At 65.2% G+C, this 53,983-nt stretch carries 61 protein-coding genes and 1 pseudogene (1 of these 62 running past the window's edge); 20 read left to right on the top strand and 42 right to left on the bottom strand.

Annotated elements, in window-relative coordinates; all coding sequences use genetic code 11:
* The 24 genes and pseudogenes from A3OK_RS0115025 to A3OK_RS0114905 all read right to left on the bottom strand — a co-directional run.
* A protein-coding gene (locus tag A3OK_RS0115025) for a phage tail length tape measure family protein (protein ID WP_019905713.1) crosses the window boundary here: on the bottom strand, window positions 1-300 show its 5' end (the start). 3,351 nt of this gene lie to the left of the window's left edge; only the first 300 of its 3,651 coding nucleotides appear in the window; its start codon is at window positions 298-300; its stop codon lies beyond the left edge, outside the window.
* Between the two features lie 351 nt (window positions 301-651).
* Window positions 652-1,041 carry a hypothetical protein gene (locus tag A3OK_RS22840; RefSeq protein WP_036302323.1) on the bottom strand — a complete coding sequence of 130 codons (390 nt, stop codon included), beginning with the start codon at window positions 1,039-1,041 and terminating at the stop codon, window positions 652-654.
* Between the two features lie 44 nt (window positions 1,042-1,085).
* Window positions 1,086-2,033 carry a phage tail tube protein gene (locus tag A3OK_RS0115010; protein WP_019905710.1) on the bottom strand — a complete coding sequence of 316 codons (948 nt, stop codon included), beginning with the start codon at window positions 2,031-2,033 and terminating at the stop codon, window positions 1,086-1,088.
* A gap of 21 nt (window positions 2,034-2,054) precedes the next feature.
* Window positions 2,055-2,489, bottom strand: a complete 435-nt coding sequence (locus tag A3OK_RS0115005) for a hypothetical protein (RefSeq protein ID WP_019905709.1) — start codon at window positions 2,487-2,489, stop codon at window positions 2,055-2,057.
* The gene (locus tag A3OK_RS0115000) at window positions 2,489-3,154 is read right to left on the bottom strand and encodes a DUF6441 family protein (protein WP_019905708.1); all 666 of its coding nucleotides are present in this window, start codon (window positions 3,152-3,154) and stop codon (window positions 2,489-2,491) included. The genes A3OK_RS0115005 and A3OK_RS0115000 overlap by 1 nt, the downstream gene beginning before the upstream one ends.
* Window positions 3,151-3,492, bottom strand: coding sequence for a hypothetical protein (locus tag A3OK_RS0114995; RefSeq protein WP_348625425.1), 342 nt, complete (start codon window positions 3,490-3,492; stop codon window positions 3,151-3,153). Before A3OK_RS0114995 ends, A3OK_RS0115000 begins: the two co-directional genes overlap by 4 nt.
* 14 nt (window positions 3,493-3,506) lie before the next feature.
* A complete protein-coding gene (locus A3OK_RS22835) occupies window positions 3,507-3,809 on the bottom strand; it encodes a hypothetical protein (protein WP_019905706.1) in 303 nt (100 codons plus the stop codon).
* 11 nt (window positions 3,810-3,820) lie between these two features.
* Complete coding sequence (locus A3OK_RS0114985) at window positions 3,821-4,852, bottom strand: major capsid protein (RefSeq protein ID WP_019905705.1); 1,032 nt, start codon at window positions 4,850-4,852, stop codon at window positions 3,821-3,823.
* 3 nt (window positions 4,853-4,855) lie between these two features.
* A complete protein-coding gene (locus A3OK_RS0114980; RefSeq protein ID WP_019905704.1) occupies window positions 4,856-5,236 on the bottom strand; it encodes a head decoration protein in 381 nt (126 codons plus the stop codon).
* A gap of 13 nt (window positions 5,237-5,249) precedes the next feature.
* Window positions 5,250-6,419 (bottom strand): head maturation protease, ClpP-related, encoded by a 1,170-nt coding sequence (locus A3OK_RS0114975; RefSeq protein WP_019905703.1) that lies wholly within the window; start codon window positions 6,417-6,419, stop codon window positions 5,250-5,252.
* A 22-nt stretch (window positions 6,420-6,441) separates the two neighbouring features.
* A complete protein-coding gene (locus A3OK_RS0114970) occupies window positions 6,442-7,995 on the bottom strand; it encodes a phage portal protein (RefSeq protein ID WP_245259365.1) in 1,554 nt (517 codons plus the stop codon).
* Between the two features lie 58 nt (window positions 7,996-8,053).
* On the bottom strand, window positions 8,054-8,278 hold the full coding sequence (locus tag A3OK_RS0114965) for a hypothetical protein (RefSeq protein WP_019905701.1): 225 nt from the start codon (window positions 8,276-8,278) through the stop codon (window positions 8,054-8,056).
* 3 nt (window positions 8,279-8,281) lie between these two features.
* Window positions 8,282-9,355: a terminase gpA endonuclease subunit gene (locus A3OK_RS24810; protein ID WP_348625431.1), complete on the bottom strand. Its 1,074-nt coding sequence runs from the start codon at window positions 9,353-9,355 to the stop codon at window positions 8,282-8,284.
* A 165-nt stretch (window positions 9,356-9,520) separates the two neighbouring features.
* A pseudogene (locus tag A3OK_RS24805) lies at window positions 9,521-10,158 on the bottom strand (phage terminase large subunit family protein); the annotation flags it as partial.
* A gap of 148 nt (window positions 10,159-10,306) precedes the next feature.
* Entirely contained in the window at window positions 10,307-10,942 is a 636-nt protein-coding gene (locus tag A3OK_RS0114955; RefSeq protein ID WP_245259364.1) for a hypothetical protein, read from the bottom strand.
* A 94-nt stretch (window positions 10,943-11,036) separates the two neighbouring features.
* Window positions 11,037-11,189, bottom strand: coding sequence for a hypothetical protein (locus A3OK_RS24055; RefSeq protein ID WP_019905697.1), 153 nt, complete (start codon window positions 11,187-11,189; stop codon window positions 11,037-11,039).
* The gene (locus A3OK_RS0114945) at window positions 11,186-11,398 is read right to left on the bottom strand and encodes a hypothetical protein (RefSeq protein ID WP_019905696.1); all 213 of its coding nucleotides are present in this window, start codon (window positions 11,396-11,398) and stop codon (window positions 11,186-11,188) included. The genes A3OK_RS24055 and A3OK_RS0114945 overlap by 4 nt, the downstream gene beginning before the upstream one ends.
* A gap of 502 nt (window positions 11,399-11,900) precedes the next feature.
* The gene (locus A3OK_RS23345) at window positions 11,901-12,611 is read right to left on the bottom strand and encodes a transcription termination/antitermination NusG family protein (RefSeq protein ID WP_155912034.1); all 711 of its coding nucleotides are present in this window, start codon (window positions 12,609-12,611) and stop codon (window positions 11,901-11,903) included.
* Between the two features lie 39 nt (window positions 12,612-12,650).
* Window positions 12,651-14,192, bottom strand: a complete 1,542-nt coding sequence (locus A3OK_RS22820) for a DnaB-like helicase C-terminal domain-containing protein (protein WP_019905693.1) — start codon at window positions 14,190-14,192, stop codon at window positions 12,651-12,653.
* A gap of 207 nt (window positions 14,193-14,399) precedes the next feature.
* Complete coding sequence (locus A3OK_RS23340; RefSeq protein ID WP_019905692.1) at window positions 14,400-15,176, bottom strand: hypothetical protein; 777 nt, start codon at window positions 15,174-15,176, stop codon at window positions 14,400-14,402.
* Window positions 15,173-15,628 (bottom strand): GIY-YIG nuclease family protein, encoded by a 456-nt coding sequence (locus tag A3OK_RS0114920; protein ID WP_019905691.1) that lies wholly within the window; start codon window positions 15,626-15,628, stop codon window positions 15,173-15,175. The genes A3OK_RS23340 and A3OK_RS0114920 overlap by 4 nt, the downstream gene beginning before the upstream one ends.
* On the bottom strand, window positions 15,625-15,897 hold the full coding sequence (locus A3OK_RS0114915; protein WP_019905690.1) for a hypothetical protein: 273 nt from the start codon (window positions 15,895-15,897) through the stop codon (window positions 15,625-15,627). The genes A3OK_RS0114920 and A3OK_RS0114915 overlap by 4 nt, the downstream gene beginning before the upstream one ends.
* A gap of 116 nt (window positions 15,898-16,013) precedes the next feature.
* Window positions 16,014-16,442, bottom strand: coding sequence for a hypothetical protein (locus A3OK_RS23335; RefSeq protein WP_019905689.1), 429 nt, complete (start codon window positions 16,440-16,442; stop codon window positions 16,014-16,016).
* A 157-nt stretch (window positions 16,443-16,599) separates the two neighbouring features.
* Complete coding sequence (locus A3OK_RS0114905; protein WP_019905688.1) at window positions 16,600-16,824, bottom strand: hypothetical protein; 225 nt, start codon at window positions 16,822-16,824, stop codon at window positions 16,600-16,602.
* A 95-nt stretch (window positions 16,825-16,919) separates the two neighbouring features.
* Here A3OK_RS0114905 and A3OK_RS0114900 point away from each other — a divergent pair, with 95 nt between their 5' ends.
* Complete coding sequence (locus A3OK_RS0114900; RefSeq protein ID WP_155912033.1) at window positions 16,920-17,156, top strand: hypothetical protein; 237 nt, start codon at window positions 16,920-16,922, stop codon at window positions 17,154-17,156.
* A gap of 44 nt (window positions 17,157-17,200) precedes the next feature.
* On the opposite strand, the gene A3OK_RS0114895 is transcribed toward A3OK_RS0114900, so the two are convergent.
* Window positions 17,201-17,452, bottom strand: coding sequence for a hypothetical protein (locus tag A3OK_RS0114895; protein WP_019905686.1), 252 nt, complete (start codon window positions 17,450-17,452; stop codon window positions 17,201-17,203).
* Here A3OK_RS0114895 and A3OK_RS0114890 point away from each other — a divergent pair.
* The gene (locus A3OK_RS0114890) at window positions 17,442-17,723 is read left to right on the top strand and encodes a hypothetical protein (RefSeq protein WP_019905685.1); all 282 of its coding nucleotides are present in this window, start codon (window positions 17,442-17,444) and stop codon (window positions 17,721-17,723) included. The genes A3OK_RS0114895 and A3OK_RS0114890 overlap by 11 nt on opposite strands.
* 319 nt (window positions 17,724-18,042) lie before the next feature.
* On the opposite strand, the gene A3OK_RS0114880 is transcribed toward A3OK_RS0114890, so the two are convergent.
* Complete coding sequence (locus A3OK_RS0114880) at window positions 18,043-18,282, bottom strand: YdaS family helix-turn-helix protein (protein WP_019905683.1); 240 nt, start codon at window positions 18,280-18,282, stop codon at window positions 18,043-18,045.
* Here A3OK_RS0114880 and A3OK_RS23630 point away from each other — a divergent pair.
* From A3OK_RS23630 to A3OK_RS22795, 11 genes are all read left to right on the top strand, one after another.
* Window positions 18,281-19,114, top strand: coding sequence for a helix-turn-helix transcriptional regulator (locus tag A3OK_RS23630; RefSeq protein WP_081631199.1), 834 nt, complete (start codon window positions 18,281-18,283; stop codon window positions 19,112-19,114). The genes A3OK_RS0114880 and A3OK_RS23630 overlap by 2 nt on opposite strands.
* 175 nt (window positions 19,115-19,289) lie before the next feature.
* Complete coding sequence (locus A3OK_RS0114875) at window positions 19,290-19,640, top strand: hypothetical protein (RefSeq protein ID WP_019905682.1); 351 nt, start codon at window positions 19,290-19,292, stop codon at window positions 19,638-19,640.
* Window positions 19,641-19,737: 97 nt separating this feature from the next.
* Window positions 19,738-20,778 (top strand): hypothetical protein, encoded by a 1,041-nt coding sequence (locus tag A3OK_RS24050; protein WP_155912032.1) that lies wholly within the window; start codon window positions 19,738-19,740, stop codon window positions 20,776-20,778.
* Window positions 20,775-21,251 carry a S24 family peptidase gene (locus A3OK_RS0114860; protein WP_019905679.1) on the top strand — a complete coding sequence of 159 codons (477 nt, stop codon included), beginning with the start codon at window positions 20,775-20,777 and terminating at the stop codon, window positions 21,249-21,251. Before A3OK_RS24050 ends, A3OK_RS0114860 begins: the two co-directional genes overlap by 4 nt.
* Window positions 21,248-21,451 carry a hypothetical protein gene (locus tag A3OK_RS0114855; protein ID WP_019905678.1) on the top strand — a complete coding sequence of 68 codons (204 nt, stop codon included), beginning with the start codon at window positions 21,248-21,250 and terminating at the stop codon, window positions 21,449-21,451. Before A3OK_RS0114860 ends, A3OK_RS0114855 begins: the two co-directional genes overlap by 4 nt.
* Window positions 21,448-21,906: a hypothetical protein gene (locus A3OK_RS0114850; RefSeq protein ID WP_019905677.1), complete on the top strand. Its 459-nt coding sequence runs from the start codon at window positions 21,448-21,450 to the stop codon at window positions 21,904-21,906. Before A3OK_RS0114855 ends, A3OK_RS0114850 begins: the two co-directional genes overlap by 4 nt.
* Window positions 21,903-22,430, top strand: coding sequence for a hypothetical protein (locus A3OK_RS0114845; RefSeq protein WP_019905676.1), 528 nt, complete (start codon window positions 21,903-21,905; stop codon window positions 22,428-22,430). Before A3OK_RS0114850 ends, A3OK_RS0114845 begins: the two co-directional genes overlap by 4 nt.
* The gene (locus A3OK_RS0114840; RefSeq protein ID WP_019905675.1) at window positions 22,427-22,780 is read left to right on the top strand and encodes a hypothetical protein; all 354 of its coding nucleotides are present in this window, start codon (window positions 22,427-22,429) and stop codon (window positions 22,778-22,780) included. The genes A3OK_RS0114845 and A3OK_RS0114840 overlap by 4 nt, the downstream gene beginning before the upstream one ends.
* Before the next feature lie 11 nt (window positions 22,781-22,791).
* Window positions 22,792-23,418 carry a hypothetical protein gene (locus A3OK_RS22805; RefSeq protein ID WP_019905674.1) on the top strand — a complete coding sequence of 209 codons (627 nt, stop codon included), beginning with the start codon at window positions 22,792-22,794 and terminating at the stop codon, window positions 23,416-23,418.
* Window positions 23,415-23,711, top strand: coding sequence for a hypothetical protein (locus A3OK_RS22800; RefSeq protein ID WP_019905673.1), 297 nt, complete (start codon window positions 23,415-23,417; stop codon window positions 23,709-23,711). Before A3OK_RS22805 ends, A3OK_RS22800 begins: the two co-directional genes overlap by 4 nt.
* Before the next feature lie 475 nt (window positions 23,712-24,186).
* Complete coding sequence (locus A3OK_RS22795; protein WP_155912030.1) at window positions 24,187-25,500, top strand: calcium-binding protein; 1,314 nt, start codon at window positions 24,187-24,189, stop codon at window positions 25,498-25,500.
* 61 nt (window positions 25,501-25,561) lie between these two features.
* Here the strand turns inward: A3OK_RS22795 and A3OK_RS0114815 are convergent, their stop codons facing one another.
* Entirely contained in the window at window positions 25,562-26,731 is a 1,170-nt protein-coding gene (locus A3OK_RS0114815) for a site-specific integrase (protein ID WP_019905670.1), read from the bottom strand.
* A 1,126-nt stretch (window positions 26,732-27,857) separates the two neighbouring features.
* On the opposite strand from A3OK_RS0114815, the gene A3OK_RS0114810 reads away from it, so the two are divergent.
* Complete coding sequence (locus A3OK_RS0114810; protein ID WP_019905669.1) at window positions 27,858-29,072, top strand: serine protease; 1,215 nt, start codon at window positions 27,858-27,860, stop codon at window positions 29,070-29,072.
* 85 nt (window positions 29,073-29,157) lie between these two features.
* On the opposite strand, the gene A3OK_RS0114805 is transcribed toward A3OK_RS0114810, so the two are convergent.
* From A3OK_RS0114805 to A3OK_RS0114765, 9 genes are all read right to left on the bottom strand, one after another.
* Window positions 29,158-29,742 (bottom strand): hypothetical protein, encoded by a 585-nt coding sequence (locus tag A3OK_RS0114805; RefSeq protein ID WP_019905668.1) that lies wholly within the window; start codon window positions 29,740-29,742, stop codon window positions 29,158-29,160.
* Between the two features lie 44 nt (window positions 29,743-29,786).
* Window positions 29,787-31,613, bottom strand: a complete 1,827-nt coding sequence (locus tag A3OK_RS0114800; protein WP_019905667.1) for a hypothetical protein — start codon at window positions 31,611-31,613, stop codon at window positions 29,787-29,789.
* Between the two features lie 32 nt (window positions 31,614-31,645).
* Entirely contained in the window at window positions 31,646-32,710 is a 1,065-nt protein-coding gene (locus A3OK_RS0114795) for a hypothetical protein (protein ID WP_019905666.1), read from the bottom strand.
* Between the two features lie 114 nt (window positions 32,711-32,824).
* Window positions 32,825-35,437 (bottom strand): virulence factor SrfC family protein, encoded by a 2,613-nt coding sequence (locus A3OK_RS0114790; RefSeq protein WP_019905665.1) that lies wholly within the window; start codon window positions 35,435-35,437, stop codon window positions 32,825-32,827.
* Window positions 35,438-35,474: 37 nt separating this feature from the next.
* The gene (locus A3OK_RS0114785; RefSeq protein ID WP_245259363.1) at window positions 35,475-38,639 is read right to left on the bottom strand and encodes a virulence factor SrfB; all 3,165 of its coding nucleotides are present in this window, start codon (window positions 38,637-38,639) and stop codon (window positions 35,475-35,477) included.
* Entirely contained in the window at window positions 38,636-39,997 is a 1,362-nt protein-coding gene (locus A3OK_RS0114780) for a hypothetical protein (protein WP_036302878.1), read from the bottom strand. The genes A3OK_RS0114785 and A3OK_RS0114780 overlap by 4 nt, the downstream gene beginning before the upstream one ends.
* A 13-nt stretch (window positions 39,998-40,010) precedes the next feature.
* Complete coding sequence (locus A3OK_RS0114775) at window positions 40,011-41,870, bottom strand: trypsin-like peptidase domain-containing protein (protein WP_019905662.1); 1,860 nt, start codon at window positions 41,868-41,870, stop codon at window positions 40,011-40,013.
* 39 nt (window positions 41,871-41,909) lie between these two features.
* The gene (locus A3OK_RS0114770; RefSeq protein WP_245259362.1) at window positions 41,910-42,539 is read right to left on the bottom strand and encodes a sel1 repeat family protein; all 630 of its coding nucleotides are present in this window, start codon (window positions 42,537-42,539) and stop codon (window positions 41,910-41,912) included.
* Between the two features lie 14 nt (window positions 42,540-42,553).
* Window positions 42,554-42,955 (bottom strand): hypothetical protein, encoded by a 402-nt coding sequence (locus A3OK_RS0114765; protein WP_019905660.1) that lies wholly within the window; start codon window positions 42,953-42,955, stop codon window positions 42,554-42,556.
* A gap of 845 nt (window positions 42,956-43,800) precedes the next feature.
* On the opposite strand from A3OK_RS0114765, the gene A3OK_RS22790 reads away from it, so the two are divergent.
* A complete protein-coding gene (locus A3OK_RS22790) occupies window positions 43,801-44,142 on the top strand; it encodes a type II toxin-antitoxin system HicB family antitoxin (RefSeq protein WP_155912029.1) in 342 nt (113 codons plus the stop codon).
* An 84-nt stretch (window positions 44,143-44,226) separates the two neighbouring features.
* Here A3OK_RS22790 and A3OK_RS0114755 read toward each other — a convergent pair whose 3' ends face one another.
* The 3 genes from A3OK_RS0114755 to A3OK_RS0114740 all read right to left on the bottom strand — a co-directional run bounded on the left by A3OK_RS0114755 (window position 44,227) and on the right by A3OK_RS0114740 (window position 45,377).
* The gene (locus A3OK_RS0114755) at window positions 44,227-44,481 is read right to left on the bottom strand and encodes a hypothetical protein (protein ID WP_019905658.1); all 255 of its coding nucleotides are present in this window, start codon (window positions 44,479-44,481) and stop codon (window positions 44,227-44,229) included.
* Between the two features lie 61 nt (window positions 44,482-44,542).
* Window positions 44,543-44,914, bottom strand: a complete 372-nt coding sequence (locus A3OK_RS0114750) for a hypothetical protein (RefSeq protein ID WP_036302313.1) — start codon at window positions 44,912-44,914, stop codon at window positions 44,543-44,545.
* A gap of 196 nt (window positions 44,915-45,110) precedes the next feature.
* Window positions 45,111-45,377, bottom strand: a complete 267-nt coding sequence (locus A3OK_RS0114740) for a hypothetical protein (RefSeq protein ID WP_019905655.1) — start codon at window positions 45,375-45,377, stop codon at window positions 45,111-45,113.
* A gap of 476 nt (window positions 45,378-45,853) precedes the next feature.
* On the opposite strand from A3OK_RS0114740, the gene A3OK_RS24045 reads away from it, so the two are divergent.
* The gene (locus A3OK_RS24045) at window positions 45,854-46,021 is read left to right on the top strand and encodes a hypothetical protein (RefSeq protein WP_019905654.1); all 168 of its coding nucleotides are present in this window, start codon (window positions 45,854-45,856) and stop codon (window positions 46,019-46,021) included.
* Window positions 46,022-46,562: 541 nt separating this feature from the next.
* Window positions 46,563-47,174, top strand: a complete 612-nt coding sequence (locus tag A3OK_RS0114725; protein ID WP_155912028.1) for a hypothetical protein — start codon at window positions 46,563-46,565, stop codon at window positions 47,172-47,174.
* An 85-nt stretch (window positions 47,175-47,259) separates the two neighbouring features.
* On the opposite strand, the gene argB is transcribed toward A3OK_RS0114725, so the two are convergent.
* Window positions 47,260-48,159 carry an acetylglutamate kinase gene (gene argB / locus A3OK_RS0114720; RefSeq protein ID WP_026597289.1) on the bottom strand — a complete coding sequence of 300 codons (900 nt, stop codon included), beginning with the start codon at window positions 48,157-48,159 and terminating at the stop codon, window positions 47,260-47,262.
* 231 nt (window positions 48,160-48,390) lie between these two features.
* Here argB and A3OK_RS0114715 point away from each other — a divergent pair, with 231 nt between their 5' ends.
* Window positions 48,391-48,654, top strand: a complete 264-nt coding sequence (locus A3OK_RS0114715) for a hypothetical protein (RefSeq protein WP_036302876.1) — start codon at window positions 48,391-48,393, stop codon at window positions 48,652-48,654.
* 154 nt (window positions 48,655-48,808) lie between these two features.
* Window positions 48,809-49,084, top strand: coding sequence for a hypothetical protein (locus A3OK_RS0114710; protein WP_019905649.1), 276 nt, complete (start codon window positions 48,809-48,811; stop codon window positions 49,082-49,084).
* Between the two features lie 119 nt (window positions 49,085-49,203).
* Here the strand turns inward: A3OK_RS0114710 and A3OK_RS0114705 are convergent, their stop codons facing one another.
* A complete protein-coding gene (locus tag A3OK_RS0114705; protein ID WP_026597287.1) occupies window positions 49,204-49,995 on the bottom strand; it encodes an MOSC N-terminal beta barrel domain-containing protein in 792 nt (263 codons plus the stop codon).
* 201 nt (window positions 49,996-50,196) lie between these two features.
* On the opposite strand from A3OK_RS0114705, the gene clpB reads away from it, so the two are divergent.
* Window positions 50,197-52,827 (top strand): ATP-dependent chaperone ClpB, encoded by a 2,631-nt coding sequence (clpB, locus tag A3OK_RS0114700; RefSeq protein WP_019905647.1) that lies wholly within the window; start codon window positions 50,197-50,199, stop codon window positions 52,825-52,827.
* Window positions 52,828-53,222: 395 nt separating this feature from the next.
* Here the strand turns inward: clpB and A3OK_RS0114695 are convergent, their stop codons facing one another.
* Window positions 53,223-53,969, bottom strand: coding sequence for a nucleotidyltransferase domain-containing protein (locus A3OK_RS0114695; RefSeq protein WP_026597286.1), 747 nt, complete (start codon window positions 53,967-53,969; stop codon window positions 53,223-53,225).
* Between the last annotated feature and the right edge of the window lie 14 nt (window positions 53,970-53,983).

Genomic DNA, 53,983 nt, shown 5'->3' with positions numbered 1-53,983 from the left:
GGCGCGGAGCTGCTGCTCGAAGACGCCCGCCGAGCTGCGTGCTGATGCGCTGGGGGCTGTATCGACGCCGAGCAGAGAATTGATGCTAGTCTGCGCGCGTCCGGCGGCCTCCGCTTCCTTCGCGGCTTGTGCGAGGCGCTGGAAGCGCTGGACCTGCCGATCGGACGCGGCGCTGGCCCGATCCATCGACACGACGACGCCATCGAAGGCCTGCTTTCCAGCCGTGCCCGTATCGTCGAAGACGCGCTTTACCTCGGCCCCACCCTCGACACCGAGGCGGATTGCAACAGATTGGGTCATCACGCCTCCAGTTTGAGGGGTTCGGGCCGGATAGGTCTTAAGTGTCTTGCTCAGCCTTGGCCTGATAGGCGCCCATGATGACCGCCTCGACCGCCGGCAGGCATTCGGCAAGAAGCGCGGACTTCGCGCCCATGGCGTCGGCCATCATCAGCACGGCGGTGAAATCGAGTCCGTAGGGCGCGTTATTCCCATACCGGACCTGGGCGCCGCATGCTCTGATGACCGCCCAGGCGCTGATCCCGTCGGCAGTCTGAGGTGCGCTCTCAGTGTAGGGGCACGCCTCGCACTGGACCTTGCAGGCGGCGCAGTATTCTTGACCCTCGTCGGCAAAATGCCACTCGGCGAGGGCCTTCAGGCGTTTTTTTCCCGCTCCCGGTCGAGCGCCGGGCCGACATAGTGGCGGTCGAGGGCGTCGTAGGCGCGCCAGTCGTCGAGCAGCAGGTCGATATGCTCGGGCGTGACGACGATCACGGCACCATCGGAGTCGCCAACCCCTTCCCACTCCACGATCCCGGCATGGGCCAGGGACCGGACGAGAGCGATCCCAGCATGGGTCCCGACGTTCGGATTGCCGGCCTCGGCATCCGCCTCCGACGCCACCCGGTTCTCTAGGAACACCTTACCCGCCTCGTCGCGTCCGATCAGCACCATGGCGACGCTGATCGGACGGACGCGGACGCGCACTCCAGGGAGCAGATCGAGCCACGCGAGGTCGGTGGCAGCGGGTTTCAACTTGAGCATGCGGGACTGGCCAAAGGTGCGAGAGGAATTGGAGGGAGTGGGCGTCAGCCCGTGTAGGCGGTGACGTTGTTGACCAGCGTCGCGGGGACGGACTTGCCCAGCGTCATGTCCTTGGCCGCCTGGAACGCGAAGGTGGCCTGGACGCCGTTCGGACCGGTGACGGGCGTCTTGGCGCGCGGCAGGTAGACAGCATGCGCCTTGATGATGAGCGTGCGCGCCGAGTCCGTGACCCAGCCGAAGGTGAGCTCCACCGGCAGGCCCGACGTGGCCTGATCCAGCAGGACGGTGTTCGCGAAACGGGTCACGATGGAGCCCGTCATGCCGACCATGCCCGCATCGGCATCCTCGATGCGTCGGTCACCGCGAATGACTTCGACCTTGTCGAGTTTGTTCGAGTAGGTGAACTCGGCCGAGACAACGGAGCCGAGCGCAACGCCGCCGCGGGTGATTGCACCCTGGAACGGCGAGAAGCGCTCGACCGAAGCTTCCAGTGGCGTGCCGGAGCCCGAGGCGACGAGCTTGTTCTCGCCCTGGGCAATGAGGCCCAGCGTCGCCGTCAGCAGGCCGGAGCGCTGCATCTGGATCCGCATGGTGTTGCCGCGAACGCCATAGTTCTGGCCGTAGCTTGGCACTTCGGGCAGGCCGATCTCGACCGTCGCCGACGGCAGATCGCGCGCGCCGGACGTGAAGACGTGGGTGTTGACCGCACCGGCCGTGGTGGTCGCCGGCTCGCCCATGAAGAGACGGAGCCAGTTGCCGAAGTTGCGCAGGTCGATCGGCACGACGACGTCGCCGTCGTTGTTGATGACATCGCGCGAGGGGGGCAGCATCTCGCGGCCGTAGCCGAGAAGATCGTCCGCGATCAGACCCTGCTCCTCGCCGAGGTTCGACGAGACGAAGGGCAGCTTGCGATACCCCGTCGTCGGCGGGGTGCCGTAGGTGGTTTCAAACGCAGCCGTCATGATGGCGTTCGCGCCGCGGGCTCTTGCCATGGTCGTCTCCTCGGGATCGGATCAGTTCAGGGGATCGGTGGTGCCGTAGACGGCGATGAGGCCGACGAGGGCGGACCGGGAGACGGGCGCGCCGTCTGCGGTCAGGGGCTCGGTGACGGCCGCCTGGACCATCACGTAGTCGCAGAGGCCACCGAGCGTCCGGTCGGCCGCGACGGCCTCACCGACCGCCTGCATCATCTTATCGAGGCGCTCTTCGGCGGAGACCGTCCGGGTCGCATTGGCCGCGAACTCCAGCGGGATTTCGTGCTTGTAGATCCAGATGGTCGGGCTCAGCGTCACGTCGGGTTCGCCCGGGTCACCATCGTCGACGTTGACATAGCCGCCAGCCGGAATCGTCTGCTGCTTGACCTCGTTACGGTAGTGGGTCGCCTTCGGCAGGGCCGCGGCCACCAGCGCCACGACGGCCTGGATCACCTGTTCGCGCTTGCTTGGCATCAGGGCGTCCAATTCGCGGCGATGGCGCCGGGGATGCGGTCTGCCCAGCGCTTGGCGGTGGCGTCGATGTCGAAGCGCTTCCGCAGTTTCACCTGCTTCACCAGGATGAAGATCACGACGAACTGGCGCCCCTTCTCGGGACCGCTATCCTTGATCGCGCGGAATGACTTCCGGCCCTGGTAGCGGCGCGCCTGGCGCCGGTAGAAGGCATCGGCGACCAGCACCCCACCGGTGCGGGTCGGGATGAAGCGCAGCTTGACGCCGGTCTCCCGCTCCCAGGATGCCGGGCTCAGGGTGTTGTCGGTCGAGCCCTTGGAACGGCGCTTCGAGATCTGACGGACGCCGGCCTCGGGCGTCGGGATGGCGAGGTACTTCCGCCCGCTCGCGACGATGGTCGCGCCACGGTCGAAGGCGTCGATCAACTTCGGGGCGTTCGTGCTGACGAAGGCGGCAGCGTCGACGCTCTCACCTGTCTTCGGGAAGGTCTGGCCGCGCCAGGTGTTCGCGAGGCGCTGGCCGAGCCCAGCCGAGGTGACGTCGTCGCGCAGATCCTGCTTCAGGCCACCCTCGACCTCGCGCATGGCGGCCGTCACCGACTTGGCAATCTGGACCTCCGCGCCGGACAGGGCCTGCCGGATGTCGGGGACGGTGGCGCGGTATCTCACGGCTCGTCCGTGTCGTCGGGCTGAACGGCCGCCACCTCACAGGTGCGGACCAGCCGCCGAGTGTCGATCTTGGCCATGCCGATGACGATCAGCGTCTCGGTGACCTCGCCATCGTCGTCGAGCAGGTCGACCGCATCGCCCTTCGCCGGTACGGCCACCTCGGAGAGGCGCACGTCGATCAGCGTGGCGTTAAGATCGAACTGGTTGCCAGCAAGACCAACGACGGCCTCGGGCGATTTTCTGATGACGCGGACGGAGACCCCATCGGAGCCACCGCCCGCGCGCCAGATCGCATCGATCGCAAGGTTCGGGTCGTCGAAGATAGCATCGACGCCCATTGCGAACGCATCCATCAGGCCGCGCGCAGCGCCGTGATGATGTCGGCCTTGGTTCGGGCTGCCGAGATGTCGACACCCTTCTCCTTGGCGAGCGCTTCGAGGTCGGCCTTCGACTTATCGTCGAGGCCGTCGGTTGAAGCAGGGATCTCGGCCTCGGCCGACGGCGAGGAACGCTGGAGACCGTCGACGGCAAAGCCGCCCTTCTTGGCCTCCTCCCCATGTTTGTCGGGAAGGTCCCCGATCCAACCACGCGGGGCGGTGACCTTCTCGCCGTGCTCGTTCTTGTAGGAGAACGCCTTGATGATCCGGACGTACATCGAGACCTACCTCAGGTGCGCGTGAGCTTCACGATCACATCCGGGCGGAGGCAGATCGGAAGCACGTTGGACTCGGTGTGAATCTCCTGGCCCTTGCCGTGGGGCAGGTCATCCGTGGAGACGAACACCTTCGTCGAGGGCGGGATGTTCGCCTCCTGGATGGTGTCCGGGGGCGCGAGGTAGCGCTTGAACAGTGGCGTCCCAAGCGGGAGGGCGATGGCCTCGTTGTCGCCGACGGCGTCGCGGGTCACGAAGGTCCCGTCTGCCTGACGATAGCGGAAGTCCTCGTCGATCCGCTCGATGGTGAGACCCGCGAACACGAAGCTGTCGGCGACATCGTCGCGGGCAGGATTCGGGGTCGGGCCCGCATAGTTCTTCAGCGCCTCCTTGACGCTGGCATGGCCAACGTAGCGGTCGAAGAACTCGGTGCCGGCGAGGACACGCACACCGCTCGACGGCGTGCCGCGCAGGGCCTTGCGGATCAGGGCCTTGGTCGCCCGGTTCTTCGACGCGACATCGGCCGAGGCGTTGTCGAGGTCGAAGTCGACGACGCTCTGTGTGATCTCGAAGGTCGAGAATAGGTCGCAGAGGACCCGGCCCGTCGCGTCGAGCACCAGACCGTTCAGGGCGCCCCAATCGAGGTGGTGGTGGGTGGCATCGTGCTTGGCCCGGATCAGCTCCAGCTTGCCGTTGTAGATGTTGGCGAGCGTCTGGAGGGCGTAGCCGTTGCCGTAGACGAGCAGGTTCTGCAGGTCCGAGGGCGTGATGGCATCGTCGAGCGGGAAGTGCGGGATGCGAACCAGCGCCTCCTGCCGGTCGGTGCCCATGTTTTTGTTGCTGGGACCGCCGCGCTCGCGCGCCGGGATGATGGTGATCTCGCCTTCCTCGATCGCGATCACGGCGTAGGTCGTGTTGATCGGCGTATCGGTGAAGATCCCCAGCTGCGCGGGGCGGCCGGTGACGTAGGGCGGGATGTTGACGGCCTCGGTGAGGCGGTCGGCGGCGAACTCCGGCGCGCGGAGCAGATCGAGAGGCGTTGGCATTGATCAGACTCCCATACGAGCGACGACGCTCTTGGCTTCGAGTGCGGCGAGAGCGGCCGACTGCTGGGTTGCGGTGATGCCCGCCGGCCATTCGAGGGCCTGGAGGACGACTTCGGCGTGGCGAGCGAGGACGACAACGCGCTGATCGGCGCCGGTGGTGTCCACGTTTTCGAGCAGGATGACGGCGGCGGTCTGCGATCCGTCGGTGGCGGCAGGCGCCAGCTTCGTCAGCTTGCCGGTCGTGGTGATGCGACCGAGCACGACACCGGGCCGAAGCACGCCCTGGCCGGCGGCGAGGATGCCCTCGTCGCGGCTGATGCGGTTCCGACCTTCGGTCTTCACGACGTCCGAGTCGGTCTTGTAGGAGAGGGTCTTGAGAGCCATGGGTCGATCCTCCTCAGGCCTTGCCGCCGTGGCGGCGCTTCATGTCGGCGACCAGGTCGACGGGCTTGGGGGCTTCAGCTCCGGCCCCGGTCTCGGGTCGGATGTGCGAGGAGATCGCGGTTTTCTCCTCGGTCGCGCAGATCGCGTTCAGCAGGGCGTCGCTGATCTCGGCGGGGCTCTTACCCTCGGCCAGCATCTTCGTGCCGAAGTCGGCCGCGATGGTCGGGTCCTTCTTGCGGGCCAGCGCGACACGCTCGCTGACGTTCGCCACCGTCTGAATGCGATCCTTGGCCTGGGCCACGGTCACGCCTTCGGTGATGAGGCTTGCGGCCATCGCAGACACGCCGGCTGCGACGCAGAGGGTGACGATCTCGGCAGAATTGGCGCGAGACACGCTAGTCGTGTCGGTGACGGGCTTGGTGCCGTCGACGGCCGCCGCGAGAGCAGCACTCGGGTTCGGAGGAATGACGGGCTCGCTGCCCGCCTTGTCGTTCGCCATGGGGGTCTCCTTGTGGCGGGGGGAAGCGGCGGGCACGGCCGCACTCGGGCGAATGCGCTTTGTCCAGGCGCGCTGGTCGGCCAGGGCGACGAGGCGCTCCGGCGGATGGCTAAAAAGGCGGTAGTCGAAGGCGGTCGGCTCCGGCTCGGCGTCATCGTTGGCGGCGCGAGCCAGGGTCCGGTCGGCATAGCCGGCGGCGACAGCCTCCTCGGGCGTCATCCAAATCTCGGCCTGCATGTCGGCCCGCGCCTCGGCGACTGTCTTGCCGGTGCGCTCCGAGTAGATGCCGGCCATGGCCGTCGCGAGCGCAGTCAGTGCCCGGATCTGAAGCTGGTGGTCCTCGATCGTACCGAAGGTGAACCCTGAGGGGTCGTGCACCATCATGAGCGCGCCGAGCGACATGACGATCTCGTCGCCGGCCATGGCGATGACGGACGCGGCCGAAGCCGCGATCCCCTCGATCACGATGACTTTGCGGCCCCTGTGACCAGCGATGGCCGCGTGGATGGCCGCGCCCTCAGTGGCGATGCCGCCGCCGCTGTTCAGGCGGATCGTGACATCCTGATCGCGGCCGACCTGCGCCAGCGCGAAGATGACGTCTGCCGAGGTGAAGCAGTCGTCCCAATAGAGATCGCCGACCGTCCCCGTGAGGATGATCTCATTCCCATTGACCAGAGTGGCCATGGTGCCTCCGTGATGGTGAGGGTCAGTCGCTCGCGCCGGGCGGAGCGTTGTCGTCCGGGACCGGCGCCGGCGCGGCCTGAGCCTTCGTTGCCTTCTGCCGCCCGTCGCTGAAGTAGGTGAGGCCGAGCTCGTCGGCGCGGTCGTTGTCGGACTTGTTCTCGGCGTCGACCGCCTCGGCGTCGTACCCGCTCTCGGACACCTTCCGGGATCGGGTGGAGAACCCGGCCTGGATCTCCAAGGTCTTGCCTTCCACGTCCTGGACGGGGTGGATGTACGGCCAGGCCTGCGGAATCCAGTTCACGGCGTAGGCGTCCTGCCGACGCATCTCGGTCGGCAGCGTCAGCGCGCCCGATAGGAGGGCGAGGTCGATCCAGCGGATCCAGATCGGCCGGCACACCTGATAGACGACGAGGTGATGCTGCCACGCCTCGACGGCGCGGCGGAAATCGTTCAGCGCGGAGCGCAGCGTGCGATCGTTGAGCTCGCCGTAGTCGCCGCTGAGCACCTCGTAGAGGAGGCCGCAGGCAACGGCGATATTCCGCTTGGCCTCGCGGACGAACATCTCGAAGTTGGGCCCGACGTCCGGCGGGTTCGAGAATGTTACGTCCTCGTTGTCGTCGAGCACCTGCAGGGTGCCGGGTTCGAACTCGACCGTGCCGACACCGTAATCATCGGCGCCATCCGATCCGATCGGCCCGGAGCCCGGCGAATCGATCCCCTCGGCCGCCTCCTTGCGGATCCGCTTGATGAAGCCGACGAGGCGGGATGCGTTCTTCTTGCGGACCAGCTCGGCATCGAAATAGCCGTCGAGGTCGTAGAGGGTGCGCAGCGCGCGGGCGAGCCAGGGTTCGCCGCGATCCTGTCCCGGACGCAGGGCGCGATACAGGTGGCAGACGTCGGTGGCGGGCACCTCGGCCAGATCCGGCGCCACCTGCGATACCTGCCCGTCGCCGGGATGTTCACGATAGAGGAAGTACCCGACCCGCTTGCCGATGACGTCGTACTGAATGCCGCTGCGGACCCGGTTGGCAGGCTCGTTCTTCGTATGCGGGCAGTGCTCGCCCTCCAGAAGCTGAAGCTGCAGCGGGACAGTCAGGTTGTCCTTAGGTCGGCGGGTACGGAGGCGAATGAAGGTCTCACCGCCCTCGATCATGCCGCGGACGGCCAGTGCCTGCAGGCCGTAGAAGTCCAGGGCTCCGACCGAATCCGCCTGATCCGTCCAGTCCAGCCAGAGGCGCTGGATCTGGGCACGGAAGGCGGCATCCTCCTTCTTGATCTTTTTCGCTCGGGCGGGCGTCAGGCCCTCGACTGGCCGCGCTGCGGTGGAGCGCGGCACGATGCCGGTGCCGACGATGTTCGAGACCAGTTTATCGACCGCGCCACCGGCGAGCGGGTTCTTGCGGGCCTGATCGCGCGACTTCCGCCGCAGCTCGTCGATGGCGTAGTTGATCGCCGTGTTCGGTCCATAGCTCGCAACGCGCCAGCTGCGCGAACGCCGACCGGTGCCGCCGGCGATGTCGTAGGGGCGGACATCCGGCGCGCTGGCAAGAACGTCATCCGTCAGGCTGGCCGTCATCGGTTGAAGGGTCCCGCCGCCTTTCATGGTGACGTTGATCTTGCCGTACCCGATCATCTTACCACCCGCTGCGGCAGGTGATGACGACCTGGCTGGTCCGGCGCCGCCCGAACGGGTTGCCGTTGGCAGCGTCGCGGCGGGCGACGAGATCCGCGCGGACGCGGCGCATCTCGTCATAGGAGCGATAAGTCACCCGGCCCGTGTCAGGGCTCTCGACCGTAAGCACGCCGCTGGCCATGGCTCGGTCGAGGGTGGCGATCTGCTTGTCGAGGTCATTGGCCATTCGCTACCTCGACGGACGATTGCGGACTTTGCTGCGGCCGCCAGTACGGCGTAGCTGACGGTTGGCGAGAGAGCCGGCCGCCACGACGACAGGCGGGACCGGGTCCGGGAGGGCGTCTTCGGGGCGGACGAGCCCGATGCCGAGACTGGCTTCGCGCTCGCGCCAATGCATTTCGCGCCAGCGTTCCCAGCCGCGCATGGCAGCGAGCCCTCGCGCATAGTTGGCACAGTCGAGTACCTCGTTGCGTCGACCGCCGATCACCACCCACTCGCGCCGGGTCTTGCCGCGGGTGACGTGGCTGACGAGTTCCTCGGAGGTCAGCTGCTTGACCTGATCCTCGGTGACGTCGTTCGGCAGATGGACGAACCCTGCTGGGAACGGATTGTTTTTGGCGGGCCGTTGGAGCGCCAGGCACCCCATCAGTTCCTGCTTGCAGAACGAGGCCCCGATCCGGATCAGCTTCAGGCCGCGGCGCAGCTTCTTGCCGGCTGCGTTGGTGTCTTTGCCGCCGGCGCCGAGGAAGGCCGCAGACATGCTGTCCACGCCGTCGACCGCATGGACGTTCCCCCGACCAGCCTGGGACCGAACGAAGGCGTAGACTTCGGCAGTGAACCCGCTCGAATCGATGCCCCAATCCCGAACTGTGATCTCGTTCTCGCTGGCGTGGTCCCAGGTCTCCGAGAACATCGCCTCAAGCTGTTTCCAGACCTCGGGGCGGTTGGTCTCGCCGATCAGCACGCGGTGCTCGATCAGCCAACGTTCCCGGTTGCGACCGAACCCCCAGATCCCGACCTCAAGCCGGTCCTTCTGGACGTCGACGCCACCGAATAGGACGAGGGCCGCCATCGGCACGGTGCCGGATGGGTCCGCGTCACGTCGGGCGAGGACATCCTCCCATTCCGGAGCGTCGGCGCCCTCTTTCCAAATGCGCGCCAACTGCGTGTTGTAGAACGTCCGCAAGGCCTCCGGTCCTCGGCGCTTTGCACGGGCGAACTTCGCCACGGTCTCGCGGATGGTCTGCTTCGGCGCGTAGAGCTTCGACGCCTGGAAGCCTGCATGGGCGTTCGGGACGGCCATCGTGCCGCAATGAGAGCATAGGGCGCGGCGGACACCGTGCGCTTCGGGTGCCCAGCGCTCCGGGTTTTGTCGTTGGCCGCAGCAGTTGAACGATCTGGTCTGCCGCCATTCGATCCGGCGCAGCGCGACGAGGCGCTGCGACTCGGTCCAGGGCTTCTCACACGACACGCACTCGATGCGGGCGGTGGCCGGGTCAATCTTGTCGGTGTCGTCCTTCTCGAACCGGACCCGCTCCCATTCCAGGCTCTGCCAAGTCTGGCAGTACGGGCATTCGACGAACGGCTTGCGCTGGTCGCTTTCGTCGTAGGACGCCTCGATCGCGCTGCGCCCGGCCACAGTGGGCGAGCAGGCCAGCACGTCAGGCTGTTCGTCGAGAACTCGGCCTGGCGCTCCTCTGCGAGGTCGATAGGCGGGCCTTCGCCGCCGGCCGAGAGCGGATATTTGTCGATCTCGTCACAGCAGAGCAGCCGGATCGGCCGCATCGCGAGGTTGGTCGGGCTGTTCGAGCCGACGAGGGTGATATGCCCGCCGGGGAACTGCTTGTGCGTCAGGGTCGCGCCGGCGTCCTTCGCCTTGGCGTCGCCGAACAGGTCGCGCAGCACCTTCGTGTCGCGGATCATGGGCGCCAGCCGGTCCTTCGAGAAGGTCTCGGCTGCGTCGTCCTTCGGCTGGACGACCAGGATGGGGCACGGGTCGACGTGGATGAACCGTCCGAGGATATTCTCGATCACGGTGGTCTTGAGCAGCTGCGTGCACGCCATCAGCGTGACCTTGCTGACGCCGGGCTCGGTCGCCGCGAGCATCGGACCGCGCGCCACCTCGACGCGCGAGGTGAAGAAGCGGCCGCCGTTGGATGACTCCTTGCTGAGCTTGCGGAATTCCTCGGCCCACTCGACCACGTTGACCTGCGGCGCCGGCCGCGTGCCCGCGTGCCATGCGCGACGCAGGCTCTCAAGATCGAGGTAAGGTCGTTTCCGGCTCTCCGAGCTGCTGGAGGTGTTCAAGGACATGCGCGGTCAGAACCGTTGTGAGCGTGCGCGCATCGACCCCCAACTGGTCCGCCATGATCGTCGCGATGCGGGAAGGCCACGCCTCCCAGGCGTCGCGGTAGTCTCGGGCTAGATCGAAACACAGCGTCTCGGCGGCACTTCGATTGACCAGCTCGCCCTGTTTGACCTCGTAATCCTGCTTCCGCTGGAGCCCGAGGAAATTCTCTTTGCGCCGGACCGCCTCTTGGAGGTCGAGGTTCGGATCGTCCGGGTCGAAGTCGAGCGGTTCGTCCGGCGTGACCGGGATCTCGGCGGACCGTGGCGCGGGCTTCGGCTTCGGGCGCTCAGGCTTCTCGCGCGGATCCGACTCATCCCGCACCGTTGCGCGGATCGGACGGTGCGAAACCCCTCCGCGGTACTTGGCCGGGCGCTGGTCGAGCTCCCATTCCGTCGCGTTGACGTCGACAAGGCCGGCGTCGGTGAGCTTGAGGAGGCCGAGCCCCTTCCACTTCGTGACGATTGCCTTCGACACGCCCCGGTGCCGGGCGAATTCGGCCTGGTTCATAGCCTGGGGCGAGCGTTCACTTTGCGCGTTCACTGTTCACCGTTCACGGGTTTTCGGACCGTGGCGCTAGAAACATTGGGGGCCCCGACCACCCTCATAGGGTCCGACCCTCCAGGGTCCCCGGCACCTAGGACGGGCGTCCCATCCCCATGCCGACCTCATCCAGGGTCAGCTTCATCTGCAGGCCCGAGGCACGGAGGCGGATGTCATCGGGGCAGTGCCCGACAGCGAGGATCGCGCGCATCATGTCGGTGAGCGCATCGCGTTGGGTCTTCCTCATGGGTCACACTCGATCGGGGTGGCGGATGCGATGACGACTAGGCCGGCGAGTGCGGGGCGGGTGGCGATCCGCATGCTTAGCAGTTCGAAGGGGTCGCCCTCATCGGCAGGTTCGCCGCGTGCCTCTGCGTCGACCAGGGATCGGAGCAGGGTGTCGGGGAAGGGCTCGACCTCGTCGATGAGGATGAGAAGCCTCTGCGCACGGGTCATGGACGTCTCCGGCTGCTAATGTGATTTAAGGATCATGAGAATCAGCAAGGCCGGACTAGCCCTGGTTTCCGTCTACGCAGCGTTTTCGCTTGTCTCGTGGGGGTACGCTGCGTCGATCCAAGGCAATGACGGGTCATTCTTTATGGCTGCGGCGCTTCCGATCCTTCCAGCCTTTGTCGTGCTGTGGTCCACGCACTCCTTGTCCTTTGTGAGTTACCTGCCGAAGTGGCTCGTAATTCCCAGCGCATTCACAGGTACATTGTTGGTGATCTACGGCCTTGGATGGCTCGCCGGCCGCGTCTTAGGTCATGCGAGGGACCAATTTCGCGGCTAAGGGTGTGCCAACACCCTCGATCCCCGTCTCTTCAAGTAGTACCCCAATGGGGTCAGAGATGCGGAACCAGCCTCCAAAGTGGAGAAGCGGCCTTACCCGTCTCCGTCGCGGCTTAACGTCGATCCCCACCGGGGAGAGTACAGCGGCGGCTGTGCGTAGATCGATATATTACACGACTTGCACTTGCGCAATGTCCAAATCGACAGGCGACGCCCTCCCGAAGATCGAGATGCACACCTTCACGCGGTCGTTGGGCAAGATATCCTCGACCACTGCCGGGAAGCTGGCGAACGGCCCATCAATGACGAGGACCTGCTGCCCAATCGAGATACCCATCGGCGCGACGATCTCACCCTTGGCGATCCTGTCCACGAACCGTTGCAGCCCCTCGGCATCGAGCAGGGCAGGCTTCAGGACCGGTCCGGAGATGTTGCCCTCCAGCGACTTGTCCTCGACAGGGTAGCAAACAATCTCGGCGACGCCCGGCCGGTCCTTGGCGACGGCCAGGTGCGGGGCATCCTTCACCCCAATGAACACTGTCCGGATCAGCATCGGCGTCCGCCGGACGACACGGCGACCACGGCGAACGACGACCTCCGAGGCGCGAGGTTGATAGGTCACCACGTCTACGGCCTGTAGGGCCTCCAGGGCGCGGACGCCCATGCGGGGCGTGGTCTTGGCGATGTACCAGCACAGGCTCGGATCGATCGTGGGCGAAGCCACGCCACAGATCGGATCGGCAGCGCTACGGGCACCGGCCTTCTGAGCAGCCCCGAGGCTGGGACCGGTACCAGAGGAAGCACGGCGTTCGGCTCTACGCTCGTCGCGACGCTGCCGCCGCGCTCGTTCGCGCTGCCGCTTACCCTTGGTGCGAGCCATGGAGTTCTCCCTTGGAATCGAATGGTGCTCGTCCGTGGCTCAGGCGACGAACTGGCGGAGCTCGTCGTCGAACATCAGGGACACGTCGCCGATCTTGCCGGTTTCGTGGAACTTGACCTTGCGGATGCCTACATTGGCGATGCGGTCGTGCGGCGAGGCGCGGTGGATGACCAGACCGATCTCGGCCTTGTTCGCCCAGGTGGCGCCGTCGGCGATGTCGTAGAGGGACATCGGCTCACCACTCCGAACCGAGAGCCCGGCGGACTTTGTCGGGTGAGCCACGACCACCGTGCAAACGTCGTAGCTGTGCGCGAACCGCTTCAGCAGACGGATGGCCCGGTTGGTGTAATCGGCGACGTTCTCGCCGGGCCGGCGCTTGTGCTCCACCTCGTTCCATGGGTCGAGGAGGAGCATGGAAATGCCCTCGCGGACCACGGCATCGGCCGCTCGATCAATCACCCACTGGACGTCGGCCTCGGTGTCCTCGTCGTCCGGAGCGAGGGCGATGAAGACGAAGTGCTCGTCGATGAACCGCCGGCAGCCGTCGCATTCCGGCTTGGTCCATAGGCTGCGCGGCTTCTGGAGCATGAAGCCGAGCAGCATGTTCTCCAGGATCGGACGGACGTGCATCTCGAACGAGGCGATGGCGATCCGCCAGCTGTGTCCCGTCGCCATGTTCATCGCGATCTGGGTCATCAGAGCAGTCTTGCCGCCGCCAGGTAGACCGCTGACCACGACGAATGCCCCGCGGTACAGCCGCATGTGAAGGTCGAGTTCGCGGAATCCGGTGGTCAGGGCGAGGAGCGGAGGGCGCTCCGGAAAGTCGGAGAGTTTGTAGAGGCCTTTCACAGGGAAGGGCTTTGCCCGTTCGATGCAGGCCATGACGGCCTCGGCCCCGAAGTGCTGAAGCACCTCGTTGAGATCCTTCGCAGGCCGGAGCACGCCGTCGGCATCGGCGACGCAGGGCTCGGTCGGATAGGAAACGAGGCAGCAGCGCGACCGGCCGAGACGCCGGGCGAGTTCCTGACCGAGACGGCGTCCCGGCTCGTCGTTATCGACGGCGAGGACGAACCGCTTCACCCGCTTCAGGCGATCCCAATTGTTGAAGACGTAGCGATACTTGTCGTCGTGCTCGGGGACCACGTCGTCGGCGTTGTCCGGAACCACGACGATGTTGCCCTGCTCGTCACGGGCCGGAGGCGCGCCGTCAGGCACGGAGACGGTGAAAGGGTGGCCGGACTGGATAGCCGCGACCGTGTCGAGTTCGCCCTCGGTGATGACCACCGGCGCCTGCCCGGTTTGCACGGCCGGGTCGTCGAGGACGGAGACGTTGAAGAACGTCTTACGGGCGCCGGCCCGCTGCCAGAACCGCTTCTTACCGGCCATATCACGCCCTCGGTACTTGGCGTTCACCTCCTCGCCACCGTCGAGATACGGGAAGACGAGGATGTTGCCGGCGACGTCAGGAACCGGATCGCCACCCTGAGCGCGCTTGGCGCTGTAGATCCCCAAACGTGAGGCGGTTTCGCTGTCGAGGGCCCGGCTTTCCAGCCACGCGATTGCCGATGGGTTGAGGGTCATCGTTGAAATACTTCCCGCCGCTCAGGTCACAGTTGAGGCATCGAAACCCGACGCCACCGGCGTCGATCGTGACGCCCAGGGATCGGCGTCGGCGGTTGGCGGAGTGCTTGGCGTTGACCGCGCATCGAGGGCAGATCGCGTAGTGCCGGCCGGGGGATGTCGACCGCAGGACGATCCCGAATTCGCGGAGGATCTCATCGACCGATCTCACGGCACGTAGCCGCAGGGCCTCGGCTTGGGCGCGTTTGCCTTGGCCTCGGCATCGGCCCTGAAGCGCTCGACCGCGAGCCGCGCCTCCCGATCTCGCTTGGCCAGTGCCCCTGGCACGGCGAAAAACCAGCTCGTTTGGTCGCCAGCCCACCCGGTCAGGCCCGTCAGCTCGGCTCGAAGGTTGATGCTGGGGAACGCGGATTCCCATTTTCGGAAATCGGGCTCGGTGAGCCGGATGACGCCACTCTCGAAAAAATATCGTTTCGCCCCCGGCGACGATCGCGAAGCGGCGGCGCGAGTGTCAGGCTCAGGTTTTTCAGGAAGAGGCTGAACAGTAGTACCACCCTCCTCTTCTATCTGGATTCTGGCTTCTGGATTCTGGGCTTTATCCTCCCCCTTATCCGGGGGGTTAACCCCCTGGTTAAGGTCGGGGTTACCCCCTCTTTTGCCATTCTCCTTATCTTTCAACGCCTTGGCATTGTCCCGGACCATTCTGCGGCTGTAGATCGTCCCGTCTGCCGTGACCGAGTAGATGCCGTGCAGCGCCAGAGTTGCGAGAGACTTCCGGCATTCTTTGAGGCTCATGCCGACCATCCTGGCGAGGTCGGTGTCGCCCAATGGACGGCCCATCACGACCAGATGACCGTAGGGTTCGGCGTTGTGCATGATGCACAGCATCTCCATCCAGAGACCGCGGGCAGCCATCGGGCAGAGCCGCAAGGCGGGCTTCGAAAGCCAGTCCGACGGGTAAAATTTGATCCAGGGGGCGCTCATCGATCCGCTCCCGCGTAGCTGGTGAGAAATTGAAGCGCTTCCTGCGCATCGCTTCCCGCATCGAGGAAGTTCAACACCGTCAATCGCTCCTCCTCGGACACGCCGTTGAGGGCCAGGATGGTGTCCAGTTGAGCCAGCAGGCCTGTCAGAGCCTCGGCCGGAGCCATGTCGTACCAGCCCCTGCCGAGCGCCTCTGAGAGATGTCGGTCAGCGAATTTGTCCTGAAGCAGATTGGCGACGACTAGCCCGTCCGGGAATCGAACGGCATGGATCAGAGTGACCTCGAACGGGCTACAGGCCTGAACGGTCGCCATCTCGCCTGAGATATCGTCGGTGACCCCGATACGGACGGGAGCGTGCATGCCGAGGCCGACACGACGCGCAATGAGATAGACGTGCGTCGGGCGCCGATCCCGCGTGATGTCGGTGTCGGGCTTGGATCCGGTGCTCATGCCGGTCCTCCCCCACGCACGCGGCCACGGAGCCGGGTGTTCTCGGCGCTGAGCCGGGCGATCTCGTCTTCGAGGTCGAGATGCGTCCTCTCGTCAGACGCCAGATGCGCCCGCATGAAGGCGGTATAGGCATCGACCGCGGCGCGATGGTCGGCGATGTCCTCGCTCTGATGAGCCCGCCGCTTGGCGTCGACCCAGCGATCGAAGAGGGCGCTTCGATACGCCCTTACGCGCTCCGGGATGGGTGGTGACGAGGCAGCAAGGGGCATCGGCCAAAGCTCCAAGGTTCGGGAGCGCCGTGTTCGGGCGTGAGGGATGAGGAAGTCGAAGCGCTAAGGGCGGCTCAGGCCGGCGGCGGCTGGGCGTGTGTCAGCGGGATCATCGATCAGTGTCCCTGATCCAGGGGGCAATCATGATCGCGAGGCCTGAAGCCCAGCGCAGGATCATCCGGGCAATCCACGTCCTGGCTCGGAATCCCCAGGGCCGCGTCGGTGGCGGCGAGGAGGGAAAGGACGGACCTGTGCTCATTGCGCGCCTGCTCCGTTGCACGAGCGTCTCGCGCTGCTTGTCTAAGACGATCCATCTCCTCGGAGCGGATCGAGCGGGCTTCATTGTGCCAGATGCCTCGCACCCGGCGGTCGTTCAGTCCCGTGGTGCGGGCCACACGGGAGAGCGCAGCCTTCACGTTCTCGCCGAGCCGAAGGGGACCCGCGATCAACTCCACCAGATGCCGTGCCTCGGCCTGAGAGCTCATGGCGACAGCCTCGCGGGCCTTGGGTGATTTACCCGCGTTCTCGGGTGACTTGCCCAACATCTCGGGTGGCTCCTCTGGTCTTGTGGTGTTCGACCACGACGGGAGACCAGAGGATGAGAAGCGACGTTGGGGGTCGGAGCGACGAACAGGCTGACGGACGCGGCGCCTTGGCGGGAGAGCGCGGACGGCAGGAACACGACGGAACGAGCGAAGACGATCACGACAGCGCCTCCGCAGGCGCGCGGCGGTTCGTCAGCGGCTGCAGGTCCACCGATCGGACCTTGCCGCCGGTGACATCCTCGATACGGGCGGCAACCCGCACCGAGGGACCACGGGTACGAAAGCGCAGCTTCCTCACGCCGTACTCGGAGATGTCACCGATCTTTTCGGCCATCTCCGCGTCGGACAGGTCCTCGGACCGCATGAAGTCCTTGAGCAGCATCAGGCAGCGAGCCTCCCCGCACGTGGAGGGCACGACCGATACCCACGTCCATTGGACGAGAAAGGATGGCCCCGATGGGCACGCCGGAAGAAGAGATGTTCGATATCCAACTGGAGAGTATCGAACGGGAGTTGGACGTCGAGCTCGGCGGGGAGGTCCTGGAGATCGAATTCGAGTTCAGCCGTACTGGCTGCCGGGGGCATGCGAGGGTCAGCATCGAGGCGGATTCGGTGACCACCACCGAGATCGTCCCGGTGGCGATGAGCGACCTGCATCTGGCCTTCGCTGCCCTGGCAGAGCAGACGAAGGCGTGGCGGATCGAAGTGTCCTGAGCCGAGCGAGAGACGTCGCAGCGGCACCGAAGAGGCCAAATTGATCACACGATGCCCTCCGCGCTGTCCGTCGGCGGGGAGAGAAGCGAGACCAGATGGCGGCAGCCGTCACCGTCCAGCCGGAACCGGTAGCGCTCGACGCCATCTTCGCGGACGACGACATGCCTAGCGTTGTCGTCCTCGGCGAGCCCATGCACACTCAGGGTTGTCAGGACAGGGCGCCATGAGGCGAGCCCCTGGTCCTCTCTGACCAAGGTGTGAGGTGGCGGCATGATCGGTGTGTCTGTGTCGGACATCCTGAAGGTCCTCGAACAGGTGCCGGGCTGGAAGGCCATCATGGGCCTCCCCAAAAGGCTGAAGGAGTTGGAGGATCGCGTCGCAGCCTTGGAGGGTAAACCGGCAGCGAAGGCGGCCGAGGCCTGCCCCCTATGCGAAGCGCCGATGAAGGTGACGCGCGTCGAGGACGATCCCGTTTTCGGCGTCATGGGATTGAAGGAGCACACGCTGTCATGCACCGCATGCCCGCACACCGAGACGCGACAAGTGGATCCGAAGAAGCAGCGGTAGCGCACACCGCCGCATGGCCGGGCAACAGATCGCCTAGCCCTGGGTTCGGTTCCCACCCCTTCCGTGAAGCCGCCGGAACCGAAGACGGGGTCGAACACCGGAAGCTCCGATCCATCGACGCCGAGACTGTCGCGGATGCCCTGGCGGTACTGATGGTGGACCTGGCCAGCGCTCTGCCCGGAGTGGATAGACGGGAGGCGCTGGAGCGGTTGGCGAACCGGCTTGACGATCGCGGCAGGGTGGCAAACGGGACGCCGGCCGCGGCACTGCTCGGGCAAGTGAGCGTATCCCTGATGCGCATGGGGCTGTAGGGCCAGCATTAGATGCCAGCCCTCTGACTGGCGACATCGACGTGCCCGCACACCAGGGACGAGGCGCCATAGATGTCTGGCCGCAGATCGTGCCGCGAAACTTTTGAGATGCGCTCAACGTCGAGGACGCGCTCTGCTGGGACCCTTCGCGATTGTTCGATCGCTTGGCGCGTCACGCCGATAGCGGCGGCGAGCGCCTTACGGCCTCCGGCTTTCTCGCAAGCCAACTGAAGAGCATCGTCGATCATGCAAGATTATCTAGCGCAGCTTGCCAATTATAGCAAGACACTCTTGCGTAGCGAGCTTCCCTTGCTCGATGGCATTTTCCCCGCCATGGAAAGCTCACGTGGAGAGGCGCTCAGAAGCGCGCGAAAGGCCTTGCGGCTTACTCAGCAGCAGGTGGCTGACAAGATCGGTGTCACCCGTGCCGCGGTGGGCCAGTGGGAGAACGACGAGCCGATTTCATTCCCTAATCTAAAAGCAGTCTGCGCGGCTTTGGGTATTGATGTCGTAGCTGCCGTTGAAGGCAAGGTAGTGAAAGCATACTCCAAGGATGAGATACCACAAGGCACTGACCGGCAGGTCATGCCTAAATTTAACAATTATATGCAAGACGATCCCGAGCTGTACGACGATGATTATTTCATAAAGAAAAATTTGATACCAGTTTATTTTATGAGTGAAAGCAACAACTTTGCGCCCAATGGAAATTCACTGCTTTCTGAGGCTCCAATTTTATTGGCGCCAAGATTTGAAGGGTCGCCTCACGACAATACTCTATATTGCGTCGGGCAAACAAAAAATGTTATGGAACCAATATTTGAGCCAGGCTTGAGCCTATATGCATCCGCAGGAAAGATACCCACAATCGGCGATTACGTTATTGCGCAAATTAAATTTGACCGTAAATATCTACCAGGAAAGCGGCCTACCGGCATTCTTCAGTTACCGGTATATTTCGGGAAACTAGAAGAATTTACTAAATCGTCCATTATTATATCTCAGTTGAACCCGAAGGCGCACCACGAAGTGCCCCTGAGTACGATTTCAGCGATCCACTGGGTTATGCCGCCGGAATGAATCATCCGAACGCAAGAAACGCTTGCTAATTGTCGCAAGCATAGCTAGCATCTCTCTATCGCCCCAAGCGATGGAGCCGAAACGTGCTTGCGAACGCTTATCTTCTTCTCCCAATCTGCGCTTTCGCCTTGCTCTGGGCGATGGGCCACGTCGCAACCCGCGGCGAGGCCTGACCATGTCGAACATCCTCGACTTGGTCTGTCCGCAGGCCGGCGAGCCGGAGTGGCGTAGCGCCCTGCTCGCAGAAGCGATCCGGCACACGGCCCACCTCGCTGGCCCGATCAGCCCCTTCGCCTTGTTCAAGCACCTGCAGGAGTGGCTCGGCCTGACCGAGGAAGAGTGCGGCGGCGAGATAAACACCGTTCTGTTCCTGATGGTCCGCAGCGACCTTTACACGTCGAACACTCACGACGTGGAGACCGGCACCATTACCCTGGCCGCGCATACGCTCCTCACCCCCTCGGTCACTCTGACGCTGTGCATGCACAGCGAGCCCGAGAGCATGCCCGACGAACTCGATTTCTAGAGGTCACGGACGCGCTCACGAAGGCGTCCGTTTCAAGCGGCCCACGCAGGTCTGAATAGCCGGCGAGGGCCTTCACCCAACCCACGGAGATGAATTCATGGAACAGCGCCTCGGCGTTGATCGCGCCCCTATGCCGGCGGTCCAGCACGTTGCACGGAATGCCCTCGACCATCGGGACATCGATGCGGCAGCCAATCAGTTGCTGACACAGCCTTCGAGCCCATCCCGCAGATCAGTCATCGCTGGCCTATTGGGTGCCTCGGCGCCGGCGCCTGCACTGGCGCTGATCGAAGACGAAGCGGCGGTACATCCAGATCGCGTCATCCTCGCTGCCGAGGCCGAACTGGAACGGCTCACTCAAATAGCCGAAGAAGCTGGGCAGGCCGCGAAGGTTGCTCGGGATTATATGTGGAAAGCGCTCGGTCCGTGCCCATCCGAGCTGATCGCTGGCGCTGACGAAACGCGCCCTTACCTTACACTCCGGGCACGACGGCATGTGCGTGACTTTGGCCTGCAATCCGTTCGCCCGCTTGATGGTTCCTGGTCCAATCAACGGGCTTGGACGGCACCTGCGCTTCGCACCGCCATCCTCGCGGCGGTACCGGTGTGCGGTCGCGGCGGAACGACCCCGTTCCGGATTCGCCGGTACCAGTCACTGCTTCCCATCGCTGAGGAGTTCGACCGACGCCGGCGTGAGTGTGAGGACCGGTTCTGGGTCAAGGAACTCTCATCCGCGAGAGACGACGCTCGGGAAGCACAGTCTCTCGCCGAGCTACGGCTCCATTCGTTGACGGCCTCAACCCTTGACGGCCTTGCGACGATCGTCCGAAATATCGACGCCCCCAACTGGGATGGGCTACCAACGATTTGGGTTTCGCTTCTGCTCAGCGCAGCAAAGATCACCGGTACCGATCTTGGCATTCCTGATTTCGACGCGAAGCGGTGGGTCTCCGAATTGGAGGCAGCTGGCGGCTATATCGTTCGGCCAAGTCGGCACAGCTCTGGCGGGGTCGGCTTCCCGGTGGATCACACGCACTCTGCTGAGGTTCAAAAAACGCTGAGGCGTCTGTCGGAGGAGCAAGACGCCCACAAGCTCCAGATCAGACTGTTCATTGAACGCGGCGAGGTGGTGGCATGAGCGCTTCACCCGTCATCACTCAGGAGCTTCGCGCCCTTCTCGTCTGCGACGCGCTTCCTGCCGGCTGCATCGCTAAGCCGGTGAAGGATGACAGTCTCGCGCCGCATCTGCGCCCTGGCGAGCTCGCGATCGTCGACACCACAGACTGCGATCCGATCCACGGCGAACTGTTCTTCGTCGCTTGGACGGGGAGCCAAGCTCACGACGGTTCGGAGGACGGGGATCTCGTCCAAGCATATCGTCGCGAACTGAATGTCGGTGCGACCGCGTGGTGGGTCGGCTCGATGCAGCGCCCAAGGCCTTCGGCCCAGGCTGTCGCAAGAGCCCTTGCGATCGGAGACTACAGCACATTCGGCTGGTCGAACGGTCCCTACAGGGACGGCATTCTCGAACGCCAGATCCGCGGCCGCGTCATCGGCGTCCTTGCGCCGGGCTTCAAGGACCAGCTTCGGCTGAAGGGAGGCGCGGCATGAGCGTTCAGACCTCAGACCGGGCTGTCGAAGTCGCGCAGGCGCTCATGGAGGAAAACACCTCCGATCTGTTCGGCGACGACGGCGGGGCCGCCTTCCGCACGTTTCTTGATGTCCGGTTTCGCGGGATCACCAGGGAGGATGTACGTCGCGGCCTGGAGATCGCGACCGAATGCGTTTTGGTGGATGGGAGGCCGGCATGAACGACGTGCGCCTTTTCCCCGTCACCGACATCCGTGGGGTGAACACCATCCTGCTCCGCGACGGCTCCGAGATCCGGCTTGAGGACATCCAGTCATCAGAGCAGGGCCGAGCTATCCTCGACGAGATCGATGGCGCCATCCTCGCCATCGAGGACCAGATCGCCCTCGGATTCCAGAGCGACGATCCGTCTTGGAAGGTCCGGGCCGAGATCGCCCTTAAGAAGAAGCGTCGGAGCCGGCCGGCGCTCCAGGCCCGCATCGGCGAGCTCCGGCGCGCCGAGAAGGCGTTGGCGATCAAGGACACCCACGCCAACGCGACGTCGAAGGTCGATGCCAAGCGGCAGGCCTTCGTCCATGCGGCCTACGAACTCCTCGGCCACGAAACTTGCGTCGAGGTGTGGGCCCGAGCTCAGGAAAAGCAGCCTGCGCTGTTCACGGAAGGGGGATCGTCATGATCCCCCACTCCATCCAGCCGAAGCTGATCAAGCTGCTGCCACTTCTCGGCAGCGATATCGATGGCGAGGTGGTTTCGACCACCCGCGCCATCGCCCGGACCCTCGCCTCCGCCGGCGCGGATTTCCACGACCTGACGGAATCACTCGTTCGCGCGAAAGTCGTCAATGCGCCGCTCCCTTCAGGGGATGGCTTCAATTATGCCGATGCCTACCGGCAGGCGGCATCGGACGGGCGAAACGATATCCATCCACGGTCCCCGACCCGGCGCTTCGGATTGACGATCTGGCACCCTGAGCAGGTCATTCCCTGGTGGGAGGTCGCCAAGCACTGCATCACCGAGAGCAAGGCCCTGCCGAGGAAGGCCGGCGGCAAGTTCCTCCGGCCCGACGAAGTTGCCCTGCTGCGGCGGATTGAGGCCCATGAGTTCTGGCCGACCAATCAGGACGCATCCTGGATGGAGACGATCGTCGCCCGCCTCCATCAGGCCAGGGATTTCGCCAAGCGTGAGAGGTCGAAGGCATGAGCGCCTCAGATCCATCCTACGGCGAAGCCTTCAAGGCCGGCGTCCGGGCGATGGTCGACATGGCTCTCATTGCAGCGATCACCATCGAGGTTCGAGCCGACGCCGGTGACGTCCGCCAGCGCGCCGCTGCGGCCGCCCTCCAGGGCCTCGCAGAGGGAGCCAAGGCCGCCTTTCTTGATCCTCCGGACCCGCTGGTTCGCGTGTTCCGGATGATCGCAGAAGATCCCGCCTCATCCGGCGTCCTCCCTTGTCCCACATGCGCCGGCCGTCTGGTCTGGGCGCGCGACAGCTACAATGGCCACCTACACGGCCAGTGCGAAACCGCGGGGTGCTTCCGATGGATGCAGTAGCGGATCCGATTATGGCGGTGATAGCGGATCATCGTGTCGCCGACGAAGCGTTGACGCTCATCCTTGAACGTCTCGACGAGGATGATGAGGAGGCGATGCGGGCCCACAACCGGGCAGCGGATCGCTGTGTCGACGCTCGCCGAGCCATGAACGACGTGGTCCCGGTGACGATGGGTGGCTTGCAGACGCTTGTCGCTCACTATGTTCGATACCAGGAATACACCGAGGGCTTCGAGCGCATCGCCACCGTCCTGGAGGGGTGTGATTCCACATTGCGGTTTTCGGACCTTCAGGGTGAGAAACCGCAATGTCTGGAAGGTGTTGCCGGCGCGAATCGACCGAGCGTTTCGGAGGTGGTTTCTGCCCATCGCGCAGCATGGGACGCGTTCCAGGTCGCCCCTGATGAAGATGTCGATGTGGACGCGGCTATGGACGCTCAGGGCGCGATGCAGGATGCCTTCGACCAGGTACTCTTAACCCCCTGCGCGAACCGTTTGGAGGCGCTTGCCCTTCGATCACACCTTCAATGGTGGATCGATGAAGAGGCCGAGCTCGCGGCGGATTACCAGCCCAAGTACGCGATTGCGCAGGCGCGCCTCGCCGAGATCTCGATGCTGCTGAATGGAGGCGTGCCATGATGGTGCCTAACCTCAACGACGTCCGCGCGGCTTGGATGCGTCTCCCGGCAGAGAAGCGTGACGAGATCGGGTTGCTCGCGGTCGACCTTGCCTTTCAGGGATACCTCTACGGCGATCTGGTGCCCGAGAAAGATCAGGTCTTGCCGGACCAGGATGAGCGCGACGCGGCCGGCGACCGCGAGAACGATCGCCTCGACGAGATCCACCGTACCGTCACCGTCGCGCTGCCCGACCTGTTCGGGCTGGACGGAGAGCACCCACCATGGGCCACCGATTCGCAAGGAGCGCACTGATGCAGTTCGCCGAGACCGCCCGTCACATCGTTCCGTTCCAGGCCGCCGCGCGCGAGCTGGGCCTGAGCCCGACGACGCTCCGCAGGATGTGTCGGGAGGGCAATGGGCCTACCCTTCTACAGATCAGCACTCGCCGGCTGGGTGTCCGGCGCGGGGATCTGGACGCTTGGGTCAAGACACGCGAGATGTGCGGCCCAGAGGGAACGTAAATCCGATGCTTGGTATCAATACCTAGACGTCTGAGAGGGGTGATCTGCGACGGGCTGCCCCAAATGGTTGCACAAAAACAACACAACAACCGAACTCTGCTTACGCGGTGTCCTTTACGACTTTAGGCGGAGCGTTATCCGCAATTACGCCATACGATCCGTCAACGACGTGGCGCGCTGTTCATAACAAAAGTTGGGGTCGGGACGTGATAATTATTTCTAAGAGTGGCAATTATACCGTTTCGAGCAGCTTTGGGCGAGAGGTTGTGGAAGGAAGCAGTTCGGCAGGAACTGCCGGGCAAATTGTTTCATTTCAGGTCGATCAGGCGCAACAAGTTTACAAGGATTTCTACTGGAAAATTGTGCCGATATCGGGCCAATACAGTGATTTCTGGGATGACATGTTCAGCAATACTCCCGGTGGTGAGCCAGGAGATGATTTTAGCTCCAGTGGATATACATACGGAGGCTTTTTAGATTTCAAAATCAATCCCGATCTCATGGCGGAATTGGATGAGAAGTTCGCCATCAATTTTTACCTTTCAGTGACCGACCCTGATTTTGGGCGGGCTCCTGTAGCCTCGGCGACATTCACCATTATCGATGACGACCCGATTCGCGTTGTTGGTGACAATTCGGCAAATGTTCTGAAGGGGCAAAGTGGGTCCGATACGATCCTGGCAAAGGGCGGCGACGACACCATCATCGGAGGGCGCGGCGACGACCTCCTTGATGGCGGCGTAGGTATCGATAAGATGACCGGCGGCCTCGGCAATGATACATTCGTTGTCGATAACATTCTTGATCAGGCTATCGAAGCAGCTAAGCAGGGGACTGATCTAGTAAAATCTTCCGTATCGTTCACGCTTGGAGCCAACGTTGAAAACTTGACGCTAACGGGCAGTGACAGTCTCGCGGGATACGGTAATGAACTCGCCAATATTGTGATCGGGAACTCCGGCAGCAACATCCTCGATGGCAAGGGCGGCATCGATACCATGCGTGGTGGCGCTGGAAACGATGTGTATCACGTCGATCATGCCAAAGATCAGGTTATTGAAGCTGCGTCGCAGGGTAACGATAAGGTCATCAGCTCAGTAAGTTATACCCTCGCAGCTGGGCAGGCGGTTGAGACACTCCAGGCTGTATCTGGAAAGGCCGGCATCAGCCTAGTAGGCAATGAGAAGGCGAACACGCTCGTCGGTAACGCAGGCGCTAACACTCTTGATGGCGGTCTGGGCAAAGACATACTGAGCGGAGGCACTGGCGCAGATACATTCGTATTTTCGACTAAGTTAGGCAGTGCAAACGTCGATCACATCAGTGATTATACAGCCGCTGGTGATACGTTTGAACTTGCACATGGTGTGTTCAAGGCCCTCGCACTCGGCGATCTTGCCGCTGGTGCGTTCAAGGATATTACTTCCGGCACATTAGATGCCTCCGACCGCGTTCTCTACAATCGGGCGACAGGCGAAGTATTCTACGATGCTGACGGGAATGGTGCGACCAAAGCTGTTCTTTTCGCCGTTGTTGATACGAAGGTCGCGCTGGATCACCACGACTTCTTCATCGCTTAAGGCTAATTTCAGGCCAAGCATCCGCTCCGGAAAACCGGGGCGGATGTACTTGCCCGATCCGTCAGTTCTTGAAAGCATCCACTTGCATTTTCAAAAGGTGGGCCGCCCATAAATCCAGCGCGGCTCGCTTCTCGGTCGCGTAGATTGCTCGGTTGTAGATGCCGGCTACGCCAGCGCGGTACCCGGAGATGTGGTTTAGCACCGCCTCGACGACATGAGGCAGCACGCCGAGTTCGTTCATGCCGGTGGCTGCGGTGCGGCGCAGATCGTGTAGCCGCCAGCCGGTGATACCCGAACGCTTATCGTGCGCGGCCTTGGCACGCGAAAAGCCCTGGAAACCGCCCTCACCCTGGCCGAACACCCGTGTCCGACCCTCGATGCGAGGCGCCCCGGTCAGCAGCGCCAGCGCCGGACCGGACAGGGGCACGTCGTGCGGAAGACCGTTCTTCACCCGCTCGGCCGGCAGCTTCCACATGGCTGCCGCCAGATCGACCTCGGCCCAGGCCATCGCGGCCACCTCGTCCCGCCGCTGGCCGGTCAGCAGCAGCATCCGAACGATCCGCCCGAAGTCGTCATTACGGCACGCGTCGAGGACAGCCTTGATCTCGTCCTTGGTCAGAACTCGCGCGCGCCGCTCCTCCGGAGCCGGCTTCGGGACACCAACTACCGGGTTCATGTCAGCGGCGCCGGTCCCGATCAACCACGCGAAGTGCGCCGACAGAGCCGCACGCGCTCGGTTCGCGGCGTAGGGACCGGCGTCGCGGATGATCTCGGCGAGCCGTGCCGCCACCTGCTTGCGATCGACCGCGTGGAGCGGCGTCCTGTGAAGCGGCTTCCAGACGACCCGCATGTAGCGCGCCGCCTCGCTCAGGCTTGCCGGTCGAAGGCTCGGAGCAACGGCTGCCAGATACGGCTCGATGCCATGGCCGAAGGTGATGGCGGCGCGGGCACGCTCCTTGGCTCGCTCAGCGTGCGGATCCTCGCCGAGTTTAGCTCGCGCGAGTCGTTCGCCTGCCGCGCGCCGCGCATCGGTCGCCGAAAGCAGACCGACCCTTCCCAGGCTCTCCCGCTTCGTCTGGCCGATGGCGTTCCGGTACTGCACCACCCATTGGCGAGAGCCGCCCCCACTGATGCGTAGGCCGAACCCCGGCAGGTCGTCATCGAAGACGACCAAGCGGTCTTTGCCCGGCGGAAGCTGCAGCGCGGCGGCGGACTGGTTGGTGAGGCGCATGGGTCTCGGCCGGTAAGCACATGGTAAGCACACGAAGTGACCGCTACGGGTTTCCTGGCGTCACAGTGAGATGGTATCTCAATAATCTCCAATTAAATCAATGGCTCTTGCCGACCGGTAAGCACCTATACCGACTAGAATTTGCTATACCTCATGTTTGGTAATGAGGAGGTCGACAGTTCAATCCTGTCCAGCAGCACCATTTTCCCCAGTCGCTTAGCGCCGTTCAACGGCGGGCGTTTCACCCCTGGAACGTGCCACGGGCTTCAGTTGGCATGCACCCGGAGTTTTTCGGCACAGCGGCGGCTGCCAGGCGGACTATCGCAACGGACGCGACTCGTTCCTGGACTTCCGCAGCTCGTATCCATGGTGTCAGGTATTGACCTCCTGCATCGTCGCTATCGGCCTACTTCCAGCCTGACCCTGCGTCGTGGATGGCGTCCGGCCATTCCTCGCAGACGTGCGAATGATGCCCAGGAAGACAATCCCTGCCGGCAGATCCCGAACGTGCACGGAACTGCGATACGCCGTGGGGGGACGGGCGACACGTCGGTAAGGATGGCATGCGAAAAGCGTGAGTTCCTATGAGTTTCCGTCCGAGAAGCTCTTCACAAGCTTGAGCGTTCAGGTAGGTTGTGCTGGCAGCACAAGGTTGTGAACGTGGCGAGTCGGTAGGTATTTACCTCCCTCATGAAGGTGGGGGCCACTGGCAAGAACAGGTTGCAGAAGCCTTGGGCCTCACTTTGGTCAGGATATTTTCAGTGAACTGTTCAAAATTCGTGCTCAGTGCTGTTGCTGCGGCCCTCATTGGAAGCACTTCGTTGGCGCCGACCGCATCGGCAGGTCCGTTGGATGGACTCGCTGGCGGCGCGATCGGTTTCGCCCTCGGTGCCATGGCTGCCGCGCCGCGGCAGGTGTATCACGCTCCGCGTCCGCAGCGGGTTATCGTCTACCGTGATCGTCCGTCCCGTCGCCATGTGACTGCAGCACCGGTGCGGCGCAGGGCTGCACCTTCCACGAGCGGCGCCGCCATCAGCACCGTGTCAGATCCCTTTGCGGGCTCTGGTTCTGCCAGGTCGATCCCCGTCAACGGTCGATAGCATCTCCCTGGAAGGTCGCTCTAACCATGCGCTTCGGTTTGCGCTCGTTCCTCGTCGGCGCATTGGCCGTGATGTCCGTGCTTCATGAGCCTCGCGGTGCGACCGCTGGCCCAGTGCTCAACGTGGACAAATCGATCGGCAAGGTCTCGGGTTGGTCGATCGGCGTGAGCCGATCGACCAATGGCTGCCTTGCGGCTGCAGCTTATCAAGACGAGACGACAGTCTGGATGGGATTCGACGGCGACAAGGACGAAGCCTTTCTCGCCTTCACGAATCCCAAATGGAGATCCATCGAGACCGATCGAATCTATCAGCTCGTCATGCTGACGGGGCGCGGACGTTGGAAGGGCCAGTTTGCGGGAATCGAGCGCGGCAACGATCGCGGGCTCATGGCATCCGGTTTGAAGAAGAATTTCGTACTCGACATCGCCCGTGCCGGGGGCATCGAGGTCGTGTTCGAGCGCAAATCCATCGCTCAGCTTTCCCTGTCCGGGTCCTCGGACGCGATCAGCGCAATGATCGATTGCCAGAAGACGATCGTCGAAGCGAAAGCCGAGCCGCCATCGCCCAAGGGCAAGACGATTCCCGACGGAGACGTCACGCCGAGACGGGACGGTTACTCCTCGGGGACGGGATTCTTTGTGTCCGACAGCGGGCATGTACTCACCAACAACCATGTCATCAGTGGGTGTGCCGAGATCGACGTCTCCAAGTTCGGGCTGCCGTCGCTGAGAGCGCGTCTCGTCGCCACGGACGTTCAGAACGATCTCGCCGTACTCAGCACCGGCTTCGACCGTCCCGTGGTCCCGGCCCTCTCTCTCAAGCCTAGAGTCGGCGAGAGTGTCTACGCCTACGGTTTTCCGCTGCCCGACCTGCTCGCTGCATCGGGAAACTTCACGGTTGGCAATATCACGGCTTCGGCCGGCCTCGGCGACGACACCCGCATGCTGCAGATCTCGACCCCCGTACAGCCCGGCAACAGCGGCGGTCCTTTGATCGATCAGTACGGCGCCGTAGTGGGAGTCATCGCCTCCAAGCTGAACGCGATGACGGTTGCGAAGGCCAACAACAACGACATTCCGCAGAACGTCAACTTCGCCATCAAGTCGACGATCGCCCTGAACTTCCTCGATTCCAATGGGATCGTCACTGCGACTGGCACCAAGAACCCGACCCCCCTGGATCCGGCAACGGTGGCCGAGCAGGCCAAGATGTACACGGTCCACGTGACCTGTCGGTAGGCAGCGGTCGCCGCTGCCTGAGGGTTTTCGCCTGCTCGGAGCCGTCTATCCGAGACCCTGATCCTGGAGGGACAGCGTCGTTGTCTCAATTACAGCCGACGCTGCCGCAGAGAGAGTTTGCGCCCGTCGGCGCCGCGACGGCGGTCGCCGGTGCGAAGAGAGCGGCCCGGGCGAGCTTCGCCTCCTCATTGTCCGGTTTAAGCCGGAGAACCTCGTCGTAGTCGCGCAAGGCCGCCGCCTGATCGCCGAGTTGTGCGTGGGATTTTGCACGGTTCATCAAGGGCCAGATGAAGTTCGGCCGTAGGGTATGGGCCCGTGTGAAGTCGGCGATGGCCGCCGCATGGTTGTTCAGCCCGGCCTGCGCGATGCCGCGATTCTGGAAGCTGTAGGGATAAGCATCATCCGCCCGGATCGCGCTCGTGCAATCGGTGAGTGCGGCGAGGAAAGCGAGGCGATCGTTCTGGGCCAAGCAGCGGCCGTCGAGGGCGATGGCGCGTTGTCTCGCGGTGCGGGCCTCCCCAAGCAAGGCCGTACAGCCCGTCACGCGGGATTCCGGGCTGCCGGACCTGCAGTCCTGCGCTGCATCGGCCCAGGCGTCGGTTCCTGTCCCGGCCAATACCGCCAGCAGAAGTAGGCCGAGCCCGGCCGAGGCAGCGTAAGGACGGGACATGTTTTTCTCTCCGGACTTGATCGGACGTCGTCTGCCCCGGAACCTCAACGGCACCGGTTCGTGAACATGTCGCTGCCGGGCAATTGCATGGAGTTCATCATCTTGAGCAGTTCCGGGCGGTAGATATCGCTGTACTCGGCTGGGAAGCGGCCGCCGATATGCGTGATCGTGCTTCGGTCGTCGCGACGGATCGAGACGAAGTCGTAGAAGCTGCGGTCGTCGAAGGCGCCCTGTCCGCGGGCCGTGCCGCGCCCCTCGAGGACGTAGCCGCTGCGACCGGGTGCGCTCGTGATCTCTTGCGAGCGCGAGACTTGCGTCCGGCGCGGCGTGATCTGCTCGCTCATGTATTGTCTGGCATCGCCGCAGCGCTCGTTAGGGCTGACCTGAACGTAGATCGCCACTTGCTCCCCATGCTGGCGTGATTGCCAGACCGTGCTGTAGGATTGCTTCTGCGCATCGAAATGGTCGTCGGCCATGGGTTTGATTTCGAGCAGGGCGCTCGAATAGTTCAGGTTCCAACCGGACGCGCTACGGGCGGTCGAGCGTTGGTTCTGCAACTGACGGAGTCGGTCTTCCTCGGCACGCCGCCGATCTTCCTCAAGCTGCTGGGCTTCCGCTCGACGTTTTGCATCCAGTTCACGCTGGCGCTCCGCGTCCGAGCGCCTCTGGATCAAGAGTTGCCGCTCTCGCTCGGCCTGTTCTTCCCAGCGACGCCGCTGATCGTCCGCATCGCGCCTGCGACGGTCCTCCTCCGTCTGCTGTCGATCCCGCACTCGGTCGCATTCGAGAATATGGCCCTCGACGATGCCGCGGAACCGTCCGGCCGGGTAGGCGCTGAGATAGCTCGGCGCGCTCAAGCGATCTTCGCAGGAAGCGACGGCTTTCTGGTAGGCCCGCTGCTCGCGCCCGGCCTGGAGTCGGTCCGCGAAGTGGCGGGCATAAGGATAGGCGGCGGTCATCGCCTCGCATTCGCGGATCGGTGGATCGAGGGCGACGGTGCGCAGCGCGGCCGCGTCGGCATCGGGATCGATCTTGTTGCAGCCGGTCGTCATCCCCGCGAAGAAGCCCTGCGGCAGGAAGGCGAAGGTCGTGGTGAGCGATCCGCTCGCCCTAGGCTCGAGGTCGCTGTCGGCGAGGCCGCGCTGCAGGAACTCGTAGGATTGGAGGAAGTTCTGGCCTTCCTGGGCCATGGCCCCAAGGAGCACGTCGCGCAGGGACGCACGTCCCGCCAGCGGGGCCGCGCCGGGCGCCCGCCGGGCCGCCCTCTGCGCTCCCATGACGCTGGCGCCCGAGCCACCGGTCGCGCCGTCGAAATCGCAGCTTCCGCCGGCGGTGGGCTGGCACTCGTCGATGACCGCCACGAGGTCTCGGAGCTGCCGGCGCGACAGGCGTCGCATCAGGTCACCCAGGCGCACCCCGTCGCTGTCCACGAGGTTCGGGCGCTGGGCCAGATCGGCTGGGTTGCCGGGGACGAGGAAGACGTCGTCCTCTCCGCCGATGCTCTGCCCGAGGGCGATCACCGCGACCTGGGCGCCTTCGGGGATCCGCCCCGCCGCCTCGCGCAAGCTCCGTTCGAGTTCCGGGCGGTCCGCCGGACCGAAGGTCCAGACGTCGAACCCGATTTCGAGCAGGCGCTTGCGATAGGCTTCCTCGTCGGCATGCGCGGTCGCGGCGCGGCTTCCCGTCGTGGACGCCTGGGGCACGATCAGAAGCGCGATACGCGGGGAGGTGACGGCACTGCTCCTGCCGGTCGCCGTCTTGACGAAGACACCCGGGGCGGCCGCCCAGGCGAGCGGGGCGCCGATGATGAGTACGGCCGCGAGGGCCGCGATTCCGGGTCGGCGAAATCTGTGAATCGGCTGCAGGGCCATGGCGGGTCTCTTCGGGCTCTTCATGGCGGGGCTTATGGACGGCAGATCGCGCGCAGACGCTCGTCGCGGGCGACGAGATCCGTGTTGGCGTCGCAAAGGCTTCGCAATTCGTCCGTGTGGCGGGGCGAGCGGTTGCGCCAAAGGGCGTAGTAGTAGGCTGCGCGGGAGACGTTGGGGCGGGCCGCCTCCCGGTAGGTCGCGTCTGTGTTCCGGGGGTCATAGAACCGCGCGATCTGCCACGCCGCGTCGGCGCTGGCGACGGGGTCGGCCTCCTCGAACGCCCTGAAGGCCGCCCCGCCCTGGCGGGCCTCGATGGCCACGCCGCCCAACGTCAGGAACGCGCTTCCCGCAGCGCCCTGGTCGAGGAGTTGCAGGTGGCGCTGCCGCAATTCGGCGGCCGTCAGGCGCGGTGCTTCGGGTGCGGGGGGTGTCAGGGCGGCGGGAAGCGGTGGGGCTTCCGCCTGGACAGGCGATGGCGGTGTCGAGGGGAACAGGACAACACGAAGGTTGTCCCGGAACAGATAGGCGCCGATTCCGGCCCCCGCCAGCACGATCAGGAAGACGAGCGCCAGTGCCCGCCATATCGGGCGCCGCGCAGGAACTACGACAGGGAGCGGAGCCGGTTCGTCTCGTACAGGGCTGACGGGTGGCGATGGCCGCTCCGGCTCGGGGTCCGCCACTTCGGCCGGCGGTGACGGCGGGGAAAGGGGCTCTTCCGGAAGCGAGGCCTGCGTCAGGCTGGGCGCGGGTTTCGGATCGGCGGCGAGGATGCCGTATCCGACGGGCGCCGGTGTGATGAACGGCCAGGAGACCACGCCGAAGGAGATCCCGTCCTGGCCCACGATCTCGATGGGGACCAGTTCCTCGATCCGGTCGACGACCGTGGGGCCGAACCGCGCCACTGTTCGCCCATCGCGCTCCGACATCGACAGCGGTGCGAGCCACGCGATTTCCGGCTGCCAGCCGTCGCCGCCGAGGTGTCTCGGCTCGGCATCCTGGCGGCGGAACGACAGGAGCGGCGCCGTCGCGCGCCGACCCAAATCGATGAAGGCGTGGCCACCGATCTCGTCGTCGTCCTCGGTGATGCGAATGGTCATGGCGTGGTCCAGGCGAGCCGTCTGAGGCAATCTATGAGGATGAGGCGATGCCGGCGTGGTGACGCCTGCTGTAAGCGTTGCCGAAGGGCGGCGTCGGCTTCGTCGGAAAGCGTCCTAGGCCGCATGGCGCGGCTGGAGGCCCGCCAGGATCGCGCCCAGCCTGCCGTTCTGCTCCAGGTCGATGGTGACGCCGGCCGCGCTTTTCGCGTTGTCCTCCACCACCCGGTAGAAGCCATGGAACCAGTCGGTCGCGTAGGTGTGGCCGAACGCCGTGGGACTACTCCCGATCGACCTGGCGTCGAAGGAGATGGGCCTCGGGGCGAAAGCGACCCTGTCGCCGGCCTCCTCCTGAATGGACGGCCGCTCGCCAATGGAGGGGACGAGGCCGAAACCGAGGTCACCGCTCAGCCGGTTCAGGCGCGTGGCCGCGATGAGGGCGAGCTTCGCGGTGGATTGCTCGGCCCGCTCCACGGTGGCCAGGGCGCGCAGGTCGGCCGCTATGGCGCTCTCGATATCCGCCCGGCGCGCCAGGGTGATCATCTCGCCGACGATGATCTCCATGACGTCGACGGGAACCCGGAAGCGCAGCGCGAACCCCTCGGCCTCGATCCGCCGACGCATGGAGCCGATCCACGCAGCCACCGCCGCCCGTGCCAGCCCGCGCTCGCGATCCGAGCCCGGCGGCACTGGCATACGTGCCGCCGGGCTCGGCGCGCCCGGTCGCGGGATCGCGCCGGGACGAGAGATGCGGCCGGAGCCGGGCGTGGCGGCCGTGTCTCCCGGCGCCGCGCTTGCCCCGTGGAGGGCTTCGGTGAGGGTGCCCACGTCGATCAGGAGCTCGCGCAGCAGCGAGCCGAAGCCCCCCGTCGCGACGGTCTCGTCAAGGGCATCGAAGACATGCCCGGCAGCCTCGCGCCGCTCGGCGAGACGGGTCTCGATGTCGAGGGCCACATGGAAGCGCCCGATGCGCTCGCGCAGCTCTGCCCGCAATCCCTCCAGCCGCGAAGCGAGCTGCGTGGCCTTCAGCTCGGGCCGGCAGACGCGGGCAAGGTTCTCGACAAGGTAACTCACGCCTCCGTCATTGAGCCGCAATGCCTCGTCGAAGGCGCGTGCGGGGTCCTGGAAATGCGCGGCCGCCTCGGGAAGGGCCACGAAGCCGCGACGAAGCTCGGCGATGCGGTCCTGCTTCTCGGGCAGGAAGCCGACCTCCCGCCGGCCCTCGTAGCGGATCACGGATTCCGCCGGATAGTTCGGATTGCGGAACCAGAACGCGTTGCGGAACGGCGTGCCCGGCGTCCATTGCCGCGGCCAGGTATGCGCCTTTCCAAAGAAGCCCAGCAGCGAGGCCTCGATCCGGTTGCGGAAGCGCAAGCCGGCATCCTGGCCGGCATCGCCCGCTTTGTCAATGAAATGACTGTCGAACCAAGTCATCACCAGGAACAGCAGGTTGGGTAGGGCGACCCTTGCCTCCGGACTGTTGCCGTGGGTCTGGGTAATCCAGCGCTCCACCAGATCCGGCAGCGTCACGACCTCTTGGTTCGACGGCCTGATGCAGAGCAGCATCGTCGTCAGTTCCTGCTCGGCGACGTAGCGGTCGAACAGGTAGGCGACCTTGCCGCGCAGGAAGGTCTCCTTGAGGGAATCCGGATGGTCGGCGAGGAAATGGGTCAGGTCGACCTTCTGGCGGCTGCGCGCGCCGGGAAAGTCGAGCAGGTCCGCCTCCTGCAGGAAAGCGCGCGGCGCGTCGGCGATGTCGATCCGCAGCTCCGCCGTGATGGCCGCGACGGTGGCACGGGGCAGGGCGACCGGAGCACCCGATGCTCCATGAACCAGAAGCATGTCGCCGCCGCCGGGCGAGCCGAGGCCCGTGAGCGTGGCCACGTCGAGGATGCTGCCCTCGCGCGGCACCAGGGCGGTGAGCGGCGCGAAGATCTCGTCGGGATGACCGAGACGTTCGAGAGCTTCGGCGAAATCACGGTACAGCCCCGTGAAGGCGGCGTGTCCTCCCCAAAGGGGGGCGAAGAGGCGTGCACGCCCCTCGAGGTCGAGTCCCGAGGCCAGAACCCGCGCCTCGTCCCAGTACCGTGCCAGGGCATCGAGGGCACGGGTGCCGCGGGCCTGGTCGAGCAGGTAATCCTGCAGGTCGTCGATCTCGGCTCCCATGAAGCGGCCAGTGCCGGGGCCGACCTTGGTCCGCAGGTCGGCGAGGAGCGCCGCGATATCCTCGGGGCGTGGAGGCTGCTCCTTCGTGGCGTCGCCATCGTGCAGGAAGCTGTTGCACAGGACCTTGATGAGGTCGCTCTCCGTCAACACTCGGAGCCTGACCGGTGCACCGGGTGGGGTCGGTGTCCCGCTGCCCTGCGCACTGAACCGGGTGACGAGTCCCGTCGCTTCCTTCTCGCCGATGGGGTTGATCTCAGCCAGAAAATCCACCGGGTCGCTTCCATCGAAGCGCGCCCGCAGAGACCCGTTCTCGGGACGGGCCAGCACTTCCACGAGGTAGGATTTCCCCGCCTGACTCGGGCCGAACACGCCGACACACATTGGCCTCTGCGCGGCTCGCCGAAGCCGTTCCGCGCGATAGGCGACCTTGCGCGTGTAGCGCACGAGATCCTCGCGCTCACGGCCGACGATGGAGGCATTGGCCTCGTCACCGAGCCAGCGCTCGGCATCCTGGGCGAGCCGGCTGGTATCTCGGCAGGTTTCGGCAAGAAGATCGTTGGACATGATGGATTTGTGTGTTCGATCCGAGTGGACGTGACGATCAATCGACGGAGAGGATGCCCGTATCGAGCCAGTAGCCCTGCTCGGACACCAAAGTGTCGAGGACGAGCTCGACTTTTCGTTTCACATCGAGGCCATCGGCGTCATAGGCGTCGGTGATTTGGAATTCTTCCTTCATGGATTCTGAACGGATCAGGGCATCCGGGCTGTCGTCGTCGGCTCGCCCATCGCCGCTGCGCTCCAGGGTGATGTCGAGGGGAAGGCGTAACTGCGTCGCCTCCTGCCCGGTTCGTACGCGAAGGCGATAGAGCGGCGTCGCGATCCAGCGCTCGACGGGCAATTGCCGATATCCGAGGCGCATCGGCGCATAGTAGCGAAGCTTGGCGCTCATCGCCGGGCCGCTGGCTCGGGCGGAGGGCGGCGCGTCGAGATCGACGTCGCGAAAGCACAGGCCCGCATCTCTCAACTGGCCGCTCAGCTCCATCTCGCCGATGTAGCGGGCGGTGGAACGCAGGCCGAGGCGATTGGTGAACAGGGTGAAGTTGGTGAGCTGGCTCTCCGCCAGCGCGCACAGCATGCCGCCCACCGCCGTCGTGGTCTTGGGGTCGCCGATGCGGCGATTGTCCCGGTCCCGGAACGGATACCAGTTGCCGGCCTGATACTGGTGGAGCGGCACTACCCGGTCGGGCGAAACGGCCAGCTTGTTGACGAGCAGGTCAACGAAGGCCGAGAGCCGGGAGGGGCGCCCCGACAAGAGCACCACGTCCACGTCAAGGGCGTGGATCGCTTCGCACAGGTTGTCGAGAACGAGGTCGAGAACCGAGACGACGCAGGCGCCGACGATGTCAGCGCGGCCCTCGAAGACGCAATCCACCAGGGCGAAGCCGCTCGCTCCATCCCGCCTTGCCGGACCTTCCAGAAAATCGAGGAGCCGCTGCTGCGGCAACGCCCTGCGTACGACTCGGCCGCCGCGCTCGGGGAAAAACTTCGCGAAGGGGCGAGTGGTGAGGTTTCCCTCGGCCTCGACATCGGCCAGCAGGCGCAGGCCGATCGGCTCCAGTACGCGCGACACGAATTGCCGCCGCAGATGCTTCTCCTGCTCGGCCATGTTGGCGCGGTCGCCGCCGAAACGCTCGAGAAGGAGGGCGTGCGGATCGGGGTGCCCCGCCTTGCGCAACGCCTCCTCGATGGTCGGTAGCACGAGGCGCTCAATGACGCTCTTGAGGATGTCGTCCCCCGCGATCCGGAACCCCTCGCGGAAGTTCTGCACCGGTTTGATCGCCCGGTTGCCCTCGGCATAGTAGGTCGTCACCATCAGATCGGTGGTGCCGCCACCCACATCGATGCTGGCGATGCGCACCGACGGTTCGGCCGGCGTACCGGGGAGAGGCCGCGTATCCGGCTCGGCGAATGGTCGAGGCCGGCCGATTAGCCTGAGGAAGCCGTCGACGGCTCCTCCCAATTTCTGAGTGATCTCGCCATAGAGGTAGACGAACTGGACGCAGCTCGCCTCGTCCCAGGCCACGTGGACCTCCGGCTGCGTCAGGCCCGGAGGCGGGTTGTCGGCCCATCCCATGAGCTGCCAGATCAGCTTGACGGCCCCCTCGGCCCGCGAGCGTAGCAGGCGCTGCTCCTGCACCGGCATGGCCGGGGGCAGGGTGAGGATGATCCGACGCAGCTTGCGCGGCGCGTCCTTCGTCCGCCGGCGCTCGCGCACGCCGGCATTGTTGATCATCGACAGGGCGTGGCAGACGACTTCGGCCACCATGAAGGTGAAGAAGGACGAGCGCGAGAAGGTCAGCCGCGAGGCGCCGATCCGGTCGTCCGCCTGGACCCGGATTCCGTACCGCTTCCGGTCGGCATCGAGCTGAGCGATGACGTCGCCGCGGCTGTTGACGAACTGTCGGATGGTCCGGTCGATCAGCGGGCTGGTTCCGTCCGCACCGTAGTCGCGGTCGGGGAAGCGCCATTCCTGGTTCACCGGCCTGACGTCGCAGAGGTAGCGCTTCGGACTGGATAGGCCGCCCACCGCCTCGGTTCCCTGCGCCAATTCCCGGAAACGGCTGGCCTCCGGGCCGACCCGGACCGGGCTCGGCCAGAAGAAGGCCCGCGGGCGTGCCGAGAGCCGCGAGAGGTGATCGCGTCCGAACCGGGCATGAGAGAGCTCCACATGGCTCTCGAACGGCTCGACATAGGCCTGTTCGGGCTCGGACAGGTCGCGCAACTGCAAAACGAAGGAGTTGTTGAGGTCGACCCGGTCCTCGTTGGGGTGAGATTCGATCAGGATGCCGCAGGTGCGGCTGTTGCCGATGTCGAGGATGAGATCGACGGTCACCGGCTTGATCGCCGGAATCGCCGTCACCGTATCGGTGAGACGCATGACGCGCGGCTGGATCGCCCGCTGCAGGTATTCGAGCATGACGAGATAGCGGGCATAATGCTCGAGGGTGTTGGGAAAGTCGCTGTCACGCAGCGGGCGGTCAGGCCTTTGAGCCGCCTTGAACTCGCGGAACTGCTCGGACAGCCAGGAGGGCACCCATTCCTGGAAGCCGGCGCGCTGCCGGGCTTCCTCGCTGTCGGAAGCCGCTCCGAGGAACCAGCCGATGTCGCGGAAGCGGAAGGCGAACCGGAACTCGTGCTCGTTGGCCGCATCGTCCAGGCTCGGCGCCGTATAGGGCCGGTTGGGACGGCGCTCCAGGAGCTCCGTGTCGAACGCGAAGATCACCCGATGACTGATCGGGCTGTCGGGCGCGCGGTCCGCCACTTCGACGATGCGGACCCGCGCCCAGTTGGTCGGGCCGACGTCGAGTTCGTCGCCCCCCTCGATTCCGGACTTCACGCGGAGCATCGGCACCGGCGTCCACTTCTCGAGGAAGACCTCAAGCGCGTTCCGCTCGCCGATGGCGTATTCGCGATCGGTGCCGCGTGCGGTTTCGATCTCGTCCCCGCCCGGGTCGGTCTCGTCCCATGTCGGCAGCAGCCGGTAGGTCCGCCGGCCCGGCTGCTGGGGGGGGGCCTCGACCTCGCGCTCGATGAAGCGGCGTGACAGGCGTCCGACCGTATCGATGTTGAAGGTGTATTCGACGAACTGCACGCCGCTATGCGGCACGAGCCGGATCGTGGGACCGAAGGTGACGGGATCGACGAACATCGCGACGGATACAATCTCTTGAGGGAGGACGTTGCTGCCGGAACGGGCGCTCACGGCGCAGCAGCGGCTCCGGACGATGGTGCGAGGGGGATCGGGAAGGTGAAGACGCTCTTCGGTACGCGGAGCGCCGAGACCGTTCCCTGCTCCTCTCGCACCACTTGGCCGTTCCTCGACAGGACGATCTGAAACGGGATACCGGCGCGGGGATCACCGTGCCGCTCGTACAGGTTTACCTCGATGCCGAAGGTGCCCGGGGGAGACGGCGCGACGTCCCAGATGATGTGTTCGATTGGGCGACTGGCGCTGGTGCCCCCGCCTTCGTTCTGGTCGGCGACCAGGCGGCCGCCGCAGGCCGCGCGGTTATTGAACTGGAGTCGGGTCTGATCGGGGCAGACCACCTGCAGATCGAGATCGGGTGATCCCTCCCAGGCCAGGGTCAGTTCGAGATAGCGCCCGCGTTCGATCCGCTCCAGCCGCCGCTCGACATCGGCGGAGATGGCGCGCGGTGTCTCGGTCCGAGGCACCTCGACCGCGGCGCGTTGGGGGAGCGGACAACTCGCGTCGCAGGCCAGGGCGCGGCGGGTCAGCGCGAGTTCGGCGGCATGCAGCTCGGCTTCCGTCGTCTGGATCGCCGCGCGCTGGGACGCTTCGAGCGGGTCGACGACGATGGAGGCGACCGGGCAGTGATCCGGCAGGACACTCCTCAGCCAGGGCGGCCAGCCGTCCCCCCCCACGCCGCAAGCCTGGAGCAGGCGGCCTCCGAGGAGGAGTGACAGGATGACGAACAGCAGCCAGAACGCAGGCGCAAGTCCCCTCCAGACGCTGCTCGTCGTAGCTCCGACAGACGGCGGCGGCGGGCATGAGGCGGCTGCCACGGGCGGAGCGACCCGCTGCGGTCTCGCCGCTGAAGCGATGGGAGAAGCGGCGCTCGCGGTGATCGCAACGCCCCGCTCGGCCACCATGCCGTCCAATCGGGCATGGCGATACCCCCAGGCAACGAGAACCGGCTGACCGTCCAGGGACCAGAGGTGATCCTCGTCGGGAGTCACGAGAGCGTCGCGTATGAGGCGTGCGAGATCTCGGGAGGCCTCACCTTCGCCTTCCAGCGTGTCCGCGAAGTTCGCCACGTCCGAAGTGAGCCGTGCGGCTGCACGCCGAAGGGCCTGAGCTTCGTCGGGGTTGAGCCGCGTGACAGGTCGGACTTCGCCGTCGCCGTCGGCGAACCAAGCGATCCCCGGAAGCCCGGTCTTCGTCATGGCAACCGGCACCGGCTCGGCAAAGAGCCGGGCGTGGTCCGGGCCGAGACGTTGGGCCAGGAGATCGACGAGCTGCTCGTATTGCTGGCTGAGCTTCAGATTGACCGCGTCGAATCCCTTGCGCGGCGTCTCGGTCAGTTTGGTGTTGATCGACATCCGGCGGCCGATCTCAGCGGACTGGCGGGCGTGCATCGCGACCCTGCCGGGGGGCGGGTCGCGATGGAGCGGGAGTGGCGGGGCGCGGTGGTGTGGGTTGGATGGTGGCACCATCCTGCGGTGCCGGGATCGGCGCCACTTCCGGAACGGGTCCGGCCGTGGCCGCCGCGGCGTTCGGAACTGCGTCGCGCTGTGCCGCGGGGCCGGGTTCGATGGTTGCGACGGGCGGATTTTCGCGCGGCGCAGCCTGTAGATCGCAGGGCTGGGTGTCGAGGGTGGAGTTGTCACCGCCGGCCGCGAGGAATGCCGCGAGCCCATCGGTGCCGAGTGCATAGCGCGCGGTAACGGGTAGGCGGCCATCGCTGCGGCCGAAGCTGTTCACGCCGACCACCCGTCCGCAGTAATCGACGAGGGGACCACCACTGTTGCCCGGGGCGATCTCGGCGCTGTGGAGCACCAGCGTCACGGCCGCGTCGTCATAGCGTTGGAGGTGATTGACGACGCCGGTCTGGAGCACCGGCTCCAGTTCGCGGCTTGCGGACGCATCGCCTTCGCCGAGGCGCTTGAACGTCGGGTCGGTGCCGAGATGGAGGCCGGGAAAGCCGGCGGCGACGACGGGCGTCAGCGGCCGCCCGGGAGCGGTGAGAGCAAGGGGCTGGATGTCCGCCTGTCGTGCGACGCGCAGAAGTGCGAAATCATCGAGGTGTCCTTCGCCCCCGGTCCGCACGAGGGTGGCCTGAACGATGCCGACATGGCGTCCCGCGATCCGTAGAGACGCCGCGCCCTCCACGACGTGGCGATTGGTGATGACGAGTTCGTCGCTGATAAAAAAGCCCGAGCCGGTCGCGTCGCCTGCCAGGACGAGGACGGTGCCGCGTTCCAGCCGACCGACGAGGCTCGCCGGGTCGGTCGCCACCGCCGGTCCTGGTGAACCCTGGATCGCCGGAACGGGCCCGATCGCGGCGCGCGCCTGCGGACGGGTCGGGGTTTCGATGGGCAGGCGAACCCCGACCGGGCTCTGGGGCACGAGCGCGGGCAGCTCCGAACGCAGGCGCGGACAGGCGAAAGCTGAGGCGGACGCCAAGACGTCGCGTCTACGCTGAAGATTGTCGAGCCAGGCGGCAAGCAGGGTACGCGCCTCACCCGAGATCGCCCGCGGCGGCTCGGGAAAGGCCAGCACGCCTGGAACGAAGGAGAGGCCGAGGAGAATGCCGACCAGAGCGGTGGCGACGACAGGTGCCGTCCACGGACGCACACCAGGACGATATCCGCGCGGTTCCGGAGCCGGCCCTACCGGCTCGTTGGTCTGGGAGTTCGGTTGCACCGGCCGGAACCGGGCCGACCAATCCGCGCGACCGATCGGCGGCATCGGCAGATCGTCCGGCACCAGATGGCCGAGGGCGGCCGCGTGATGGCGGATACGGCCCTGCTCGTCGCCCAGCAGACCGGCCGGAAGGAGCCCCCAATCGATCAGCAGCGGCTCCGTGCCGATGGCCAGGACTGCGCGCGGCGAGGCTAGGTTGAGGCAGGCTGCGACGAACGGGCCATCCTCGGGGTCACGCAGCAGTGGCTCGATGCCCGAGAGCAGAGCGCGGATGCGTCCCCTCAGCTCGACCGCGCTGGTGGAATCCAGGTCCTCCAGGTTGCGCGAAGGGCCATCGAGGGAGGTGTACCAGTCGACGCGCGCCGCGGCCGACCCATTGGAGTGGGACAGGACCGGCGCGGCGAAGAGCGCGGCAGTGGACTCGCCGCAACGCTGACGGAGGAGCCGGACCAGCCGTTCATGGTTTTCGATGACGATCCGGTCGTCGATCCGGACGAGGTCGAGACCTGCGAGCGTGCGGCTTCCGACGAAACGCGAGCCCTCCGTCATGCGCGCTCTCCGAGGCATCGTTCGAGGTAAGCGCGCGAATCAATCACAGCGGGTGCCCGTACCGAGACCATCGATGTCGAGGCGGACGAGGGCGTCGCGTGCCTTCGACGTCCCTCGCTCGGCCGCCTTGACGTACCAAGTCCGCGCGGCGACACCGTCTGCGGGCCCGCCGACACCGTTATCGAGGGCCGTCGCGTAGCAATACATGCCCTCGGCGAGACCCATCTCCGCGGCATCGCGAAACCAAGTGCGGGCCTTCACCTCGTTTTTCTCGAAGCGCCGTCCCTGACGGTAGAGAATGCCGATATTCACCTTGGCGGCAGCGCTCCCCAGCTCGGCCGCGACGCGATATGCGCGATAGGCATCCGGATTTGCACCCTGCCGATCATAGGCGCGCCCGAGCTGGAAGCTCAGGCGACGCATGTCGGGGGACAGATCGACGGCGCGCCGGCACGCTTCGATTGCTTGCTGAGCCTGCAAATCGCGGAATTCCACCCGCGACGGCACGTTGGAGGAATCCGGGTCCCATGGTGCCGCAGCGGCGCTGTCGCATCGATCGATTGCGGTCTCCTGTGGGGCTGACCGCATCTTTCCTGCCTCGGCCACCACCGGGCAAAGCCCGCCAAAAAAGCAAAAAAGCGCCAGACACCGGAAATCGATCGGTCGCATTCTGCTGCGCATTATCAATAGCTGGCCTGGAAGGGAACGCACGGGATCGCTGCGACGAAAAGGACGTCCGTTGCATGCAGTGCAGCGTACAACCGATGGCATTGAGAAAATACGAAAAGGCTACACCGCAACCTGCTCATCGAGCAACGGACTGCCATGTGTCTCGCCTGCGCAACACTCAAAGATTGGTGTACATCGCGCTTGCCCTGGGGCTGCGGCAGTTGGTTGTGCCATACCCCTGTTCGTTTCATCGACGGCTTGGTGCCAAGCACAACGACATTGTCGAACGGCATGGTCAGCACGGTGCCGCCGGAGTCATCGATAACCTCGAAGGATTTCAGGATGGCCGCCCTGAACGGAGCCCCGGTCCTGAGCGTTGCGGGGACGATATGTTTGGCGCCGAGGATTGCCTTCATTCGGACCGCATCGAGATCGTGGTGATCGTCCGCCTCTGGCGCTGGCCACAGTCTAGCGTCAGAGCGGATGTTGAAGAATTAGTGAAGCATGTTTGTTTTTTTTATGGTTGGTAGCGATCACGCTGCTCGGTAGCGCAGCCTCCTTGAAAATGATGCAGCTTGCTGATGTTGTATCGGAGGTTGACACCGGCCGTATCGAGCAGATCGAAACACGGCCTTTCAGGCATTGAAAGTATAGTCGTGATACTCGGCGCCGGCGGAGGGTAATAAAGAAAATGAAAGTTCTATGCTTGTGTAGTGTGACGCGATAACCTGGTTGTCGCCGGATCTCGCGCTCGCCTCCGCGCGACGGCTCGGGCATTCTGGGCTCGGATAATGGAACGGTAGCAAGACCAGCCCAGCCAAAGCGATACCGCTTTGCTCGCCCGTGATTGAATATTCATGTTCGACGCCTCTTTAATATCCAATATAAATGTTCGATATTGTCTTTGCCGAAACGGAGACGAGAGGTGAAGCGCGAAGCACTTATCCGAGACCTCGCCAAGTACGCCCGAAAGCATAATCTAAGATTTTAGGTGGACAAGGACGCAGGAAGAGGAAGTCGCTATCGGATAAAATCAGGCGATCACAAGACAACAATACAAAGCGGGGAGCTTAACCCGGTGATTGTTAAGGAGGTACGGAGGTCGCTTAAGTTGAACCCCGCCTAGCGGCGGGATTTTACCCGTGCTTGCGCTTCGCTAGCCCGCTACCGCCGATGGAGAACGAATGGACCTACGGTGTGTCGGTCCGAGAAGAGGACGGGTACTTCGTTGCGCGGTCTGAGGATCTGCCCGAAGCGATAGGTGGCGGCACTACGAAGAGCGGCCCTGCGCGAAATGCGTGAGGCTCTGGCAGCGGCTGTACGCGGCCGGATCAAGGACGGGGACGATCTCCATGCGCCGCGTACCGTTGCGGATGGTGCCGACCGGGCCTCGCTGCCCAGCCGCACCGCAGCGAAGGCGGCGGTGTATCAGGCATGGAAACGAAGCGGCCTGTCGAAGTCCGCGCTGGGCAAGGCGATGGATCGGGACGAGGTCGAGGTTCGCCGAATTCTCGATCCGGACCACGGCACCAAATTGGGTCAGATGGAGGCGGCGGCCCATGCGCTCGGTGGGCGTCTCGTCGTCTCGTTCGTTCCGGCCTGAAAACGAAGAAAACCCGCCACGGCCTAAGGCGGGCGGGTCCATTCGTAACACCAATGCTGAGCGAGGCACGGGGCGTGCCGGGGTTTAGAGCGGCGGGCGCTCGCAGGCCGATCCTTCGCTGAGCACCGGTCGGAGCCCGTCGGCCATCCACTTCAGATCCGGCGATAGCGCCACTGGACCCGCTACCATTCCGATCGGCCCCATCGTGGTCGCGGCGAACCTCACCGTGTCGGCGACCGAGGAGACCGGCGCGTAACGCGCGAAGGTGGAAAACAGCATGACATGGGCGACCGTGAACCACGTCAGCCGATTGCCGAGAAGCGTCGTGAGGCCGGCCATCGTGACCCCTGCCTTTATCCCCGTCTTTGAGCATTCTGCGCAGGAAGGCCTGCGCTCGGCTCTAGGCCGCCATGGCCTGCGATGCGGTGATGATGGCGCCCATTAAGACCCGCGCGTTCGCAGCCTTGGCCTCGCTGAGCTCCTTCGCCACCGTCATCTCTTCCTCGCGTAAGGACTTCGCCTGATTGCAGTCGGGCGCGCAGCGAACGAAGCGATTGCGGTCGCTCGCCATGGGGCGGTTGCCATAGCGCAGTGGGTCCATCGAGAACCGGATGGTCGGATCGTTCGAGCAGGTAGACCGGCGCAGGCTGGCCTGCGTTTTCTTGATCAGCATCACCGGCCCGTCGTCGGTCGCCAAGGCGTTTACCGCCTTGCGGTCATAGAGTGAGATCATGCGGCCTATGAGGACTGCGCCGTCATTTGTGCCGGACATGACAACGGCGAGGCTTTCGCCCTGCCGCGTGATCGTCAGATCGTCTTGGACGTCCCCGTCGTCAGAAGCCCATCACCACTGTCGCCGATCCGGCGATGGTCCCGATGAGGCCGCAGGCGAAGGCGCCGATCATCGCATATGTGAAGAGTTTCATTCCCATGACTGAGCTCCCCCTGGCTGTGTTCCGGTCCGCCGATCAGCAGCGGTTGCCGCCGGAGGTCTGGCCGTATTGCTGGACCGGGAAGTTCTGCTGGTTGGCGTTGCCCTCGGCGGCCGAGCTCATCGGGCAGGTGGCCGGATTGCGCGAGCCGAGATCGCCGCGGCCATAGAGCGAGCCGGTGGTGTCGACCTCGTAGGGCGAGAATGCGGTGTAGCGGGAGGGGCTGTCGTAAGCCATGGCGGACGAGATCGGAGCAACGCCAAGGACAAGAGCGGTGGCGATGGCGGCGATACGGGTCTTCATTGGTATAACTGAGCTCCCTTGCAATACAGTCCTGGGATCAGGTCCGTCTCTTGCTGTCTGACACTAATATGGGGTGGCACATTCATTCTGGACGTGTCGTCACGCACGCAACGGGGCGGATTAAGTTCCGCGATGCGAATGGACCGGCGGCAAAGCCCTTGAGACCGGATGCGCCCACATCGGGAGAGCCTCCGGCCGGAATCGGCACGGAGGGAATAGGCTGCTTCCCGGGCGCCGGCCCGGGGCTAGCATACGGTCACGGGGAAGCGGGACGCGGGACGCCTCAAGGAGGATGAAGTAAAAATCCGGCGACCGGATGGGCTCGTGCAGCATAATGCATTAAACGCAGTGCTCGGGCGATATCCGGCGGCCTTCATGCATTCGGCGCATGACTGGTATCTGGAGTTTGGTATACCAACGAGGGGCGAGCGCTGCCATAAATGCTGCAACGCAAACGCCCTGAGGGACAGCCTTCCATGACCGCTCTGATTCTCGCCGCCGTCGCCGTCGCCGGCCTTGCCAACATCTCCCTGGTCGCCTTCGTCGCCGACCGTCTGACCCCGAAGAGCACCGCCCTCGTCACCGCCGGCGAGCTGTTCCTCGTGAACGACAATGCACCGGCCGCCCTCAAGCAGGCCGCCTGACACCGTTCCATCGCGTTCGGCGTGAGCATCAGAGCCACCCTCCGGGGTGGCTCTTTTCGTTTGGGGCATCGATGGCGGCGGTCGCATCCGAGGTCGGGAACAAGAAACGCCGTCGCGGTGCCAAGCATCTCCTGACGATGGTGCGAGTGACGGCGGATCGTCGGTTCGGGGAATTCGCCGAGACGGATGATCCGCTACGGGATCGCGACGTCCACGTCGGTATGGGACGGAGGGGGTGGTTGATCCATGCCACTCTTGCCTCCGATTTCTGCCTCGCCTTGACGCTGTCGCGGCCGAGGCGATAGGTCTAGCCCCCGCTGCGGAGGCCGGTCCGAAGGTCTGGCGCGGTGCATCCGGCGTCGACCGGCGCGACGCGCCGCCGGGGTCGATGCCGGCCGGCGGCGACACGCTGTGACGTCGGCGTTCGTGCGAGGCGGCGTCGGGCGCGTGTTCGCGACCATCGCCGCCGTGGCGTACACCGCGGAATGTCGACGAGACGTCTCACAGCGCGGCGCCTCACACCGATCGAGAGGTTTTCATCGTGAGCGTTGAGCCCGACCACAAGGCCATGGCGATATCCAAGCTCGGCGGCTCCGAAGGGCAGGCCTCGGCCGATGCGGAATCGATCGTCGCCGCGCTGGAAAGGGCGGCCGCCGCGATTCCCGAGACGCCACCCTCCCGCAAGACGGTCGACGTCGCCCGGCGCCTCCATGGCGAGTTGCGGGCGGCGACCCAGGGGCGGCCCGATGCCAAGGCGCTGATCCTGCGCGGCCGTGCGGCGCTGAGGCAGCTGCAGGAGGCCCGCCAGCCCGACGAGGCGGTGCCCGCGCGCGAGGCGGCCGATGGCGAGAATTCGGTGGACCGCAGGGCGGCGAAGGTCGAGGCCGCCCGTCAGCGTGTCGCCGAACGGGGCGAGACGTTCGCCGAGAATGTCGATCGCATGCGCAGGATCGTGGCCGCGCTGGAGGCCGCCTCCAAGACGGAGAATCCCGGCCGCTTCACCGAGCAGGCGCGGCTCTGCCGGCAGATCTGGGACGATATCGGATCGGCCGGCCCGGACGGCCCGGCCCTGCGCAAGGCCTATCGCAGGGCGACGGCCGTGTTCTGGGCGAAAGCGGGCATGAAGGATCCCGACGCAGCCGAGGAGGCCTGACGCCGGGTCATCTTATTGAGCGGGGCTCTGTCGTGACGGAGTCTCGGACCCGGAACGTGGACGCCACGTTCCGGGCCGGAGGTTTTCAGGTCCGGCGGATCAGCGTGCCGGCGCCGTGGTCCGTGAAGAGTTCCAGCAGCACGGCGTGGCTGACCTTGCCGTCGAGGATGACCACGGCCTCGACACCCTGTTCCAGCGCGTAGATGCAGGTCTCGATCTTCGGGATCATCCCGCCGGTAATGGTGCCGTCGGCGATGAGCCGGCGGCAATCCTCCAGGGTGAGTTCGGGGATCAGGGTCTTGTCCTTGTCGAGCACGCCCGGCACGTCGGTGAGGAGCAGCAGGCGCTTGGCCCGCAGCGCCCCGGCGATCGCCCCGGCGAAGGTGTCGGCATTGACGTTGTAGGTCTGCCCGTCGGCGCCGAAGGCGACCGGGGCGAGGACCGGGATCAGTTCGGCCTTCAGCACCGCGTCGAGGACGCCGCGTTCCACGTGTTCCGGCTCGCCCACGAGGCCGAGATCGACCTCCTGCTCGGTCTGGCTCTCGGGGTCGAGCACGGTGCGCGTCGCCTTGCGGGCGCGGACCATGTTGCCGTCCTTGCCGCAGAGACCGATGGCACGGCCGCCCTCGGCCGAGATCCAGCCGACGATCTGTTTGTTGATCGATCCGGCGAGCACCATCTCGACCACCTCGACGGTGGCCTCGTCGGTGACGCGCAGGCCGCCGCGAAACTCGGACTGGATGCCGAGCCGGCCGAGCATGCGCCCGATCTGCGGGCCGCCGCCATGGACGACTATGGGCTTCAGGCCGGATTGCTCGAGAAGCACGATATCCTCGGCGAAATCCTCCGCCGCGGCGCGATCGCCCATGGCGTGGCCGCCATACTTGATGACGACGATTTCCTGGTCGTAGCGCTGCATGTGGGGCAGGGCCTGGACCAGGACTTCCGCGCGCACGTGCACGTTCGGCAGGGCGTCTTGCGACAAGGGGTCTTCCATCGTGTGGCCGTGTCCTCGCTTCGGCGCCGGATCGGGATGCGCGACGACGCGCTTCTAGCGCAGGGATCTCGCATCGCGAAGCGCTCCGAGCCGGTCGAACCCGGAAAAATCGAGCCCCGCGGAAGGGGGCGGTCGGAGGAGGCGGGTTACCGGAGCGATGTAACCGTTTGTTAACGCTGTCCTGTGATCGTGTGTGACATCGCACAGGACCATCTTCCGATGCTCAACGCGGATCCCCTCGTCGCCCGGCCGGTGCTCACCGGCCTTCAGGTTCTCGCAGCCGCCCTGGGCCGGATCGGGAAGGACGCCGTCTCTCCCGTCGATGTCTGGCGAAAGCTGACCGAGAATTACGTCGTCGATCTCGATGCCGTCGCCAGCATCCTGCCTCGCGCCGAGCCCGAGCCGGTCTGGCTCACGTCCCGCATCGAGGACCGCCTCGTCATCGGCGCCTCGCGGATCGCACCCTCGCCGCTCCGCCGCTGAAGCCCGAAGCTCATCAAGAAACGAGCCTGGCATACGTCATGCTAGGTCAAGTCCAACGAGATACAGTGGGGAACGCTCAGGCAATAATCACGCGGCCGCTCGACGCCTGAGCAACACCGCGGACCTTTTCGTCGCACCGAAAATGGGGTCCGTCATGTCCGAACTGTTAGCCGTTGCCCTGGTTTGCTCAAGCGTCCTCGCGACGCAGGATTGCTCCCGCACCACGGCCCTCGACGTCATCGTGTCTCCGGCGAACACGCCGATGGAATGCATGGTCCATGGCCAGAGCATGGCCGCCTCGACCTGGGTCGACGACGGCGAGAAGCGGTACGTCAAGGTGACCTGCGAGCGGCGCCACGCCGATTTCCGCGGCCTGCGCCGGGCCGGCTACGCCGCCGCCATCGTGCTCGTCCCGCGCCACGCGATCTGACCGATCCCGTCCCCCGCACGCCGAGTGGAAACGAGGCTTGCCCGCGCCACGGCTTTCGTCCGCCGGATCTCGATTAGACTGACCGAGGAGGCAGGCTCATCGTGACCGAGTAGACGGCCTCAGGCTTCGAGCCGGAGCGTCTCGCCCCGTTCGAGACGGCCTCCGCCCAGCACCTCCGCGTAGACGCCGCAATCGGTATGGCCGAGATGCGTCGAGAGGGTTCGCGGGATCGCGAGGTCGCGGATGCCGGTCGCCGGGTCGACATTGGTCGCCGCGCACCGCTCCGTCCGCTTGGAAATCCGCAGGCGTACGCCGCCCGCCGAGGTGACCACGCGCCCAACGAGATCGAGTTCGGCGAAGGCGGCGAGCCCGCTGAGGTGGAGGTTGGCGCGAAAGCGCAGCGCGTCGACGGGCGCTCCCACCATGTCCTCGGTCGCCGCGATGCTGGCGAGGTTGAGGAGCGAGACGAAGCCGCGCGCCGAATCGGTGAAGCGGAAGCCGTCGGGTGCTGCGAGCAGCTTTGGCGGCCCGCGCAGGGCATCCGCGAATTCCGTGCGGAAGAACGCCTCCACCGCCTCCCGCCCGTCCTGATGCGACAGGTCCGCCGCGACGGCGACGTGGTTCCCCTGGCTGATCGTGAGCACGGATGTCTCCGCGTCGTAGCGGGTATCGAGGCGGGCCAGGGCCTCGTTGCGCATCAGCATCAGGAACTTGATCTTCGGCTGGTGCTTCGGCGTGGCCGGATCGAACCCGGACGGCCCGTTCTCGATGGCGAAGAGCCGGTCGCCCGGAAAGTAGGCTCCGGCCTGGAGCGTCGCCGCGTCCAGGCGCTCGGGCGAGAGCCCCTTCACGGGATAGCGATGGAGCGCCTCCAGGCGCAGTTCGGGGGGACTTATCTGGGCAGCACTCATGGCCTCAGCCTCGCCCGAAGCCGCATCCGCACGCAAGTCCGTGATCGGGTCTTGTGGTGCTCATTTGCAACACTACATCGTGAGGCATCGGCGGCCGTCACGGCGCCGATGTTCCCCGGACCGTCCGGTCGGGGAGCGACGTCTCGACGGGGCCGCGCCGCTTGGCGGGCGGTGGATCGTCGGCACGGGGAGAGGAACGACATGAATTTCGAGATCTACACCGAACGCGCCCGTGGCTTCGTCCAGGCCGCGCAATCCTTGGCCCTTCGCGAAGGCCATCCGCAATTGCAGCCGGGCCACCTGCTCAAGGTGTTGCTCGACGATCCCGAGGGCCTCTGCGCCGGTCTCATCGACCGTGCCGGCGGACAGTCGCGCGTGGCCCTGGCGCAGACCGAGCAATGGCTGGCGAAGCAGCCGAAGGTCTCCGGCAATTCCGCGCAGCCGCAGGCGACGCGCGAACTCGTGCGCCTGTTCGACACCGCCGAGAAGGCCGCCCAGAAGGCCGGCGATTCCTACGTCACCGTGGAGCGCCTGCTGCTGGCCCTCGCCGTGGAGAAGGACACCGAGGCGGGCCGGGCGCTGACGGCGGCCGGCGTCACCGCCGCATCGCTGAATGCCGCGATCAACGCCCTCCGCAAGGGCCGCACCGCCGACAACGCCACGGCCGAGAACGCCTATGACGCCTTGAAGAAATACGCCCGCGACCTCACCGAGGCCGCCCGCGAGGGCAAGCTCGACCCGGTCATCGGCCGCGACGAGGAGATCCGCCGCACCATCCAGGTCCTGTCCCGCCGCACCAAGAACAACCCGGTCCTCATCGGCGAGCCGGGCGTCGGCAAGACCGCGATCGTCGAAGGCCTCGCCCTTCGCATCGTCGACGGCGACGTGCCCGAGAGCCTGAAGGACAAGAGCCTGCTCGCCCTCGACATGGGCGCCCTGATCGCGGGAGCCAAGTACCGTGGCGAGTTCGAGGAGCGGCTGAAGGGCGTGCTGTCCGAGGTCACCGCGGCGGCCGGCGGCATCATCCTGTTCATCGACGAGATGCACACCCTCGTCGGCGCGGGCAAGGCGGATGGGGCGATGGACGCCTCGAACCTGCTCAAGCCCGCCCTGGCGCGCGGCGAGCTTCATTGCGTCGGCGCGACCACGCTCGACGAGTATCGCAAGCACGTGGAGAAGGATGCGGCGCTGGCCCGTCGCTTCCAGCCCGTCTTCGTGTCCGAACCCACCGTCGAGGACACGGTCTCGATCCTGCGCGGCATCAAGGAAAAGTACGAGCAGCATCACGGCGTGCGCATCCAGGATGCGGCCCTGGTGGCGGCGGCGACCCTGTCGAACCGCTACATCACCGACCGCTTCCTGCCGGACAAGGCCATCGACCTGATGGACGAGGCCGGCTCGCGCCTGCGCATGCAGGTGGATTCGAAGCCCGAGGAGCTCGACAACATCGACCGCGAGGTGGTGCGCCGCAAGATCGAGGGCGAGGCGCTGAAGAAGGAGACCGATTCCGCCTCCCGCGACCGCCTGGTGCGGCTGCAGCGCGAACTGGCCGATCTCGAAGAGCAATCGGCCACCATCACCAGCCGCTGGAAGGCGGAGAAGGACAAGCTGGGAGCCGCCGCCGAGCTCAAGAAAAAGCTCGACGAGGCCCGGACCGAACTCGCCAACGCCCAGCGCCAGGGCCAGTATCAGCGCGCCGGCGAACTCGCCTACGGCGTGATCCCCGGTTTCGAGAAGCGTCTCGCCGAGATCGAGGCGGCGGCGGAATCCGCCGTCAGCCGAGACGGCATGGTCGAGGAGGCGGTGACGCCGGCCCATATCGCGGGCGTCGTCTCGCGCTGGACCGGCGTGCCCGTGGACAAGATGCTGGAGGGCGAACGCGAGAAGCTCCTCGGCATGGAGGACGAGCTAGGCAAGCGCGTCATCGGCCAGCGCGAGGCGGTGGAGGCGGTGGCCACCGCCGTGCGGCGTGCCCGCGCTGGCCTGCAGGATCCGAACCGGCCGATCGGCTCGTTCATGTTCCTCGGGCCGACGGGTGTCGGCAAGACCGAGCTGACCAAGGCGCTCGCCGGCTTCCTGTTCGACGACGACACCGCCTTGGTGCGGATCGACATGTCGGAATACATGGAGAAGCATTCGGTCGCCCGGCTCATCGGCGCGCCTCCCGGCTATGTCGGCTACGAGGAGGGCGGTTCGCTCACCGAGGCGGTGCGGCGCCGGCCGTATCAGGTCGTGCTGTTCGACGAGATCGAGAAGGCGCATCCGGACGTGTTCAACGTCCTGCTGCAGGTTCTCGACGACGGCCGCCTTACCGACGGGCAGGGGCGGACGGTGGATTTCCGCAACACGCTCCTGATCATGACCTCCAATCTCGGGTCGGAATATCTGGTGGCGCAGACGGAAGGGCAGGAGACGGACGAGGTCCGCGACGAGGTGATGGGCGTGGTGCGCCAGCATTTCCGGCCGGAATTCCTCAACCGGATCGACGAGATCATCCTGTTCCACCGTCTCCGCCGGTCGGAGATGGGGGCGATCGTCGACATCCAGCTCGGGCGGCTCCAGACCCTCCTCGACGAGCGCAAGATCGCCCTCGAGGTTGAGACGGACGCTCGCGACTGGCTCGCCGACAAGGGCTACGACCCGGCCTACGGCGCGCGCCCGCTCAAGCGCGTGATCCAGAAGGCGGTGCAGGACCGGCTGGCCGAGCAGCTGCTCGCGGGCCGCATCCATGACGGCGAGGCGGTGCAGGTCCGGCTCGGCCCGTCCGGCCTGATGATCGGCGACGATCCCGGCGTGCCGGAGCGCCGCCCGACGAGCGCCACCCTCAACTGAGGCGGGGCATTCCCACGGCTCCCGAAGGGTTCGCCCCATCGGGAGCCCACGGACCCGTCACGCCGCTTCGTGGCCGGGCCCGATGGTCGAATCCGGGCGGATGGTGGGCGTGTAGCGGGGCCGTGTCCGACCCTTCACCGAGAGAATGAAGGGTTTTGTAATCGGTCCTCCACCGTCAAGGCGTGCCGTGCGACTGCACTTTTCTAAAAAAATTACGCACCGGGTGGAAAATCGTCAGTCCGCGTCGGAAGAAATGACTTACGCAAGCGGATGCAGGTTCGTTGCCGTCATCGTGGACAGTCGGATGGCTGTCCTGGCGCCTTGGCAAAGTCGCTTCCGAAGCGGATGGTCTGCGGTGCTCGACATCAGGACCGGTCCATCGCCCGCTAAAGCCTTCACGCACGCCAGTTTGCAGGCGCGGTTCGGCGATCCCCGTCAAACAATCGGCCGCCGTGCGGGGCCAATTCGCTCTCTGCCAAAGCGATCACGGGATCCGGCTGACCGGCCCCGAAAAGCGCTCGAAACGCGGTATCGAAGCGATCCCCGAGTGTTTGGTCGTTCTTCGCAAGCAGCCGCGGCAGCCACTTTCCTACGCCGCTCCACTGGCCTCGGCCCCGTAACGCCAGCTCGGCCATCTTGGGATAGAGCATGATGCCGATGGCCTGACGCTCGGGCGCGTTCCGTTCCCCTCGCAGATCATCCACTGCATCCGTGATCTCGTACCGAAACACATCCAGCTCGGCCTGCGTCAACGCCGGTGGGCCAGCTCTCAACCTTATTGAGACGGAGTCCCGGAGCGTTTCGGCCCGATTGAGGGCTCTACCGATGGCATGACCTTCGGCGATCATGTTGAGGATCGAGGGACGGCCCCGCGCTGCGTCATCGTTGATGAACCAAGCCAGCGTACCGGGATCGTGAACGAAGGCTTCCACCGGGACGCCATTGAAGGTGAAGGACTCGCGGCGCGCGGCCTCCAGAGCCTCGAAGACGATGACGAGATCGATGTCGGACAGGTTCGTGCCCTCGCCTCGCATGATCGACCCGGCGACAAAGGCGAAGCAGGCGCCTGGATATCGCTCGCGTAGTATGGTTCCAGCGATCGTCAGGGCTTCAGAAGGCGAGGGGCACGGGGGAACGCTCATGCCCTGGTTTATGT

Origin of the sequence: Methylobacterium sp. 77, from assembly GCF_000372825.1 — a bacterium.
Lineage (GTDB): Bacteria > Pseudomonadota > Alphaproteobacteria > Rhizobiales > Beijerinckiaceae > Methylobacterium.
Note: the sequence above shows the minus strand (reverse complement) of the source record. Positions and strands in the feature narration are given on the sequence as shown.

Excerpts from the sequence above, each read along its gene's own strand:
- A3OK_RS0114845 (WP_019905676.1), top strand. The coding sequence starts at position 21,903 with ATGATCCCCCACTCCATCCAGCCGAAGCTGATCAAGCTGCTGCCACTT.
- A3OK_RS0114975 (WP_019905703.1), bottom strand. The coding sequence starts at position 6,419 with ATGGCCACTCTGGTCAATGGGAATGAGATCATCCTCACGGGGACGGTC.
- A3OK_RS0114980 (WP_019905704.1), bottom strand. The coding sequence starts at position 5,236 with ATGGCTCTCAAGACCCTCTCCTACAAGACCGACTCGGACGTCGTGAAG.
- A3OK_RS0114895 (WP_019905686.1), bottom strand. The coding sequence starts at position 17,452 with ATGTCCGACACAGACACACCGATCATGCCGCCACCTCACACCTTGGTC.
- A3OK_RS0114705 (WP_026597287.1), bottom strand. The coding sequence starts at position 49,995 with ATGAGTGCTGCCCAGATAAGTCCCCCCGAACTGCGCCTGGAGGCGCTC.
- A3OK_RS22800 (WP_019905673.1), top strand. The coding sequence starts at position 23,415 with ATGATGGTGCCTAACCTCAACGACGTCCGCGCGGCTTGGATGCGTCTC.
- A3OK_RS0114850 (WP_019905677.1), top strand. The coding sequence starts at position 21,448 with ATGAACGACGTGCGCCTTTTCCCCGTCACCGACATCCGTGGGGTGAAC.
- A3OK_RS22820 (WP_019905693.1), bottom strand. The coding sequence starts at position 14,192 with ATGACCCTCAACCCATCGGCAATCGCGTGGCTGGAAAGCCGGGCCCTC.
- A3OK_RS0115005 (WP_019905709.1), bottom strand. The coding sequence starts at position 2,489 with ATGCCAAGCAAGCGCGAACAGGTGATCCAGGCCGTCGTGGCGCTGGTG.
- A3OK_RS0114995 (WP_348625425.1), bottom strand. The coding sequence starts at position 3,492 with ATGGGCGTCGATGCTATCTTCGACGACCCGAACCTTGCGATCGATGCG.
- A3OK_RS0114755 (WP_019905658.1), bottom strand. The coding sequence starts at position 44,481 with ATGGCCGGCCTCACGACGCTTCTCGGCAATCGGCTGACGTGGTTCACG.
- A3OK_RS0114770 (WP_245259362.1), bottom strand. The coding sequence starts at position 42,539 with ATGCGACCGATCGATTTCCGGTGTCTGGCGCTTTTTTGCTTTTTTGGC.
- A3OK_RS0114915 (WP_019905690.1), bottom strand. The coding sequence starts at position 15,897 with ATGCCCCTTGCTGCCTCGTCACCACCCATCCCGGAGCGCGTAAGGGCG.
- A3OK_RS0114775 (WP_019905662.1), bottom strand. The coding sequence starts at position 41,870 with ATGACGGAGGGCTCGCGTTTCGTCGGAAGCCGCACGCTCGCAGGTCTC.
- A3OK_RS24045 (WP_019905654.1), top strand. The coding sequence starts at position 45,854 with ATGACCGCTCTGATTCTCGCCGCCGTCGCCGTCGCCGGCCTTGCCAAC.
- A3OK_RS0114985 (WP_019905705.1), bottom strand. The coding sequence starts at position 4,852 with ATGCCAACGCCTCTCGATCTGCTCCGCGCGCCGGAGTTCGCCGCCGAC.
- A3OK_RS23340 (WP_019905692.1), bottom strand. The coding sequence starts at position 15,176 with ATGAGCGCCCCCTGGATCAAATTTTACCCGTCGGACTGGCTTTCGAAG.
- A3OK_RS0114715 (WP_036302876.1), top strand. The coding sequence starts at position 48,391 with ATGCTCAACGCGGATCCCCTCGTCGCCCGGCCGGTGCTCACCGGCCTT.
- A3OK_RS24050 (WP_155912032.1), top strand. The coding sequence starts at position 19,738 with ATGGAACAGCGCCTCGGCGTTGATCGCGCCCCTATGCCGGCGGTCCAG.
- A3OK_RS0114920 (WP_019905691.1), bottom strand. The coding sequence starts at position 15,628 with ATGAGCACCGGATCCAAGCCCGACACCGACATCACGCGGGATCGGCGC.
- A3OK_RS0114945 (WP_019905696.1), bottom strand. The coding sequence starts at position 11,398 with ATGACCCGTGCGCAGAGGCTTCTCATCCTCATCGACGAGGTCGAGCCC.
- A3OK_RS0114695 (WP_026597286.1), bottom strand. The coding sequence starts at position 53,969 with ATGAGCGTTCCCCCGTGCCCCTCGCCTTCTGAAGCCCTGACGATCGCT.
- A3OK_RS22840 (WP_036302323.1), bottom strand. The coding sequence starts at position 1,041 with ATGCTCAAGTTGAAACCCGCTGCCACCGACCTCGCGTGGCTCGATCTG.
- A3OK_RS0114900 (WP_155912033.1), top strand. The coding sequence starts at position 16,920 with ATGTTCGATATCCAACTGGAGAGTATCGAACGGGAGTTGGACGTCGAG.
- A3OK_RS0114970 (WP_245259365.1), bottom strand. The coding sequence starts at position 7,995 with ATGACGGCCAGCCTGACGGATGACGTTCTTGCCAGCGCGCCGGATGTC.
- A3OK_RS0114790 (WP_019905665.1), bottom strand. The coding sequence starts at position 35,437 with ATGTCCAACGATCTTCTTGCCGAAACCTGCCGAGATACCAGCCGGCTC.
- A3OK_RS0114780 (WP_036302878.1), bottom strand. The coding sequence starts at position 39,997 with ATGTCGATCAACACCAAACTGACCGAGACGCCGCGCAAGGGATTCGAC.
- A3OK_RS0114805 (WP_019905668.1), bottom strand. The coding sequence starts at position 29,742 with ATGTCCCGTCCTTACGCTGCCTCGGCCGGGCTCGGCCTACTTCTGCTG.
- A3OK_RS22805 (WP_019905674.1), top strand. The coding sequence starts at position 22,792 with ATGGCGGTGATAGCGGATCATCGTGTCGCCGACGAAGCGTTGACGCTC.
- A3OK_RS0114880 (WP_019905683.1), bottom strand. The coding sequence starts at position 18,282 with ATGATCGACGATGCTCTTCAGTTGGCTTGCGAGAAAGCCGGAGGCCGT.
- A3OK_RS24810 (WP_348625431.1), bottom strand. The coding sequence starts at position 9,355 with ATGGCCGTCCCGAACGCCCATGCAGGCTTCCAGGCGTCGAAGCTCTAC.
- A3OK_RS0114815 (WP_019905670.1), bottom strand. The coding sequence starts at position 26,731 with ATGCGCCTCACCAACCAGTCCGCCGCCGCGCTGCAGCTTCCGCCGGGC.
- A3OK_RS0114965 (WP_019905701.1), bottom strand. The coding sequence starts at position 8,278 with ATGGCCAATGACCTCGACAAGCAGATCGCCACCCTCGACCGAGCCATG.
- A3OK_RS0114740 (WP_019905655.1), bottom strand. The coding sequence starts at position 45,377 with ATGAAGACCCGTATCGCCGCCATCGCCACCGCTCTTGTCCTTGGCGTT.
- A3OK_RS0114750 (WP_036302313.1), bottom strand. The coding sequence starts at position 44,914 with ATGTCCGGCACAAATGACGGCGCAGTCCTCATAGGCCGCATGATCTCA.
- A3OK_RS0114860 (WP_019905679.1), top strand. The coding sequence starts at position 20,775 with ATGAGCGCTTCACCCGTCATCACTCAGGAGCTTCGCGCCCTTCTCGTC.
- A3OK_RS0114765 (WP_019905660.1), bottom strand. The coding sequence starts at position 42,955 with ATGAAGGCAATCCTCGGCGCCAAACATATCGTCCCCGCAACGCTCAGG.
- A3OK_RS23345 (WP_155912034.1), bottom strand. The coding sequence starts at position 12,611 with ATGGCTCGCACCAAGGGTAAGCGGCAGCGCGAACGAGCGCGGCGGCAG.
- A3OK_RS0115010 (WP_019905710.1), bottom strand. The coding sequence starts at position 2,033 with ATGGCAAGAGCCCGCGGCGCGAACGCCATCATGACGGCTGCGTTTGAA.
- A3OK_RS22835 (WP_019905706.1), bottom strand. The coding sequence starts at position 3,809 with ATGTACGTCCGGATCATCAAGGCGTTCTCCTACAAGAACGAGCACGGC.
- A3OK_RS0114710 (WP_019905649.1), top strand. The coding sequence starts at position 48,809 with ATGTCCGAACTGTTAGCCGTTGCCCTGGTTTGCTCAAGCGTCCTCGCG.
- A3OK_RS24055 (WP_019905697.1), bottom strand. The coding sequence starts at position 11,189 with ATGAGGAAGACCCAACGCGATGCGCTCACCGACATGATGCGCGCGATC.
- clpB (WP_019905647.1), top strand. The coding sequence starts at position 50,197 with ATGAATTTCGAGATCTACACCGAACGCGCCCGTGGCTTCGTCCAGGCC.
- A3OK_RS0114800 (WP_019905667.1), bottom strand. The coding sequence starts at position 31,613 with ATGGCCCTGCAGCCGATTCACAGATTTCGCCGACCCGGAATCGCGGCC.
- A3OK_RS0114840 (WP_019905675.1), top strand. The coding sequence starts at position 22,427 with ATGAGCGCCTCAGATCCATCCTACGGCGAAGCCTTCAAGGCCGGCGTC.
- A3OK_RS0114855 (WP_019905678.1), top strand. The coding sequence starts at position 21,248 with ATGAGCGTTCAGACCTCAGACCGGGCTGTCGAAGTCGCGCAGGCGCTC.
- A3OK_RS0114810 (WP_019905669.1), top strand. The coding sequence starts at position 27,858 with ATGCGCTTCGGTTTGCGCTCGTTCCTCGTCGGCGCATTGGCCGTGATG.
- A3OK_RS0114905 (WP_019905688.1), bottom strand. The coding sequence starts at position 16,824 with ATGCTGCTCAAGGACTTCATGCGGTCCGAGGACCTGTCCGACGCGGAG.
- A3OK_RS0114875 (WP_019905682.1), top strand. The coding sequence starts at position 19,290 with ATGTCGAACATCCTCGACTTGGTCTGTCCGCAGGCCGGCGAGCCGGAG.
- A3OK_RS0114795 (WP_019905666.1), bottom strand. The coding sequence starts at position 32,710 with ATGACCATTCGCATCACCGAGGACGACGACGAGATCGGTGGCCACGCC.
- A3OK_RS23630 (WP_081631199.1), top strand. The coding sequence starts at position 18,281 with ATGCAAGATTATCTAGCGCAGCTTGCCAATTATAGCAAGACACTCTTG.
- A3OK_RS23335 (WP_019905689.1), bottom strand. The coding sequence starts at position 16,442 with ATGTTGGGCAAGTCACCCGAGAACGCGGGTAAATCACCCAAGGCCCGC.